This window comes from Microbacterium gubbeenense DSM 15944, from assembly GCF_000422745.1.
GTDB lineage: Bacteria > Actinomycetota > Actinomycetes > Actinomycetales > Microbacteriaceae > Microbacterium > Microbacterium gubbeenense.
Map to the genome: position 1 here is coordinate 1 of NZ_KE383914.1, position 40,864 is coordinate 40,864.

Here is a 40,864-nt window from a genome sequence, read left to right on the forward strand (position 1 = left end):
CCGTGAGCGTCACCGGTTCGTGGCGTCCCGGCCGAACCAGCTCTGGCTGACCGACATCACGGAACACAAAACGAGCGCAGGTCGGCTCTATCTTTGCGCGGTCAAGGACGCGTTCAGTGGTCGGATCGTGGGCTACTCGATTGACTCGAGAATGAAGGCATCACTCGCGGTCCGTGCCGTCCGCAACGCCGTCCGGGTGCGCGGAAACGTGAACGGCTGCATCGTCCATTCGGACAGAGGATCGCAATTTCGAAGCAGGAAACTGCGCCGAGAACTCGCCGCCCATAACCTCGTCGGCTCGATGGGCAGAGTCGCGTCCTGCGGCGATAACGCGGCGATGGAATCGTTCTTCAGCCTGCTGCAGAAGAACGTCCTCGATCGTCGCGCCTGGGCCACCCGCGAGGAACTGCGCATCGCGATCGTGACCTGGATCGAGCGGACCTATCACCGCAGGCGTCGACAGGTGCGCCTGGGCCGGTTGACGCCCATCGAGTTCGAGACCATCATGAACAACGACCTGGCCCTCGCGGCCTAACTAGAACTGTCACCCGTTCCTACAGCAGACCCCTTTTGCTCAATCCTCCCAGAACGCCCTGACATCCCCGATCAAGCCGCTCGGTTCCGCAACCCGCGCCGGAGATGCTCCAAGAACCGTAGGGATGGCGTTCACTGCTTCGAGAGCTTGCGTCCGACGCGACGAGTATTGGGCCTGGACTCGACTTCCGCCCGCTTCAACGCCCGCCACACCATCGAGTGCCCTATACCGAGCTCCCGTGCGATCTCACGCGTCGTCAGCCCCGACTCATAGCCGCGAACCGCGTGCGCAACTTGCTCATCGTCCAACCCCTGACGACGGATCCTGACACCAGCATCCACGAGCAGATCCCGCACCGTTTCCTTACCCAAACGATGCTCACGTGCGATCGAGATCAGCGACGCCCTGGACTCGTACGCCGCGACCATCGCCTGCAACGTCTCGGGGGCGACCGGGGTTCCAGCCGTCTCAATCGGCGTCACCACCGGCCCACGAACATCACTTCGAGGCACAGCTAGACTGGAAACCGACACGCCCTGACCTTCGGAAGATCCGCGTGAAATCAACGATTTCAAGGTGACGAACGAGGATACAGTTTTCTCCCGGTTGGGGCACATCACATCCTGACCTGGGGCATCGCTCATGAGCGAGGCTCAGGTCAGGATTTTCGCTTTGCACAGGGCGACCGCGTCACCCGCATCCGGCGCCGAAACACGACCATCGGAGCGGCCGCGAGCACTCGCAGCTCGTGTACCCTGGACTGCAGACGACCTCTCTCGGCCGTCCGGCCCTCACTGTTCTCCCCCCGACGGTGAGGGCTGTTTTCAGATTTTTCCTGTGATTGTGGCTCATCCCTATTGCATACGGGCGAACCTGGGCTAGCGTTAGGAATGTCGACGTGAGATTGCGCCGACATCCGCCCCGAAAGAATGGCAATACATGAGCACCCAGGGCACCGTCAAGTGGTTCAACTCGGAGAAGGGCTTCGGCTTCATCTCCCCCGACGAGGGCGGCCAAGACGTCTTCGCGCACTTCAGTGCGATTCAGTCCAATGGCTACCGCGCGCTGGAAGAGAACCAGCGTGTGGAGTTCGAGGTCACGCAGGGCCCCAAGGGCCTGCAGGCCGATAACATCGTTCCGCTCTAAGCTGAGCGAACTGAACGCCCCGCGTCCTCTTCGGAGGATGCGGGGTATTTCTTTGCGCCACCACTGATTCAGCGGCGGCGAACTCAGCGCCGACGCTTGCGATTGCGAGCGAGCGTCGCCGCTGCCTCCGCATCGAGTCGTGCTCGACGTGAGGCCTCGAGCGCCTCGGACGGATCGTGCGCCTGGCGAGCGAGCGCGAGCTCGCGACGGGCGCTGTCGAGTTTGACCCGTGCATCGACCTCGGCATCGAGCACGACGGCCTCGGCGCGCGCGAGCGCACTGCGCGCTGCGTTCAGGGATCCGGGAAGCGCGCTGCGAGCGCCGCGGAGCTGCTGCTGCTGCGTGCGCGAGTCGCCGAGCGCGACGTCGAGGCGGTCGCGCAGGCGGGCGATCCGCTCGTTCGCGGTGACGGGGCGTCGCTCCGCGACCTCGGTCGCCGCGGCCAGGGCCGCCTCGGCGACGCGGATCGCCTCCGCGAGCTTCGGCCCGGCGTCTGCATCGAGCGTTTTCTGCGTACCCATCGCCGCGCGAATCGCGGACTCCGCGGCCCGCGTCTCGTCGTCGATCGCCTGACGTGCGTTGCCGACGAGGCGGTACGTCTCCTCCAGCAGTCGCGCTGAGTGTTCGGCGTGCGCGAGGGATCTCTCGCACGAGCGCAGGTGCTCGCGGGCCGACGACGAGGGATCCGCTTCGGCCTGGCTCTCCGCCTCAGCGAGATGTGCCGAGGCGTCGTTGAGAGCGTCTCGCGCATCGGCGTCCGCATCAGCGGCGTCCTCCCACTCGCTCTCGTCGGCGATCCGGGCGAGTTCGGCGCGCAGCGCTGCAGGATCCCCCATGCGCGTGCGCAGATCCTCCAGGCGCCCGCGCGCGACGGCGATCTGCTCGACGGCAGTGGTGTGTTCGCTGACCCACGCCTCGTTCTCGGCGCGTGCTGACTGAATCACGGCCATCGCCTTGTCGATTCCCGCCGTCAGCCGTGCCGCCTCACGACGTTGGACGGCAGGAAGCACGCCGTCTGCCGCAGCCGCGCTGTATGCGGCGAACGCGTCATCGCGCGTGTGCTGAGCGGTCAACCGTGCGCGCCGGAGCGAAGACGGTGGGCGCCCGTCATACAGCGCGCTCGACATGGCGATCTCGATCTCGAGTTCGTCGGCGGCATCGTCCAGCTCGACGAGGCTCGCGCCGAGGCCTTCGAGGCGCGCCCGCGCGCGGGCTCGTGCGCCTCGGCCTCGCCGGGTGATTCGGATGGCGACGAGCGCCAACACGATGACGATAACGGCATTGAGCGCGGCGATGGCCCACAGGAGGACGGCGGCGGGGTCGATCTCAGGCAGCTGAGGCATCACTGTGTCCCAGCAGCAGAACCCTCAGCTCTGCCGGGGTGTCGACGACGTGCTGAGCGCCGGCCTCCTCGGCCGACGAACCGAACCCCCAGCGCGCGAAGATCACCGGAACGTCGTGATCTGTGGCACCGTCGACATCGTGGTGTCGATCGCCGATCAGGACCGGCTTCGACAGGTCGATTCCGCGGGAAGCGAGGTCGTCGAGCGCGCGACCGAGCACGTCGGCCTTCGTGTCGTGCGCGTCGGGTTCGGGGCGGGCGCCGTGCACCGCAACGAAGAGATCGGTGATCCCGAAATGCTCGAAGATCGCCTGCACCTGGTTCTGGGGTTTGGTGCTCGCGGTCGACTGGGGAATGCCCGCGAGCGCGACGTCGTGGATCAGATCGGCGACGCCCTCGTACAGGCGCACCGATTCGGCGTATCCGTGGCTGCTGGCGAGAGCGCGGTATGCGGTGACGGCGGTGAGCGCTTCGTCTGCCGTGAGGCCCGCGATGGTCTGGAACGACTCGAGCATCGGCGGGCCGATCCACTCGTTGACGCGCTCGGCCGGCGTCGGCGGCTTTCCGAGCTCCGCGAGCACGGTGGCGATGCGCGGCAGGATGCCGGCGGAGGCGTCGGCGATCGTGCCGTCGACGTCCCACAGGACACATGAATACTGCTGGATCCCCATACCCTCACCCTAGTGTTCGCGTACGCGCCGACCTGATTGAGCCGGGCGCTCAGAACAGGGTCGGCACCCCGGAATCGATGCCCTTCATGCGCTCGTAGTCGAGCGTCACGCAGCGGATCCCGCGGTCGGCCGCGAGCGTGCGCGCCTGCGGTTTGATCTCCTGGGCGGCGAAGACGCCGCGGATCCCCGTGAGCAGCGGATCGCGCCCGAGGAGGTCGAGGTACCGCGTCAGCTGCTCGACACCGTCGATATCGCCGCGACGCTTCACCTCGACTGCGATCGCGATGCCCTCCGCGTCGCGCACAAGCAGGTCCACGGGCCCGATCGCCGTCGGATACTCGCGCCGGACGAGGGTCGCACCCTCGTCGATGAGGTCGACCTGCTCGGCCAGCAGGCGCTGTAGATCCGACTCGACTCCGTCTTTGACGAGCCCCGGATCGATGCCCAGGTCGTGCGTCGAGTCGTGCAGGATCTCGTGGATGCGCACGGTGAGGGTGTCGCCTGTCTTCTGATGCGTCACCTTCCAGAGCTCGATCACCCCGGCCTGAGTCAGCTCGTCGTCGACGTCGAGGTGGTCGACGCGGCACGGCGGGCTCATCCAGTTCAGCGGCTTGTAACTGCCGCCGTCGGAGTGGATCAGCAGGCTGCCGTCGCCTTTGTGCATCAGGACTCGCGTGGCAAGCGGGAGGTGTGCGTTGAGGCGTCCGGCGTAGTCGACGGAGCAGCGAGCTATGACGAGGCGCATCCGTCCAGCGTACTGACCATTAAGATTGACATAAGAAGACACACCCGCCGCCTGACGGTGCGACGACGAGGAGATGCGCATGCTCGTGATCCTCGCCGTATTCGGGATCGCGAGTGTTGTTCTTGTTCCTCTTGCCCGCGTGATGGGTCCGCGTGTCTTTTATGCCGCCGCGCTGGTGCCGCTCGCAGCGCTCGCGCACGCGGCTCTGCTCGGCGGTGCCGTGCGAGACGGAAAGATTCCGTTCGAGACATATACCTGGATCGAACGCCTCGGCATCGATATCTCGATGCGCATGGACACGCTCGCTTGGGTGATGACGCTGATCGTTACGGGCGTCGGTGCCCTCGTGATGATCTATTGCCGGAACTACTTCCGCGGATCGAAAGAAGGCGTCGGTCGCTTCGCCGGTGTTCTGATGGCATTCGCCGGGGCGATGTACGGCCTCGTGCTCACCGACGACATCATCATGCTCGTGATGTTCTGGGAGATCACGAGCATCCTGTCGTACCTCCTGATCGGTCACGCTTACTCTCGTGCGGCGTCTCGTCGAGCGGCGCTGCAGGCCCTCCTCACCACGACGCTCGGCGGCCTCGTGATGTTCGTGGGCGCGGTCATCCTCGCCGTTGCCGCTGACACGCCGAGCATCGCTGCGATCCTCGCCGATCCGCCCAGCGGCACGCTCGTCGATGCGGCGATCGTGTGCCTGCTCGTCGGTGCGCTCAGCAAGTCCGCAATCTTCCCGTTCCACTTCTGGCTCCCCGGCGCGATGGCTGCGCCGACCCCCGTGAGTGCGTATCTGCACGCGGCCGCGATGGTCAAGGCGGGCATCTATCTGCTCGCGCGATTCGCCCCGTCCTTCGCCGAGGCGGATCCGTCGCGCCCGATCCTCGTCAGCCTCGGAATCTTCACCATGCTGCTCGGCGGCATGCAGGCCCTGCGGGAGAACGACCTGAAGCGCGTGCTGGCATACGGCACTGTCAGTCAGCTCGGCTTCATCTCGGTCGTTGTGGGATTCGGCGGGCGCGATACGGCGCTCGCCGGCCTGGCCCTCGTCATTGCGCACGCGATGTTCAAGGCGACCCTGTTCCTGGTCGTCGGCATCATCGACCGGCAGCTCGGAACACGCGATATTGACAAGCTGAGCGGCATCGCCCGGCAATCGCCGACGCTCCTGGTCGTGTCGTTGGTCGCGGCGGCGTCGATGGCGGGCGTGCCGCCGATGTTCGGATTCCTCGCCAAAGAGGCGACGCTCACCTCGATGCTCGAAGCCGCGACCGGCGGATCCGTATGGGCGTGTGTCGCCCTCGTCGGCATTGTGCTCGGAAGTATTCTGACAACGGCATATGCGATTCGCTTCATCTGGGGCGCGTTCGGCCGGAAGAATGACAAGAGCGGTGCTCGGAGACCCGACACGGTGTGGCCGGACCCTCCGATCGGCTTCATGTTCGCGCCGTTGCTGCTTTCCGTGGCAACCGTGGCGGCCGGCTTCATGGGGCCGTTCATCGACCGTCTGCTCGCGCCATACGCCGACACGGCCGGGGAAGGGCACTACCACCTCGCTCTCTGGCACGGGCTCGAGCCGGCCCTCGCAATATCGGCCTTTGCGATCGCGGCGGGCGCTTTGGTGTTCTGGCTCTCGATTCGCACCGGATGGTGCCGTGCCGGGCGCATGCTCCCGTTCCAGGCGAACGACGTGTACTACGTCGTGACGCGATCGATCGACCGCCTCGCCGTGCTCGTCACCCGCAAGACGCAGAGCGGATCCCTGCCGATCTACGTCGGCACCATCTTCGTCGTGCTGGTCGCCGCGGAAGCGGCCGCACTGTTCTCCGGCGGAGAATGGGCCTTCAGCCTCGATGCGTGGCAACACCCGGTGCAGCCCATCGCGGCGGTGCTCATGATCCTCGCCGGCATCGTTGCCGTGCGCGCGAAGAAGCGGTACTCCGGCGTGGTGCTGGTGTCGGTCACCGGCCTCGGCATGGTGACGCTGTTCGGGTTCCTCGGCGCGCCCGACCTCGCGGTCACGCAGGTGCTCGTCGAGTCGATCATGCTCGTCGCGTTCACCCTTGTGCTGCGCCGGATTCCCTCGCGCCTCGGCAGCCACAACGGATCCGGCAATGCCGTGATCCGCGCGGCCATTGGCATCGCGGTCGGTGCGACGATGGCGGCCGTCGCGGTCGTGGCGGCAGGCGCTCGCGTGAGCGAGCCCGTCTCGACCGAGTGGGCCGATCTGGCCTACCGGATCGGCCACGGACAGAACATCGTCAACGTTGCGCTCGTCGACCTGCGCGGTTGGGACACGATGGGCGAGCTCAGCGTGCTCGTGCTCGCCGCAACGGGCGTCGCGTCGCTCGTGTTCGTGACGGCGCGCGGTGACATGATCAGCCAGACGCGCACCACCCTTCGCAAGCGACTTCCGAGCGGATCGCGCCGTCGCGCGCGACACCGCCCCCTCGTCGAGACGACCGAAGGGCTCCGAGTCGCGACCTCCGAGAACTCTGCAAGCCAGCGCGCGTGGCTCGTCGGCGGCACGACGATGGCATCCGAATCGCGGTCGATGATCCTCGAGGTCATCGTGCGGATCCTGTTCCACACGATCATCGTCATCTCGATCTTCCTGCTGTTCGCCGGCCACAACCTGCCGGGCGGCGGATTCGCCGGCGGCCTCGTCGCGGGGCTCGCGCTCGTGATGCGCTACGTCGCCGGCGGCAGGTACGAACTCGGCATCGCGGCCCCGACGGATGCCGCTCGCATGCTGGGCTTCGGGCTGCTGCTTGCCGTCAGCACGGCCGCGGCGCCGATGCTGTTCGGCCTCAATCCGCTGACACGTGCGGTGTGGGAGGCCGAGATCCCCGTGATCGGCCACATCGAATTCGTGACGTCGACCTTCTTCGACATCGGTGTCTACCTTGTGGTGATCGGGCTGGTGCTCGACGTACTTCGTTCACTGGGCTCTGAGGTTGATCGCCAGATCACCGCAGGACGTGCGAAGGAAGGGGCGCGGCCATGACCGTTTCCGCGACGCTCGTCATCGTGATGGCCGTGCTCTATGCGCTCGGCGTCTACGCAATGCTCGAACGCAGTCTCACGCGAGTCCTCATCGGTTTCATGCTGCTCGGCAACGCGACGAACCTGCTGCTGCTCATCGCAATGGGCTTTCCGGGGGTCTCGCCGTTCCACGGGGCGGAGGGCGCGAGCGATCCGCTTCCGCAGGCGCTCATGCTGACAGCCATCGTCATCACGTTCGCCGTGAGCGCGTTCCTTCTCGCACTCATCTATCGGTCGTGGCAGCTCGGCGAGGCCGACACGGTGGTCGACGACGAAGACGATCTGTCGCTGCGCCAGCGTGCGGAAGAAACAGAGGATGCTCTGGACGTCGAGGAAGTGGACGCCGAGACCGAGGACGAGGAGACGACCGACTTCACCGACGGCGAGGTCTCACCGCTCACGGCCGCATTCGAGCTGCCCCGAGACGGGGAGGGACGCTCGTGAGTCTGCTCGTTCCGCTCTTCGTTCTGCTCCCGCTGATGGGCGCGGCACTGACACTGCTGCTCGGACACCGCAGTCGCGCGCAGGTCGCGGTATCGGTCGTGACGCTGTCGGCGACGTTCATCCTGTCGGCTGTCATGCTCGTGGCCGTCGACGCGGGCACGCCGCTCGCGGTTTCCGTGGGTGGATGGCCGTTGCCGTTCGGCATCGTCCTGTACGTCGACCGACTCGCGGCGATGCTGGTGGCGATCTCGAGCATTGTGCTGCTCGCGGTTCTGCTCTTCTCGGTCGGGCAGGGCGCGGCCGACGGCGATGCCGATACCCCGATCTCGATCTTCCACCCGTCGTACTTGATCCTCGCCGCCGGGATCTTCAACTCATTCATCGCGGGTGACCTGTTCAATCTCTACGTCGGGTTCGAGATCCTCCTCGTCGCGTCGTATGTGCTCATCACGCTCGGGTCGACAGAATCGCGCATCCGAACCGGCACGGTCTACGTCGTCGTGTCGCTCGTATCGAGCGTCGTCTTCCTCTCGGCCATCGCCGTGATCTACGGCGCGCTCGGCACCGTGAATATGGCGCAGATCGCCGAGCGCATGGACGAGATCCCACCAAATGTGCAGATGGTGCTGCACATCATGCTGCTCGTCGGATTCGCGGTGAAGGCAGCGGTTTTCCCGCTGTCGTTCTGGCTGCCCGACTCGTACCCGACGGCGCCCGCGCCCGTTACCGCGGTGTTCGCCGGTTTGCTGACGAAAGTGGGCGTCTACGCGATCATTCGTACCGAGACGCAGCTGTTCGGCAACAGCGATCTGAACCTCGTTCTGGGAATCATCGCGGTTCTGACGATGATCGTCGGCATCCTCGGCGCGATCGCGCAGGCCGAGCTGAAACGTATCCTGTCGTTCACGCTCGTCAGTCACGTCGGCTACATGATCTTCGGCCTGTCCATCGGGACAGCCGAGGCGATCGGCGCGACGGCGTACTACATGGTGCACCACATCATCGTGCAGACGACGCTGTTCCTGGCGGTGGGCCTCATCGAGCGCTTCTCCGGATCGACTTCGATCGTGCGCGTCAAGGGACTGCTCGCCGCGGCCCCTCTGATCGCGGTGCTGTATTTCATTCCTGCTCTGAATCTCGGCGGTCTCCCACCGTTCTCAGGATTCATCGGCAAGTTCGCGCTGTTCGATTCGGCAGCCACGGTGGGCACGCCGATCATGTGGGTCGGCATCGGCGCCGGAATCCTCACCTCGTTGCTTACGCTGTACGCCCTGATGCGCGCGTGGAACCTGTCGTTCTGGCGCGCCGGCGATGACGCACCTGACGACGCGGCCGAGGCGCGGTTCGGCTATCTGGTTTCGGCCCCCGCCGCCGACGAGCAGGGCGAGCGCCGCGTGATCCCGCGCGTGATGACCGGCGCGGCGGTCGGAATGGTCGCCATCACGATCGCGCTGACGGTGTTCGCCGGACCCTTGTACGAGATCTGCGCGCGCATCGGCGAAAGCCTGCTCCAGCCGATCTCGCTCGTGGAGCTCGTGGACGTGGAGCAGTCGACATGAGCGCGCGCGAAGTTCTCAAACATTTCTGGACGCAACTGCCGTTCTTCGCGTGGCTCGTCGTGCTCTGGATGCTGCTCTGGGGTCAGCTGACGGTGCTCGCTGCTGTGACCGGCGTGATCGTTGCGATCATCGTGACGAACGTTTTCCGGTTGCCCGCGGCCGAACTCACGGGACGCGTGAACCTGTGGTGGTTCGTCGTCGCGATCGTCACGTTCCTGGGCCAACTCGTGATGGGCGCATTGCAGGTGGCCTGGCAGGCGGTCAGGCCCGCTCCCACCACGTCGGCCATCGTGCGCTCGCCGCTGCGGGTCGACGACGATCTGATCATGACTCACGTCGCCGTCGTGCTCTCGCTCGTCCCCGGCAGTACCGTGATCGAGTCGGATCGCCGCAATCGCGTCCTCTTCATGCACGTGCTCGGCGTGAAGTCCGCCGAGGACGTCGAAGGAGCGCGCGCCGCTGCGCTGAAATGGGAGAAGCGCATCGTACGTGCCGTCGGATCCCGTGCGGATCTCGCGCTCGTGGAGGCGAATGCGCCGATGTTCGGCGAGCGACGACTCGGAGGAGGCTCATGACGATTCAGACGATCCTCATCATCGCGATCGCGGCCGTGTTCGCCGTCGCGGCGCTGCTCGCGATCATCCGGATGATCCTCGGCCCGTCCATCCTCGATCGCGCGATCGCGAGCGACGTGCTGTTGAGCGAGGTGCTGTGCATCCTCGGCGCCGACGCCGTGATCAACCACCACACCTACATGCTTCCGGTCATGCTGATGATTGCGGCCACCGGCGTGCTCGGCACCGTCGCCGTCGCTCGATTCGTCGCACGACGCGACCGCGCCAGAGAGAGGGCCGACGGATGATCTTCGACACCATCGCTCTCGTGCTCGTGCTGATCGGCGCGATCCTGTGCCTCACGGCGTCGATCGGACTGCTGAGGTTCACGGACGTGCCCGCGCGGCTGCACGCGGCGACGAAGCCCCAGGTGCTCGGCATGATGCTGATCGCGGTCGGCGTCGCGATCGCGATGCAGTCGTGGGCGACGCTCGCTTTCGTCGTGCCGATCGTGCTGATCCAGATGGCCATGGCGCCGATCTCGGCGCACATGGTGGCGCGCCAGGCCTACCGCAACGGCAGCATCGACCAGAACCACCTGGTCATCGACGAGCTCGCCGACGACCTCGACGTCCTGCGCGACTCGGGATAGGGCGGGCTCGCCGCGCCCGGTTCTGTCGGAGCCCCGCGGCGGTGGTCTCCGGTGCTGTCGGAGATCGTGGCCTGATCCGGCGTAATCCCACCCGATCGGGCCGATTCTCCGACAGAACCAGATCCGGCCGGCCGCCGACTCCGACGGAACCGGGGCGTAACACCCCTCAGCCGAGCGCCGGGTGCTCCACCCGGCCCGCGCGCACGTTCAGGCCCTTCGCGAGGGCCGGATCGGCGCTCGCCGCGGCGTCCCAGCCGGCGCCCGCGATGCGCTCGATGTACGGGAGCGTCGCGTTCGTGAGCGCCTGGGTCGCGGTCGTGGGAACCGCGCCCGGCATGTTCGCGACGCAGTAGTAGATCGAATCGTGCACGGCGAACGTGGGGTCGTCGTGGGTGGTCGGGCGCGAGCCTTCGAAGCAGCCGCCCTGGTCGATCGCGATATCGACGAGCACGGACCCGGGGCGCATCGCGCGCACCATCTCGTCAGTCACGAGCTTGGGGGCCGCGGCCCCGGGGATCAGCACCGACCCGACGACGAGGTCGGCGCTCGCCAGCGCCTCCGCGATCGCGTAGCGCGTCGACTGCCGGGTGACGAGACCATTGCCGTAGCGCGCCTCGAGATCGGCGAGGCGCTGCGTGTCGACGTCGATGACCGTCACGCGAGCCCCGAGCCCGAGCGCGTTCGCGGCGGCGTTCTCGCCCGCCACCCCGCCGCCGATCACGACGACGTCGGCGCGCGGCACGCCCGGAACCCCGCCCAGCAGAGATCCGCGCCCGCCGTTCGTGTGCATCAGGTGGTACGCGCCGACGACGATCGAGAGCCTGCCCGCGATGCGGCTCATCGGCGTGAGCAGCGGGAGCGAGCCGTCGGCGAGCTGCACCGTCTCGTAGGCGACGGCGGTCGTGCCGGCCGCGAGCAGCGCGTCGGTGAGCGGCCGATCCGCGGCGAGGTGCAGGTAGGTGAACAGCGTCATGTCACCGCGCAGGAAGCCGTACTCGCTCTGGACGGGCTCCTTGACCTTCAGCAGCAGCTCGCCGGCCGCCCAGGTCTCTTCGGCCGTCTCGAGGATCGTCACGCCCGCCTCGGCGTAGTCGTCGTCGGAGATCCGGGATCCGTCGCCCGCGCCGGCCTGCACGAACACCTCGTGTCCGCGATGGGCGAGCTGGTCGGCTCCGGACGGCGTGATCGCGACGCGGCTCTCGCCGGGCTTGATCTCGGTAGGGACTGCGATCCTCATGGTGGCCTCCTCATCGTGCGCCTTGTGGGCACCACCACGAGGATCGCAGATAATCAAGCGGCCTGCTCGCCGCCCCCCTCGAACATCCAGGTCACGCCGAAGCGGTCCTTCACCTGGCCGAACCATCCGCCCCAGGGCGCGGCTTCGAAGGGCATCTCGACGGTGCCGCCGGCGCCCATCGCGTCGTGCAGCCCCTCGAGCTCGACGCGGTCGTCGCCGTAGAGGATGATCTGGACGATCGCCGATCCGCTGTGTTCGCCGGGGGAGTCTGCCGCCATGATCGTGATGCCGTTGTCGAGTTCGACCTGGCCGTGCATCACCCACTCGGGATCGCCGGGCATGTCGTCCATGGGCATGTCTTTGTAACGGGTGATGTCGAGGGTGCCGCCGAGCACCTGCTGGTAGAAGGCGAGCGCGTCGCCGGCCTCGCCGTGGAATGCGAGATATGGAGCCTGCTTGATAGCCATCATGTCCTCCCCGTGCGGTCGGGACCCGGTGTCCCGATCCGAGGCGATCTTCACCCGGACCCCCGACATTCGTAAGGGTGCGTCGCGATCTGTCGAAGCGCCTGGATCGCTCACGCGGGAGAGTTTCATAGGGTGGGCCGCATGGGTTTATTGGGAAGAGTCCTCGCCAGGGCCGGAACGGCAGCCGGAGTCGTCGCGATGGCGATCCTCGGGAGCGCAGCGCCGGCAAGCGCCGCACCGGCAAGCGCCGCCGCACCCGTCACGGCGGGCGTCGATGACTTCACGTTCTCGAGCCTCGACACCGTCTTCGAGCTCTCGCGCGACGAGGAGGGCGCGGGCATCGTCACGGTGACCGAGACCTTCGTCGCCGAGTTCCCCGATTTCGACCAGAACCGCGGCATGCGGCGCGCGATTCCGACGACGTCGTTCGACCAGCCGCTCGCCCCCGAACTCGTGTCGGTCACCGACGAGAACGGCGACCCGCGCCCGGCCGATACCGACACCGAAGACGGGTACTTCACCATCACCTCCGCCGGCGATGACTACGTCCGCGGCGAGCAGACCTACGTCATCACCTACACCCTCGAGAACGTCGCCAGCACGATGGAGAACGGGCTCGACGAGTTCTACTGGGACGTCAACGGCGAAGACTGGCGGCAGCCGTTCGACCGCATTTCGGCGTCGGTGCACGTGGATCCGTCGCTCGAGTCGGCGCTCACCGGCGACTCCGCCTGCTATGTCGGCTGGAGCGGATCCGACCACCAGTGCAGCGTCGCGCAGTCGACCGACGAGGAGGGCCGCCAGGTCTTCTCCACCGAGACGTACGGCATCGAGCCGTACGAAGTGATGACCCTCGCGGTGGGGTTCGAGGCGGATACGTTCACCGAGTTCGACGCGTCGCCGTTCGCCTCCGGGTGGGCGATCGGGCAGCTGATCGCCGCGGTCGCCGGCGTCGGCGGCATCGTGTGGGCCGCGATCTCACGACGGCGCTACCTGCAGGATTCACCCGGGCGCCCCGTCGTGATCCCCGAGTTCGAACCTCCCGCCGGGTGGGACGCGCTCCGATCCGCTCTGCTGCTGCACGCGACGGATAAGGCGATCGCCGCGGAGATCCTCGAACAGGCCGTCGGCGGATCCCTGCGGATCGTCGAGCGCGAGAAGATCGGCGTGTTCGGCACGAAGAAACGGATGATCGCCGAGCTTGTCGATCCGTCGCGTGCCGACAAGAACGGGCTCGCGGTGCTGGCGGGGCTCTTCCCCGAGCTGCGTCCCGGCGAGGAGTTCGAGTTCGGCAGGACCAGCGATCGGTTCGCCAAATCGGCACAGAAGGTCGTGCAGACCGGTCAGACGAACGTGCGGAAGTTCAACCGCAAGGTTCCGGGCAAGGCGTACGCCGGACCGCTCCTCCTCACGTTCGCGGCCGTCGCCATCAACGTGGTGTGCGGAGTGGTCGCACTGGTGGGCTACGTCCAGCCCACGCTTCCGATCGTGCTGCTGGTCGCGGGTGGGGTCGAGATCATCACGGTGTCGATCATGCTCTCCCGCAAGCCCCTGACGCCCGAGGGCGCGGTCGCTCGCGATCACCTGCGCGGACTCGAGATGTTCATGTCGTGGGCGGAGGCCGACCGGATCCGCATGCTGCAGTCGCCGGCGGGCGCCGAGCGGCGACCGATCGACGTCGACGACGACGCGCAGATGCTCGACCTGTACGAGAAGCTCCTGCCGTTCGCCGTCATCTTCCGGATCGAAATGACCTGGGCCGAGCTCCTCGCCACGCGCTATCACGACGATTCGCCGTATTGGTACGCGGGGAGCGGATCATTCAGCGCTTCGTCGTTCTCGTCGAGTATGTATTCGCTCACCACGAGCACGTCGAGCAGCAGCTCGTCGAGCGGCGGCTCAACGGGCGGCGGATCCGCCGGTGGCGGTGGCGGTGGCGGCGGTGGCGGCGGGGTGTGAGCCGCCCCGCACGACGAAGCGGCCCGCGGATCCGATGATCCACGGGCCGCTTCGCGAGCTGCGTCAGTCGGTGCCGGTGTCGAACGCGGCCGACTCGCCCACGCTGTCGAGACGCTCGTTGTCGATCGGGTTGACGCTCTTCGCGATCTGCTTCGCTTCGCCCTGCTGGAGCTCGCCGATCAGGTCGGCCGTCGTGCCGCCGATGATGCCGCGCGCGACGTAGTTCTCGAGGCGGGCGCGCGAGTCGGCGATGTCGAGGTTGCGCATCGTGAGCTGACCGATGCGGTCGCCCGGGCCGAAGGCGGCGTCCTCGACGCGCTCCATCGAAAGCTTCTCGCCGGCGTACGACAGCGAGGGGCCGGACGTGTCGAGGATCGTGTAGTCCTCACCGCGGCGGAGGCGGATGGTCACGTTGCCCGAGATCTCGGATCCGACCCACTTCTGGATCGACTCGCGCAGCATGAGCGACTGCGGCTCGAGCCAGCGGCCCTCGTACATCAGGCGGCCGAGGCGGCGGCCCTGCTCGTGGTACGTCGCAAGAGTGTCCTCGTTGAGGATCGCGTTCGCGAGGCGCTCGTAGGCGATGAACAGCAGCGCCATGCCGGGGGCCTCGTAGATGCCGCGGCTCTTCGCCTCGATGATGCGGTTCTCGATCTGGTCGCTCATGCCGAGGCCGTGGCGGCCGCCGATCGTGTTCGCCTTCATGACGAGCTCGACCGCGTCGTGGAACTCTTCGCCGTTGATCGCAACGGGGCGGCCCTGGTCGAACGTGACGGTGACGTCTTCGGTCTGGATCTCGACGGACGGATCCCAGAACTTCACGCCCATGATCGGCTCGACCGTCTCGAGCGAGACGTTCAGCTCTTCCAGGGTCTTCGCCTCGTGCGTCGCGCCCCAGATGTTGGCGTCGGTCGAGTACGCCTTCTCGGCGGAGTCGCGGTACGGGTAGCCGTGCTCGACGAGCCACTCGCTCATGCCCTGGCGTCCGCCGAGCTGGCTGACGAACTTCGCGTCGAGCCACGGCTTGTAGATGCGCAGGCGGGGGTTCGCGAGCAGGCCGTAGCGGTAGAACCGCTCGATGTCGTTGCCCTTGTACGTGGATCCGTCGCCCCAGATGTCGACGCCGTCCTCGCGCATCGCGCGGACGAGCAGCGTGCCCGTGACGGCGCGGCCGATGGGCGTCGTGTTGAAGTAGGTGCGGCCGCCCGAGCGGATGTGGAAGGCGCCGGTCGCGAGCGCCGACAGGCCTTCTTCGACCATGAGCGGCTTGCAATCGATGAGACGCGCCTTCTCGGCGCCGTACTCGAGCGCGCGGCTCGGGATCGTCTCGATGTCGTCTTCGTCGTACTGGCCGAGGTCACCCGTATAGGTAAAGGGGACGGCGCCAGCATCGCGCATCCACGCGACGGCACAGGAGGTGTCGAGACCTCCGGAGAAGGCAATACCGACGCGCTCGCCGACGGGGAGGTTCTCAAGGACATTCGACATGGCTTCGATTCTAGGCGGGATGGCCTGAGTGCAGGAATCGGGGGCGATTCAGACCCTTCCGCCTCACCAGATCCATGGGTAGAATCGAGGTCGGATCCACTGGGAGGGGAGCCGCATGGCTCGGAAGAAGCGCGGGGGCATCGTCCTCGGAGCACTCGGCGGCTTGCTGATCGTCGGCGGCGGTGCGCTGCTGGTCGGCGTCCTGCTCCAGCCGCAGCTGGTCGAGAAGGTCTACGGCGACACCAAGACCAAGGTTCAGGACACTGTCGCGAGCGTCCAGCAGGACGTGTTCGACGAGTTGCCGACCGTCACCGTCGGCGCGACGGGTGGCATGGCCGAGGTCGATCGCTGCGACGGCACCTTCACGATCATGACCTCCTACGAGGGCGAGGGGATCCCCGAGACCGCGGCCGCCCACAATAACTGCAAGGGCGATGTGCTGCTCGGGTGGGAAGAGGGCCAGCAGGTCCACATCGAGGGGCGCGACGAGGTTTACGAGGTCGTCGAGATCCGTTACACGTCCAAAATCTGGAACAGCACCGAGGAGCTCGTCGGCCTGCAGGGTGACATCGCCCTGCAGAGTTGCTTCTACGGCGAGGACCGCATGAAGTTCGTCGGGCTCGAGCCCGTTCACGACGCGTGACCGGGCGCGTCGTCCTCGATCCCGCTACCGTTCGGGTATGAGCCCATCTGAGGAGTCCGTCGGCGTCGAGGTGCGCGGCCTCGCGAGGTCGTTCGGATCCGTCGACGCCGTCCGCGACGTGACGTTCGACGCGCGGCCAGGCCGCATCACCGGCCTCGTCGGCCCGAACGGCGCGGGTAAGACGACGCTCTTCCTCATGCTCGCCTCTCTGCTCGCGCCCGATCGCGGCGAGATTCGGATCGCGGGGATCGATCCCGTGGCTGATCCCTCGGCTGCTCGCGCGCTGATCGGGTGGATGCCCGACGCGCTCGGCGCATGGGAGTCGCTGACCGCTCGCGAGACGCTCATCGTCGCGGGCCGGCTCTATGACGCGAAGAAACAGGAGGCGGCGGCGCGAGCCGACGAACTGCTCGCCGACGTCGGTCTCTCAGGCCTCTCCTCCTCACCCGCGCGCGTGCTCTCCCGCGGGCAGAAGCAGCTGCTGGGGCTCGCGCGCGCTCTCGTGCATCGCCCGAGCGTGCTGCTGCTCGACGAACCGGCGTCGGGCCTGGATCCCGCGGCCCGCATCGACCTGCGCGTGCTGCTGCGGCGCCTCGCCGACGACGGCGCGACGATCATCGTGTCGAGCCACGTGCTGAGCGAGCTCGAGGAGATGATCGACGACGCGGTGTTCATCTCTGCAGGTTCGACCATCGCGCACGACGGCACGGATGAGCCGCGCTCACGCGACTGGCGGCTGAAGATCGCCGGTGCGGACGAATTTGGCTCTGCGCGTTGGCGCGACGCCGTCGCGGGGGTTCTGCCGAGCGACGCGGACGTGCGTGTCGAGCGCCGCAACCTGATCGCGTCCTTTCCCGACGACGTGAGCGCAGCGCGCGGCCTGCGCGCACTCGTAGAAGCTGACATCCTCGTGGCCGAGTTCGCACCCGCATCGGGCGACCTCGAGCATACGTTCCTGGGCCTGAAGGAGGACGGGCGATGAGCCTTCGACGCATCGGTGTGCTCACCGGTCTCGAGCTGCGCCAGCGCGTGCGCCGGCCCGGGTTCTACGTGCTGCTCGGCGTGTTCTTCCTCGTCGTCGTCGGCATCACGTGGCTTGGCTCGCTCATCTTCTCGGGCGACTCATACCTCCCCTCCGGCGTGGCCTCCGTCGCGCTCTACGGCGTGCTGCTCATGGTCGTGCTCGTCACGCCCACGTTCACGGGCAACGCGATCAACGGCGAGCGAGATGCCGCGACGCTCGCGCCCGTGCAGGTGACTCTCGCCACGACGACCGAGATCCTCCTCGCGAAGCTGCTGGCCGGGTGGACGACCGGCCTCGTCTATCTCGTCGTCGCGCTTCCCGCGCTGATCTTCGCGTTCGCGCGGGGAGCCGGCCGCCCCGAGGGCGTGACGATGATCGCCGACGGCAGCGCCGGATCCGTGGGGCAGTCGATCGGAACGCTCGCCGTCGCGCTCGTGATCCTGATCGTCGAGATCGGCATCGTCTCGGCGATCGGCGTGGGCCTCAGCGCCGTCATCGCGCGGCCGCTGTTCTCGGTCGCAGCGACGTATCTCATCGTCATGCTGCTCGTGCTCGGCACCCTGATCGCCTTCGCGCTCGGCACGCTCGCGTTCCGCACCCCCGCATCGCTCATGACGGAGAGCCCGTCGGGGGTGTACGTCGAGACCGGAACCGCCGATGCGCTGCCGTCCTGCGACGACGACGCCGCCCCCTGTCTCGCGGATCGCCCCGACCTGTCGGAGACGTGCGTCGAGGTGCGCGGGTGGAGCGAGTTTCCGCGCACCGATCGCGTGTGGTGGGTGCTCGCCGCCAACCCGTTCGTCGTGCTCGCCGACGCGACCCCCACGATCTACGATGCGTACGGCTACCCGGCGGATCTGTTCGGACAGCTCAAGCTCGGCATCCGGTACGCGCAGCAGCCGCCCGAGCTCGAGGTCGTCGACTGGTCGGATCCGTGCGATGGCGAACCGGCATCCGCGGCCCTCGGCTACGAAGTATCAGACGACGCGACATCGCGCGAGATCATCGAGTCGTCGACGCCGAGCTGGTTCGTCGGACTCGGCGTGCAGCTGACCCTCGCGGCGGGCCTCATGCTGTGGGGCGTGGCGCGTACGCGCACGCCCAGCCGCGGTACTCCGCCCGGCAGCCGCATCGCATAGATCCGGGGGCGGACCGCCGCTCCGATAGGCTGGGTATCCAGCATCCGAACGTCAGGGGGATGGCCCATGCCAGGAATTGTGATCGTCGGAGTCCAGTGGGGCGACGAAGGCAAGGGGAAGGCCACGGATCTGCTCGGTGCGCGCACCGAGTGGGTCGTCAAGTTCAACGGCGGAAACAACGCCGGCCACACGGTGGTGATCGGCGACGAGAAGTACGCGCTGCACCTGCTGCCCTCCGGGATCCTCTCGCCCGGCGTGACGCCCGTGATCGGCAACGGCGTCGTCGTCGACCTCGCGGTGCTGTTCGAAGAGATCGATGCGCTCGAGGCGCGCGGCATCGACACGTCGAAGCTCAAGATCTCGTCGAGTGCGCACGTCATCACGCACGCACACCGCACCCTCGACAAGGTGCAGGAGCGGTTCCTCGGCAAACGCCAGATCGGTACGACCGGGCGCGGCATCGGCCCGGCGTACGCCGACAAGATCAGCCGCGTCGGGATCCGCATGCAGGACCTCTTCGACGAGTCGATCCTGCGTCAGAAGGTCGAGGGCGCCCTCGAGCAGAAGAACCACCTGCTCGTGAAGGTCTTCAACCGCCGCGACATCACGGCCGACGAGATCGTCGACGACCTGCTGAGCTACGCCGAGCGCGTTCGCCCCATGGTCTGCGACACCGGCCTGCTCGTCAACGGCGCGCTCGATCGCGGCGAGGTCGTCGTGTTCGAAGCCGGACAGGCCACGATGCTCGACATCGACCACGGCACCTACCCGTTCGTGACGAGCTCGTCGGCCACGGCGGGTGGCGCGGCCACCGGATCCGGCGTCGGCCCGAACCGCCTCGACCGCATCGTCGGAATCGTGAAGGCGTACACGACGCGCGTGGGCGCCGGCCCGTTCCCGACCGAGCTCTTCGACGACAAGGGCGAGTGGCTGCGTCAGGCCGGGTTCGAGTTCGGCACCACCACTGGCCGCGCTCGCCGCGTGGGCTGGTACGACGCGCCGATCACCCGCTACGCGACGCGCATCAACGGCGTCACCGACCTCGTGCTGACGAAGCTCGACACGCTGACCGGGCTCGAGGAGATCCCCGTGTGCGTCGCCTACGACGTGAACGGCGAGCGCGTCGAGGAGGTTCCGGTCAACCAGAGCGACTTCCACCACGCGAAGCCGATTCTCGAGAACTACCCCGGCTGGTCCGAGGACATCACGGGCGCCCGCTCGTTCGAGGACCTGCCGCAGACCGCGCAGGACTACGTGCTCGCGCTCGAGAAGATCTCGGGCACGCGCATCTCGGTGATCGGCGTCGGCCCCGGCCGCGAGCAGGTCATCGTGCGCCACGACCTCATCGACTGACGGGCGCCGAGGCCGTAGCATCGGTTCCGACACGAATCCGAACCATGAGGAGCACGATGACTGCGTTGCACATTCCCGAGCCCGTCGCCTCGTTCATCGAGACCGTCAACCGCCACGACGATGAAGGATTCCTCGGCGCCTTCACCGAGGGCGGATCGGTTGACGACTGGGGCCGCGACTTCGTCGGCCGCGACGCGATCAAGGCGTGGAGCGATCGCGAGTTCATCGGGTCTCAGGGCGTGCTGACGCCCGAAGAAGTGACGGTCTCCGGCGATACGATCACCGTCGTCGGCGATTGGCGCAGCAACCACGCGAACGGCCGCAGCGCCTTCACGTTCGAGGTCGACGGTGACGCGATCGCGAAGATGACGATCCGGGAGGGGTGACCTCGGCTGCGCCTCCCGTACGAGGATGGTCGCATGATCGAACGCGTCATCGCCCGCTTGCTTGCGACGCCCTGGCTCATGCGGCTGCCCATTCCGCTGTACCGAGCGGGTCTCGGCCGGCTGCTCGGCCCGCGCCTCGTGATGATCGAACACATCGGCCGATCGTCGAGTGAGCCGCGCTGGGTCGTGGTCGAGATCGTCGAGCGCGAAGGACGCGCGCTGCGCGTGGCGTCAGGATTCGGGACGAAGGCGCAGTGGTACCGCAATCTGCGTGCGAACGGCGTCGCCTATCTCACCACGGGCGGCGTCCAGCGCGAGCGCGTCGCGGTGACGCTGCTCGACGACGACGCCTCGCGTGCGGTGCTTGAGCGCTACGCGTCGTCGCACCCTCGGGCGTGGCAGCGGCTCAAGAGCGCGATGGACATCGCGCAGGGCGGCGACGCGAGGATCCTCGTCGTCGAGTTCACCCCGGCAGACTGAGGGCACGAGCTCGATCCGCCGGCGCGCGGGGAGTGCGCGCCGGCGGATGGACTACGCCACCTCGCGGCGGGCGGTGCGCCAGAGGCCGAGGCCCAACGGCACCGCGCACCAGAGGGCGACCGCGGTGGCGAGGCGGCCCCATTCGACTCCCGACACCGATCCCTCGGTCAGCGGCAGAGTGGCGCCCGCGAGGTCGATCCACGGCACGGCGTCCGCGATCGCGGGAATCAGCGACAGCACTGTGACGGCGGTCGGCAGGACCACGAATGCGACGATCGCGAGCGGGGTGTTGAGCAGCGCGAACCCGAGCCCCACTCCGAGCACGACGAAGATCGCCATGTTCGCGACGTACCCGAGAACGACGGGCCCGTCGAGCGCCCAGGATCCGGATCCGTCGAACGCAGTGATTCCGATGACGTTGGCGGCGGCGGCGGCTGCATAGGTGGCGACGACCATCACCAGGCCGAGAACGAGCGCCGCCACGAGCTTCGCGAAGTTCACGAGTGTGCGCCGGGGTTCGAGCGCGAACGTCGTGAGCCCCGTGCGCTGCGTCCACTCGCTCGTGGCCGTCAGCACGCCGATGAACGGCAGCAACAGCGACCACCCGCTGGATGCGAACAGCACGAACTCTGACCAGTCGAGCGCCGACGACGGCAGGATCCATAGGGGCAGCACCGTGGCACCGATCGTGATGACGGCGATCGCGATCAGCAGCCACAGACCTGCGCGCGTGTCGACCATCTTGCGCAGCTCGACGCGCACATGGCGAAGAAACGGAATGCGGATCCCCTCGAGGATGGGCGCGCGTGTCTCGGTGACGGCGCTCATGCTGCCGTCCCCTCGCGCGAGGCCTCGGCGGTAGCCGCGAAGAACGCGTCCTCGAGGGATCCGTCGCGCGTCAGCGCATCGCGGGTGCCCTGGGCGGTCACGCGCCCGGACCCCATGATGACGATGTCGTCGGCGACCGCGTCGACCTCGGAGAGCTGGTGCGACGACAGCAGAACCGTTCCGCCGTCGTTCGCGAAGTCGCGCACGATGTCGCGCATCCAGCGGATCCCCGACGGATCCAGCCCGTTCGCCGGCTCGTCGAGGATGAGGACGGCGGGATCCGCGAGCAGCGCCTGAGCGATCCCGAGGCGCTGGCGCATGCCGAGCGAGTATCCGCCCGTGCGGCGCGCGGCCTCCTTGCGCGAGAGGCCCACGCGGTCGATCGCGCGATCGACGGATCCGGACGCGAGACCCATCGTCAGCGCCGCTATCTCGAGCGTCTCGCGCCCCGAGCGGCCGTTGTGGGTCGCCGACGCGTCGAGCAGCACGCCCACGAACCGGCCCGGGTTCGGGACGTCGGCGAACCGGGCGCCGAGGATGCGCGCCTCGCCCGAGTCGGGGCGCGCGAGCCCCACGAGCATGCGCATGGTGGTCGATTTTCCGGCGCCGTTCGGGCCGAGGAACCCGGTCACCCGATAGGGCTTCGCGGTGAAGGACACGCGGTCGACGGCCGTGTGCGAGCCGTACCGCTTGGAGAGTTCTTTCGCTTCGATCATGGGATCAACGATCCGCGTCCGGCCGCGCGGACACATCGGGCAAGTGGCTCGACCAGGGTCACACTTTCGGCGGATCTAGAGATCCCAGAGGGCGGACACCGGCATCGACCAGAGCCGGTCTCCGAAAGAGAGCGTTCGGTTCGACAAGCAGATGACAATGCCTCCGAGGAAGCGCGGACCGAGTTTCTCAGACAGTGTCCGGAGGCCCTTGAAGTGTTCGGAGCGCGGCGTCGCGGTGCTCTTGACCTCGAGCGCGAGGACGGAGCCGTCATCGAACTCGAGCACGATGTCGACCTCGTGCCCCGTGCGATCCCTCCAATGGAACATCTCGAATGGCGTCGCAGTCCACGTGCGCTGCTTGATGAGCTCGGTGACGACGAAGCCTTCAAGAAGAGGTCCGAGCAGGGGGCCGCGCAGCGGGTCCGTCAGGATCTGAGGGGTCACGCGGGTCAACGCGGCAGCGAGTCCTGAGTCGGTGACGAGCGCCTTGGGTTTGGATGCCTCGCGCGCGGTGAGGTTCTGAGTCCACGGCGGGAGCGATGTTGTGAGATATAGCGCCTCAAGGACATCGAGCGTGCGCATGATGCTCGTGGCAGGAATTCCGGCGTCGTGAGCGAGTCGTGCTTTGACGAGTTCGCCGGCCTGATTGGCGGCGAGCAGTCGCAGAGCGGCTTGTAGGCGAGACTCGTCCGCCGATTGGCGAACGTCGATTGCGTCAAGCCGGAGGATCCGTTCGAGGTATCCCTCGAACCACGCGCGGCGCAGCCGTGGCGGTATCGGCGTTGCCGGGTACCCGCCAGCGACGATCATCTCGGCGATGTCCGCACGATTCTCGCTCGTCTCGAACGCCGATACCGCGCTCTTCTCGTGCGCGCGGGCCGCGAAATCGTCGACCCGGCCGCGGCGTTCGCCCTGGCTGAATCCGTGCAGGTGGACAGTGAGCGCCCGGCCCGCAAGGCTGTCGGGAGCGCCCTGAACGCGCAGCAGGTCGCTTGATCCTGTGAGGAGGAACCTTCCGGGCCGCCGGTCGCGGTCTATGGAGGCTTTGATGGGGAGGATCAGTTCCGGAGCACGTTGAATCTCGTCGATCACGATGAGCCGGTCGGAGTTCTGAGCGAGGAACCATTCCGGATCCGCGAGAGCGGCCTCTCGAGTATCCGTATCGTCCATTGTGAATGTCGCGCTCGGCGTTTGCGCCGCGATCTGGCCGGCGAGCGTGCTCTTTCCTACCTGCCGTGCGCCCTGGATCACTGCGCACGGCATTGCCGACAGCACGTCGTTCAGGTAGGCGGTGATGCTTCGAGGTCGCAGGATCATGCCACAACGCTACGCTGAACCGAGGCTAATTTGGTAGGTCTGCATGCACGATTTGGTAGATTCGCAACTCCAAGTCGGTAGCTCAGCATCTCGCATCGGCGCCACAGGGTCACACTTTCGGCGGATCCGATCCGGAGGGTTGCTCAGTAGTGTCGAAGGTGTGACGGCGGCGGATCCACGCATCGAGTACGCGACCGGAGCGCGCCTGCGCCCGTGGTCGCGCGTGTGGCGGTACCTGCTCGTTGTCGTGTCGGGGTTCCTCGCGTGGCTCCTGTCATATGGCTTGTTCGCGACGGAAGTCGCGGAGGGCGCGCCCGACTCCACTGTCGTGTTCGTCATGGCCCTGTTCGATCCGATCGTGTGCGTGATCGCGATCTGCCTGCTGCCGCTGCGCCGCAGGGCTCCGATGACGATCGCCCTCGTGACGGCGGCGCTCAGTGCGCTGTCGACATCCACAGCCTCCGGGCCCGCACAGCTGGCCGCGGCATCCAACGCGACGCACCGCCGATGGCTGCCGATCGTTCTGAACGGCGTGACCTACATCCTCGCGCTCGCTGCGTTCGAGCTCCTCGTACCGATCGGCACGTTCGATTCTCCGTGGGTCGGCGTCATCGGAACCGCCGTCGCGTTCCTCGTGCCGGCAGGGTTCGGCCTCTACATCGGCGCCCGCCGGGCCCTGATCGCCTCGCTCCACGAGCGCGCCGTCGAGGCCGAGCGCGAGCGCGAGCTGCAGGTATCGGCGGCCGAGGCCGGCGAGCGCACCCGCATCGCCCGCGAGATGCACGACGTGCTCGCGCACCGGATCTCGCTCGTCGCGATGCACGCCGGCGCCCTCACGTATCGCGAGGATCTCACCCGCGATCAGACGCGCGAGACCGCCCAGCTGGTGCAGGACAACGCCCGCCGCGCGCTCGGCGAGCTGAGCCAGGTGCTCGGCGTGCTGCGCGCCGCGGGCAACGGCGTCGAACCGCCCCAGCCGACCCTCGCCGACCTGCCCGCGCTGATCGAGGACGCGGCCCAGGCGGGCGCCCGGATCGACGTCGAGAACGACGCCGCGGGGGATCCGCCCGACCTGGTCTCACGGACCGCCTACCGTACGGTCCAGGAGTCGCTCACGAACGCGCGCAAGCACGCTCCCGGCGCGCCGATCCGCGTGCGCGTCGACGGGCGCGCCGGCGGGCTGCTCGTCATCGAGGTGACGAACGGATCTGCGCTCGCCGCCCCGCGCGAAGACGTCGCGGGATCCGGTCTCGGGCTCATGGGGCTGGCCGAGCGCATCGACCTCGTCGGCGGCACGCTCGAGTTCGGGCCCGACGGGAAGTCGGGGTTCGCGGTGCGCGCCTGGCTGCCGTGGGAGGAGAGCGATGACTGACCGGATCCGCGTGGTGCTCGTAGACGACGACCCGCTCGTACGCGGGGGGCTCACGATGATGCTCGGCGGTAACGACCGCATCGAGGTGATCGGCGAGGCCGAGAACGGCCGCGATGGCGTCGACGTCATCGCGCGCCGCCGGCCCGACGTCGCGCTGATGGACATCCGCATGCCCGTCATGGACGGGCTCGCCGCCGTGCGCGAGCTCGCCGCGCGCGGATCCGCCACCCGCGTCATCGTGCTCACGACGTTCGACGCCGACGACATGGTGCTCTCGGCGCTGCGCGACGGCGCCGCCGGATTCCTGCTGAAGGACACCCCTCCCGCGGATCTCGTGGACGCGATCCTGCGCGTCGCCCGCGGCGAGCCGATGCTGTCGCCGAGCGTGACGACGCGGCTCATCGCGGCGGCGACGCGCACGTCGGGGCACGACGCCGATGCCCGTGCGCTCGCCGAGGCCCTTACGAGTCGCGAGCGCGAGGTCGCGGTGGCCGTGGCACGGGGTCTGTCGAACGCCGAGATCGCATCCGAGCTGTTTCTGAGCATCGCGACGGTGAAGACCCATATCGGGCACCTGTTCGCGAAGCTTGAGACGACGAACCGCGTGCAGATCGCGCGCAAGGTGCACGACGCCGGTCTCGTGTGACGAGCGGCCGTCTCGCAGACTGACGGCTTGCGTCGTGAATCGATGTACGTCAATATAGACGTATGTCAATACAAATCGGGTGGTGTCGGTCATGACGGCGACCGTCGCCGTGACCCCGCGCCGGCTCTCGACCCTCGATCGATGGCTGCCGCTGTGGATCGGGCTCGCCATGGTCGCCGGACTCCTCATCGGACGATTCATCCCGGGCGTCTCACCGCTCCTGTCGCACCTCGAGGTCGGAGGCATTTCGGTACCGATCGCGCTCGGGCTGCTGGTGATGATGTATCCAGTGTTGGCGAAGGTGCGTTATGACCGGGTCGCTGCCGTCACGGGCGACAAGAAGCTGCTCGTCTCCTCGCTCGTGCTGAACTGGATCGTCGGACCGGCCCTGATGTTCGCGCTCGCGTGGATCTTCCTGCCGGACCTTCCCGAGTACCGCACCGGACTGATCATCGTCGGTCTCGCGCGCTGCATTGCGATGGTCGTCATCTGGAACGATCTCGCCTGCGGTGACCGAGAAGCTGCTGCGGTGCTCGTGGCGGTGAACTCCGTCTTCCAGGTCGTCGCGTTCTCGCTGCTCGGCTGGTTCTACCTCACCGTCCTTCCTGCGTGGCTCGGCCTCGACACGGAGGGGCTGGAGATCTCTGTCGGGCAGATCGCGCTGAACGTGCTCATCTTCCTCGGCGTCCCCCTCGTCGCCGGTTTCGCCTCCCGCTATCTCGGCGAACGACGCAAGGGTCGTGCCTGGTACGAGGAGACGTTCCTCCCGAAGATCGGGCCATGGGCGCTCTACGGTCTGCTGTTCACGATCGTGCTGCTGTTCGCCCTTCAGGGAGAACAGGTCACCTCCCGTCCGTGGGACGTCGCACGGATCGCGCTGCCGCTTCTGGTGTACTTCGCGGTGATGTGGTTCGTCGGGCTGTTCACCGGGAAGTCTCTCGGTCTCGGCTACGCACGGTCCTCGACCCTGGCGTTCACGGCAGCGGGCAATAACTTCGAACTCGCCATCGCCGTCGCCATCGGTACCTTCGGCGCCGCCTCTGGGCAGGCGCTCGCCGGCGTGGTCGGCCCGCTCATCGAGGTGCCCGTGCTCGTTGGACTCGTGTACGTCTCCCTGTGGGCCGCGCGGGCGTGGTTCCGCACCGACCCCTACGCTCACGCCGTGAGCGCCGACGAAAGGACCGAACGATGAATGCGACCATCACCCCCGCCGTCGCCGATGACTGCGCGCCGTCGTCGACCCACGCGATCGGCGAACCGGCAGCCACGGCGTTGGCGGGTACGCTCAAGGCCATCGCCGATCCGCTGCGCTTGCGGATGCTGTCCGCGATCGCCACGGACGCCCGCGGTGAATGCTGCGTGTGCGACCTCGCCGAACTCGCGGATGTCTCCCAGCCCACGGTCTCCCACCACCTCAAGGTCCTCCGCGAGGTGGGAGTTCTCGCTTCCGAGCGGCGCGGAACGTGGGTCTGGTACCGGATCGCCGCAGAAGTGCGCCCTGCCGTCACGACTCTCCTGGACTCCTTTGCACCCGCCGCGATCGGCACAGCGATCCGCACCGAGTACGGAGGTCTTGAGGACGTTGAACATGCGCTTTCGGGCCTTGCGACGGTGCTGCAGCGGGTCCACCCGACGCTCAGCGCCGACCTCGTCACGGCGGTGGTGCGGGAGTCGTACACGTCGCTGGCGAAGACCGCGCGCATGAAGACGCACCTCGTTGCACTCACGGAGAACTTCGCGCGACAGCGGCTCACCGATATCACGAGGAACCGGGGCGAATCGCTTCCCCAGGTGCTGTTCGTGTGCGTTGCGAACGCCGGCCGTTCGCAACTCGCCGCGGCGCTGCTGAATCAGCGCGCCGAGGGCAGAATCGTCGCACGCTCGGCCGGATCCGCCCCTGCGCCGGAGATTCACCCGAACGTGCAGCCGCTCCTCGGTGAGATCGTCCGCGCGGAGGAGGACGAGCGCTTCCCGAAGCCGCTTACCGACGACGCCGTCCGTGCCGCCGATGTCGTGATCACGATGGGCTGCGGCGACGTGTGTCCGGTGATTCCCGGAGTCCGCTACGAGGACTGGGCGGTCGGCGATCCTGCCCTCGCCTCCTCCGAGGGTGTCGTCGCCATCCGCGACGACATCGCCCACCGTGTCGATGCGCTCATCGACACCCTCACCACCAACCGCTGAACCAGGAGAATCGCCATGAACGACACCAAGCCCTCCGTCCTGTTCGTCTGCGTCCACAACGCCGGCCGCTCTCAGATGGCTGCGGGGTTCCTCCGCGACATCGCCGGCGACAGCGTCGAGGTCCGCTCTGCCGGATCCATGCCCGCCGAGCAGATCAACCCCACCGCCGTTGAGGCCATGGCCGAGGTCGGCATCGACATCACGGCCGAGGCGCCGAAGGTGCTCACCACTGACGCGGTGAAAGAGTCGGATGTCGTCATCACCATGGGCTGCGGCGACGCGTGCCCGATCTTCCCCGGCAAGCGCTACGAGGACTGGGAGCTCGACGACCCCGCCGGCCAGGGCCTCGATGCGGTCCGCCCCATCCGCGACGACATCCGTGCGCGCATCGAAGGCCTCGTCGCGAGCCTCGCGTGATCCTTCGGGCGTGCCCCGAGGCCGCCTCCGTCACCCGATGACGACCACGGGGCGCGCCTGGCCGAGACACACCCTCCCCATCGCCGTCGAACACGGATAGCGTGAAGCCATGGCATCCGCGTATCTTCGGTACCCGCACATCCATGACGACCTGGTGACCTTCGTCGCCGCCGACGACCTCTGGCTCGCGCCGGTCGGCGGAGGGCGGGCCTGGCGGCTCACGAGCGATCACGCTCCCGCGAGACAGCCGCGATTCTCGCCCGACGGGGAACACATCGCCTTCGTCTCGCACCGCGATGGGCATCCCGAGGTGATGCTCGCCGTTGTCGCAACCGGCGAGGTGCGCCGCCTGACGTACTGGGGCAGCCCGATGCTGCACAACCTCGGCTGGACCGCCGACGGGCGCGTTCTCGCGGCCTCGAGCGCCGGCGAGGCCGAGTCGCGCCACACGGTCACGAAGGCGATCGCGCTCGACGGCACATCCGAGCGGCTCGAGATCGGCATGGCGTGGGGCGCCGCGATCCGATCGGATGGGCGCCAGGCCCTCGTCACCCCGGGAAGTCGCCCGCCCGCGTGGTGGAAGCGCTACCGGGGCGGATCCGCGCCGCGCCTCTGGCTGCGCGACGAGGGATCCGCGTGGCAGCGGATCCTGGGCGACGACGAGGCCTCGATCGTCGATCCGATGTGGATCGGCGACGCCCTCGCGTTCGTGTCGGATCGCGCCGCGCGCTTCCCCGACGCCGCGCGCGAACAGGCGAATATCTGGATCCTCGACGGCGACGAGCCGCGCCAGGTCACGCACCAGACGGAGGCCGACGGCTACGTGCGCGACGCCGCGACCGACGGCGCGCGCATCGTGTGGGCGAGCCGCGGGCGCATCCGGATCCTCGATTCCCTCGACGCCGAACCGCGCACGCTCGACATCGACGTGCCGGGCGCGGGGCCGGATCCGTTCGCGCTGGATCCGTCCGAGCACCTCACCCAGCTCGCGCCCGATCACGGGGGCAACGCGAGCGTCGCGATCTGGCGCGGCAAGCCGTTCTGGCTCACGCACCGCTCCGGGCCCGCTCGCGCGTTGCCGGGGGCAGACTCCGGCGTGCGCACGCGCGAGCCCGTCGTGCTCGGCACCACCGGGCGCGTGGCCTACGTGACCGATATCGAGGGCGAGGACGGGATCCAGATCACGAGCCCCGGATCCGAACAGGATTCGTTCCCGATCCTCACCGGCCAGCTCGGCCGCGTGCTGCACCTCGCCGCCGCACCCAAGGGGAAGGTGCTCGCCGCGATCTCGCACGACGGGGCGATCCGCCTGATCGACGTTGAGGCGGGATCCGCGCGCGACATCGGGCGCAGCACCCAGGGCGAGGCGCTCGACCCGCGCTTCTCACCCGACGGCCGCTACCTCGTCTGGTCGCAGCCGACCGCGGGAGAGGGCGAGCTGCACGCGCTGTGGATCGCCGACACGACCGGCGACGCGGATCCCGTGCGCGTCACGGACGGCCGCTTCCACGATCATTCGCCCGACTTCACGCGCGACGGCAAGCACCTCGTGTTCCTGTCGAACCGCACGTTCGATCCGGCCTACAGCGCTCAGGCCTTCGACCTGTCGTTCCAGGGCGCGACCCGGCCGTGGCTGATGCCGCTGTCGGCGACAGAGCCCGCACCGTTCGGCCCGAGCGCCGAGGGGTGGAGGTTCGGCGCCAAGACCGTGAAGCGGGCGCTGAAGTCCGCCGAGCTCGATGCGGAGGGCGCGGAGCAGCGCGTGGTGCCCTTCCCCGTGCCGTCCGCCGACTATCGCGACCTGCGGTCGACGTCCGGCGGCGTGGTCTGGGTCGCCGAGGGCAGCGACGTCGGCACCCTCGGATCCCGCCGCGCCGGGGTGGCGGGGGAGAAACAGCCGAACACGCTCGTTCGGTGGTCGTTCGACGACCGCGAGAGCTGGGTCGTCGTCGAGGGCCTCGACTCGTACGAGATCTCGGGCGACGGTGAGCGGGTCATCGTGTCGAAGGACGGCGAGGTGCAGATCACGCGCGTCACGCGCAAGGCCGATGGCGGCGACGACCCGATCAAGGTCGACCTGTCGCGGCTGCGCTTCACGCTCGATCCGGCCGCTGAATGGCTGCAGATGTTCGACGAGAACGCCCGACTCATGCGCGACCACTTCTGGCGCGAGGACATGGACGGCGTCGACTGGGAGGCGGCGACCGCCCGATGGCGCGAGGTGGTGCCGCTCGCGCGCACCCACGATGACGTGGTCGACATCATGTGGGAGCACGTCGGCGAGCTGAACACCTCGCACGCCTACGTGATGCCCGCCTCTCCGCTCGGCGACGAGACGCTGCGGCTCGGGTTCCTCGGGGCCGACCTGTCGCCGGCGGCCGACGGCTGGAGGATCGACCGGATCCTGCCGGGCGAGTCCAGCGATCCGGGCGCGCGCTCACCGCTCCTCGCCGCCGGCGTGGGAGCGGCGGTCGGCGACGTCATCGCGGAGATCGACGGATCGCCCATCGACCCCTCGTTCGGACCCGGCGCCTCGCTCGTCGGTGCCGCCGATAAGCCCGTCGAGCTCACCCTCCTGCGCGACGGCGCCGAACGCCGCGTGGTGGTCGTGCCGCTGCCCGACGAATCGGATCTTCGGTACCAGGACTGGGTGCGCTCGCGCCGCGAGTACGTCAACCGCGTCTCGGGCGGACGGATCGGGTACGTGCACGTACCCGACATGCAGGCGCGCGGGTGGGCGCAGCTGCACCGCGATCTGCGCCTGGCAGCGAGCGCCGAGGGCGTCATCGCCGACGTGCGCTACAACCGCGGAGGCCACACGAGCCAGCTCGTGATCGAGCGGCTCGCCTCGCGCGTGGTCGCGTGGAACGAGGCGCGCCAGCTCGGGTCGATGATCACGGATCCGGATCGCGCTCGCCGAGGCCCCGTCGTGTTCGTGGCGAATGAGTTCTCCGGATCCGACGGGGACATCGTCAATGCTCGCGCGCAGGCGCTCGGGCTCGGGCCCGTCGTCGGCGCGCGCACCTGGGGCGGAGTGGTCGGCATCGACGGCCGCTTCGACCTCGTGGACGGCACCGGCGTGACGCAGCCGCGGTACGCGTTCTGGCTCGAGGGCAAGGGCTGGGGCGTCGAGAACCACGGCGTCGACCCGGACATCGAGGTCATCCACGACCCCGCCGATCTGTTCTCCGAGAGTGATCCGCAGCTCGATCGCGCGGTCGCCGAGGCGCTCGCGGCGCTCGAGAAAGCGCCCGCGGCCGTGGCCCCCGGCCTGCCGGATCCGAAGGTGCGCTGATGCGCCTTCCGCCCCGCGGCGCTGTTCGCGGGGCGGGCTGCGCGCGGATACGCTGTCGTCATGAGCGAAGCGCCCACGGATCCCATGGCTGAACTGCTGCGTCTGCGCGCGAGCATCGACAACATCGACGCGGCGCTGACGTACATGCTCGCCGAGCGGTTCCGGTGCACGAAGCAGGTCGGGGCGCTGAAGGCCGCGCACGACCTGCCGGCGAGTGACCCGGCGCGAGAGGAGCGTCAGACCGCCCGGTTGCGCGAGCTCGCCGACGACGCCGACCTCGACCCGGCCTTCGCCGAGAAGTGGTTCAACTTCGTCGTCGCCGAGGTCATCCACCACCACATCAAGGCCAAGGGCGAGACGCAAGGCTAGACCGGCGTACGACGAAGCGCTGACCCCCGGTCGGGGAGTCAGCGCTTCGTCGTGGTCACACGGTCGCTCGGCGGAGCGTGGCGTACGCGCCGACGGAGAGCACGGCGGTGAGGGCAAGGCCGTAGAGCGTGAGCGCGAAGGATCCCGTGGTGCTGAACCACGCGAGCACGTCCATCCAGACGCCCGCCTTGGTGATCACGAAGATCGCGCCCACGACGATGAGGCCGAGCGCGACGCCGACCGACACGACCGCGAGGGTGCCGAACCGCTTCCAGATCGTCGCCATCCAGAACCCGACGACGAACAGGAGCATCGTCGCGGTGAAGTAGCTCAACCACGCCGACACCCAACCGGGCTCGAACAGGTACGGCAGGTACGCGATCCGTCCATTGAATCCGAAGCCTTCCGTCAGCGCCTCGATCCCGGCCAGCACGATGAAGATCGTGGCCATCATCGCGGATCCGATCGCGCCCATGATGAGGGTGCCGACGAAGAACTCTCGGCGCGTGATGCTCATGGCCTGCGAGAACGGGAACGCGAGCGTCATGGCCTGAATGCCGAGCGCCAGGAAGTACCACAGCGGCGCGTTCGCGGCGCCGACGACCTTGACGTCATCGCCCGGGATCAGCGAGATGATCACGAGCGACACCACGACGGCGCCGGCCAGCACGAGCAGCGGCACCCACACGAACGACTGGGTGTTGATCAGCTGGAGCCGCACGACGTTGAGCGTGCGGTTGCCGGGCCTTGTCGGCGCGGCGGGGGCGAGGGCGGTCATCGCAGTGCTCCTTCGGTCTCGCGGGCGGTCTCGCCCTGGTGCTGGGTGAGTCGGACGATCAGCTGCTGCAGCGGCACCGGGGCGAGCTCGAGGCCTGCGGCCTCCACACGGCGGCGCTCGTCGCCTGTGAGCTGACCGAGGAAGGTGACGCTCGCGACGCGACCGAGTGACTCGCGGTGCAGGATCTCGCGGCCCTGGACGAGCTGCTCGACGGCCTCCTTGTCGCCGACGACGCTCGTCGCCTGCTCCCGGGCCTCTTCCGCGGAGGAGTCCATGAGGATCCGCCCGCCATCGATCACGAGCACGCGCTCGATGAGGTTGGCGATCTCGTCGATGAGGTGGCTCGACAGCAGGATCGTGCGCGGGTGCTCCGTGTAGTCCTCGAGCAGCCGGTCGTAGAAGATCTGCCGGGCCACGGCGTCGAGCCCCAGGTACGGCTCGTCGAAGAAGGTGATCTCCGCACGCGAGGCGATGCCGATGATCACGCCGACCGCGGAGAGCTGGCCGCGCGAGAGCTTCTTGATCGTCGTCTTCAGCGGCAGCTGGAAGTCGTCGATCAGCCGCTCGCACAGCTGCTGATCCCAGTTCGGGAAGAACATCGCCGCCGAGCGGAACGCGACGCGCGCGTTCGCCTCGTCGGGGTACTTCTGGCTCTCGCGCACGAAGCACATGCGGTTCAGCACCCGCGCGTTCTCGTACGGATCCTCGCCGAAGACCTTGACGGATCCGCTCGTCGCGAAGTTCTGCGCCGTGAGGATCGACATCGCCGTGGTCTTCCCGGCGCCGTTGCGGCCCAGGAATCCGTAGATGGAATTGCGCTCGATGTCGAAGCTCACGCCGTCGAGCGCGGTCGTGTCCTTGTACGTCTTCGTCAGGTCTCGGACCTGGATGACGGGGTCCATGTGGTGCTCCTCGGGTGGGTCAGGAAGTCGGGTGGGACGCATGCTCATTGACGAGCTGCGTGATGTCATTGGGTGAGAGGCCGATCTTGCGGGCCTCGGCGATGAGGGGGGCGATGTAGCTGGCGGCGAACGCCGAGCGGCGGTCGCTCAGCACTCGCTCGCGGGCGCCCGCCGAGACGAACATGCCGATGCCGCGACGCTTGTAGAGGATTCCGTTGTCGACCAGCATGTTCACTCCTTTGGCTGCGGTTGCGGGATTGATGCGCGAGAAGGCCGCGAGCTCGTTCGTCGATGGCGCCTTCTCCTCTTCGCGGAGGGTGCCGTCGACGATCTGGTCTTCGACCATCTCGGCGATCTGCACGAAAAGCGGCTTGCCTTCGTCCATGTCACGCTCCCGGGTTATGTGGTTAGTTACTCAACTAATGAACCATGCAACTGGGTATACGTCAAGCGCGCGACGAACATTGCCGTCGCACGAGGGGACCGCGGTAGGGGTCAGGCCTCCAGTTCGCCGGCGACGCGGCGCTTGAGCTCGGAGTCGGCGGCGTTCGAGATCACGATGAGGCCGTCGAGCTCCTCGCGCACCCGCCGGTACGCGGTCTGGCGCTCGGCGGCGGTGGCCGACTGATCCACGGCCACGTTCAGCATGTGCTGCGCGCGGTCGAGGCGCTGGCGCTCCGACTCGGTGAACCCGCTGGCCCGCACGCGGCGCGCTTCCTGCTCGGCGACGTCGAACGCGACCTCGTAGTCGTGCACGGCGTCGCGGTACTCGGCGTAGGTTTCGGCGTCGATGCGCGATTCCGACGACTCGGGACGCAGCCCGTCGGCCACCTTCTTGGCGCGCAGGAACGCGGCGGTATGCGGATCCCGACCATCGCTCATCGTCGGGAACGCGATGAGCTTGCCGGCGTCGAGCTCGTACTCGAGCCAGCGCTTCGACACCTCGTCGTGCGTCGACATCAGACGCTCGATGCGGCTCGCGCGGCCCGCGGCGTCGGCCTCGGCGATCGCCTGCGGATCGTTCGACCGCTTCGACTGCGCGATCTCGGCCTTCACGCGCAGCACCTCGATGCGATTCTTGTGTCGCTGCTTGGCCTGCTTCGACCACCAGCTTCCGAGCGCGCTCAGCCCGCTGGCGATGGCGCCGCCGAAGACGAGCGCCAGCCACCAGTAGTTGCCGAGAAAGCCGAAGAGCGCGTCCACGCAACCCAGCCTACGGCGCCGCGGCCCCGCTCACCGGCGAGGTCAGGGCATCGGGCGAGATCCGCGCGATCTCACCCGAACAGCATCAGCAGGATCGTGGATCCGCCGCCGCCCACGATGAGCGCGATCACGGCGACCCAGGCGACGGCACGGATCCGGCGGCGGCGCCGCGCGAGCCTCGGGTCGGCGTCGGTGTCGGCGTACTCGAGCTCAGGCGGGATGCGGTCGCTCATACGGGCTCCGAGACGGTCGCGCCGAAGTGCGCCGGAAGCGTCGAGGTCGACATCTCGCGCAGCTCGGCCGCCGAGTACGAGAACACGTCCTGGATCTCGAACGTCGGCTCGGTGTCGGTCACGCCGATGCGCAGCACCGGGTAGTTCCGACCCTCGCAGAGGCCACGGAACTTCACGTCCTCCTCCCGCGGGACCGTGACGATCACGCGACCGGTCGACTCGGCGAACAGTGCCGCCGTGAGGTCGACGCCGTCGCGCTGCATGACCTCGTTCAGCCACACGCGGGCGCCGACGCCGAAGCGCATGACGCCCTCGGCGAGGGCGAGCGCGAGCCCGCCCTCGGACAGGTCGTGCGCGCTCGAGATGAGCCACTCGTCGCGCGCCGCCTGCAGCAGGCCCGCGAGGCGCTTCTCGCCCTCGAGATCGACCTTCGGCGGCAGGCCGCCGAGGTGATCGTGCACGACGTCGGCCCAAGCGGATCCGTCGAGCTCGTCGGCCGTCGTGCCGAGCAGGTAGATGTTCTCGCCCTGGTCCTGCCATCCGCTCGGGATGCGGCGCGAGACGTCGTCGATGATGCCGAGCACGCCGACGACGGGCGTCGGGTGGATCGGGGTATCGCCCGTCTGGTTGTAGAACGACACATTGCCGCCCGTGACGGGAACGCCGAGCGCCTGGCAGGCGTCGGAGAGGCCATCGACGGCCTGCGAGAACTGCCACATGACCTCGGGGTTCTCGGGGGATCCGAAGTTGAGGCAGTCGGTGACGGCGGTCGGCACCGCACCCGTGACGGCGACGTTGCGGTACGCCTCCGCGAGGGCGAGCTGCGCACCGGCGTGCGGGTCGAGCTGGCAGTAGCGGCCGTTGGCGTCGGTTGCGATCGCGAAGCCGAGGCCCGATTCCTCGTCGACGCGGATCATTCCCGCATCGTCAGGGAAGGACAGCGCCGTATTGCCGAGGACGAAGTAGTCGTACTGGTTCGTGATCCAGCTCGTGTCGGCGAGGTTCGGGCTCTTCACGAGCGCCTCGAACTGCGAGGCCGCCTCAGCAGGCTTCGTCACGCGCGACAGCTTCGCCGCCGAATCGGCCTGCAGGGTGTCGATCCACGTGGGGTACGCGACCGGACGGTCGTAGACGGGGCCGTCGACCGCGACGGTCGAGGGATCCACGTCGACGATGGTCTCGCCGTCCCACGTGATGACGAGGCGGCCATCGCCCGTGACCTCGCCGAGCACGCTCGTCTCGACGTCCCACTTGTCGACGACGGCGAGGAAGGCGTCGAGCTTCTCGGGCGTCACGATGGCCATCATGCGCTCCTGCGACTCGCTCATGAGGATCTCCTCGGCGGTCAGCGAGGGATCGCGCAGCAGCACGTTGGTCAGCTCGACGTTCATGCCGGATCCGCCGTTCGCGGCGAGCTCGCTCGTCGCACACGAGATGCCGGCGGCGCCGAGATCCTGGATCGCCTCGACGAGCTCGCCCGCGTACAGCTCGAGACAGCATTCGATGAGTACCTTCTCGGCGAAGGGGTCGCCCACCTGCACGGCGGGGCGCTTGGTCGGGCCTCCGTCGCTGAACGAGTCAGAGGCGAGGATGGACGCGCCGCCGATGCCGTCGCCGCCCGTGCGTGCGCCGAAGAGCACGACCTTGTTGCCGGGACCCGTCGCGTTCGCGAGGCGGATGTCCTCGTGCCGCATCACGCCGACGGCGAGCGCGTTCACGAGGGGGTTGGCCTGGTAGACCGAGTCGAAGACCGTCTCGCCGCCGATGTTCGGCAGGCCCAGGCAGTTGCCGTAGGCCGAGATTCCCGAGACCACGCCGTGCACGACGCGTGCGGTGTCGGGGTGGTCGATCGCCCCGAAGCGCAGCTGATCCATGACCGCAACGGGGCGGGCGCCCATTGAAATGATGTCGCGCACGATGCCCCCGACGCCCGTTGCGGCGCCCTGGAACGGCTCGATGTACGACGGGTGGTTGTGGCTCTCGACCTTGAACGTCACCGCCCAGCCTTCGCCCACGTCGACGACGCCGGCGTTCTGGCCCATGCCCACCATGAGACGTTCCTTCATCTCATCGGTGACCTTCTCGCCGAAGCGGCGTAGGTAGTTCTTGGAGCTCTTGTAAGAGCAGTGCTCGCTCCACATCACCGAGTACATCGCGAGCTCGCCCGAGGTGGGGCGGCGGCCCAGGATCTCGCGGATCTGCGCGTATTCGTCGTCCTTCAGGCCGAGTGCTCCGTACGGCTGCTCGCGCTCGGGAGTGGCGGCGGCGTTCGAGACGGTGTCGGCGACGTGTTCGATGGTCACGCGGGAGCTCCAGGAGTCAGGCGGGGAGGGATGGGCCCAGTCTAGTTGGGAGGGCTGACATTCGCGGGCGGGCCTCAGACCGACCCGGCGGGCTCGCTCCACTTCGGCGTCGGGGCCTCCCAAGTCGTGAGCTTCGTCATGAGCTCCGACGGGTCCGTCGCGCGGATGAGGCTCTCGCGGAACTGCGCCTTCACGAACCCTTCTGTGACGAGTCGGTCGATCATCGTCATGAGCGGATTCCAGAAGCCGTTCACGTCGTATACCGCGATGGGCTTGCGATGGATGCCGAGCTGCTGCCACGTCCACGCCTCGAAGAACTCCTCGAGCGTGCCGACGCCGCCCGGCAGGATGACGAAAGCATCGCTCAGCTCGGCCATGCGCTGCTTGCGCTCGTGCATGTCGGCGACGACCTCGAGGCGCGTGAGATCGTCGTGCGCGATCTCCTTGTCGACGAGCGCGTGGGGGATCACGCCGATGACCTCGCCGCCCGCGTCGCGCCCCGCCGACGCGACGGCGCCCATCAGACCGACGTTGCCGCCGCCGTACACCAGCCCCTTCCCGTCGCTCGCGAGAGCGGACGCAACGGCTGTCGCAGCGCGCAGGTACGCGGGATCGGCCCCGGGGGAGGATCCGGTGAACACGGCGACGCGGTTGATCTCAGGCATGCCTCCAGATTAGGCCCGCGGTCACGTGCGACGTTCAGGTCGGGGTACGGCGAGCGAACTCCCTCGCCTTACCCTTCAGCCGCGCAAACTTACCCCTTCAATGGACAGGGCCGCATGATAAAGTCCTAGGCATCTTTGCCTTCATGACAATTCTGAACGGGTAATCGGGGAAATACATGCCACGGTGCACGTCCAAGCCTTCTGTCGTCAAACGGATTTCCGCGATTGTCGGTGCAGCGGCAGTTGTAGCCACCTCGCTCGTGGTCGGCGGCGTCGGGGCAACGTCGGTGTCGGCTGCCGTTTTCACCTGCAGCGCTGACACGATCTATGCCCAGAACAGCGCCGGGCAGGTCGTCGCGGTGAACGTGTCGGAGGGGCCGGGCGCGGGCTCGACGAGCGTGCAAGCGAATGGTCAGCAGAACAACGGGCTGGGCATCGCCGACGAGGGCGCAACCGGGTTCACGATCAACAACGGCACGGCCGGTTCCACGAAGAAGATCTCGATATACGACGGCCCGAGCGCTACTACGCAGACGAAGAACTTGGGTGACGGTAACGCGCCAGGATCGATCATCCGGGGTGCCGTCGATCCCACGACCGGCGTATATTACTATGCTGGCGCGGGCACGTCCGCCTACCTCGGGGCCTACAACCCGTCGCAGGGCGTAGCGATCGGCCAGATCGGGTGGATCACAAACCTCAAGTCCGGTAATGGCGATTTCGCCTTCAGTTCTACGGGGGCGCTGTTCGTCGCCGCGGATAACGAGGTTCGTGTCGTCGATCAGAACCCTGTGCCGACCAGCCCGAGCACTTCCCGGCAGCTGTCGACCTCCCTCGTCGCGACCCTCCCGTCTGGAGTCGCGGGCAATGGCATCGCGTTCGGCAACGGCGGCAACCTGTTCGTCTCGAGCGGAACCTCGCTGTACGAGGTGGATCCCGCGTCGGGTGAGCACCTGCGCACCATCCCGCTCAGCGGTGGGTTCTCGATGACCGACCTCGCGAGCTGCTCGTATCCGAACACCCTGACCGTGCAGAAGGACATCGTCGACCGCTTCGCCCCGAACGACCAGTTCGGCCTCAGCGTCACCGGCGGGGCGATCAGCGAGGACAACACCGCGACCACCTCCGGCAGTGCGAACGGCGTGCAGGCACAGGCCGCGGGCCCCGTCTTCGCGACCGCGGGAACGCGGTACACCGTCTCGGAGTCTGCCGCGGGCAGCGCCCGGATGTCGAACTATGTGTCGAGCATCGCCTGCATCGATACGTCTACGGGCGCTGCCGTACCGGTGACGGGAAGCGGCCCCTCCTGGCAGCTCACGTACCCGCAGTCGAATCTGGGCATCGACGTCGTGTGCACGATCACCAACGATCCGCTCGACAAGGGGTACACGGTCGAGAAGACCTCGGATCCCGAGTCGGGAACGCCGGTGAGCGCCGGCGACACGATCATCTACACGGTCAGCGCGACCAACGACGGTGAGACGGTGCTCGATCCCGCGAGCGTGACGGACGACCTGAGCGGTGTGCTGGAATACGCAACCTACGCCGGCGACGCGTCTGCGACGATCGACGGCGAACCCGCAAGCGACCCCGAGGTATCGGGAACACAGCTCGAGTGGACCGGCTCGCTCGACCCTGGTCAGACGGTCGAGGTGACCTATTCGGTACAGGCCGACGCTGACTCGGCGGGTCAGCTGCTGCGGAACACCGCGAGCGGCACGGCGGTGCCGCCTGGCGGCGAACCTATCACGCCCCCGGGGGTGTCGACTGAGCACGCGGTCAACGAGCCCGGCTTCGAGGTGCACAAGACGGCAGATCCCGCCTCGGGCACCGCGGTCGACGCCGGAAGTACCGTGACCTACACGGTGACGGGCCAGAACACCGGCGCGACCGTGCTCGATCCGGCCGAGGTCGTGGATGACCTGTCGGGCGTGCTGACGAGTGCGGCATTCAACGACGACGCGTCCGCGACGATCGACGGCGAACCCGCCGACGCGCCGGCCCTCGAAGATGATCAGCTGACATGGTCCGGCGCCCTGGACCCGGGCCAGACCGTCTCCATCACCTACTCGGTGACCGTCGACGACGACGCAGCGGGCGAGACGCTGGAGAACGCGGTGTCCGGTACTGCGGTACCGCCGGGCGGCGGCGATCCCCTGACGACTCCGCCCGAGACCGTGACCAACCCGGTCAACGAACCCGGTTTTTCGCTCTCGAAGTCGGTCGATCCCGCATCCGGGGAGGCCGTGAACCCGGGCGACGTGCTGACTTATACCGTCGTCGGTGAGAACTCCGGGCAGACAGCGCTCGACCCGGTGGATATCACCGACGATCTGTCGAGCGTTCTCGAACACGCGAGCTTCAACGGCGACGCGACGGCGACGATCAACGGCGAACCTGCGACGGCTCCGGGCGTTGACGAGGATGCGCTGACGTGGAGCGGATCGCTTCCCGTGGGGGCCACGGTCACGATCACCTACACCGTCACCGTCGACGGTGACGCGGGCGGCGAGACGCTCGTCAACTCCGCCGAGGGTTCGGCTGTGCCTCCGGGTGGCGGCACGATCACTCCTCCGCCGTCGAACGTGGAGAATCCGGTGAACGAGCCGGGCTTCGAGTTCTCGAAGTCGGTGGACCCGGAAAGCGGCACGGCTGTCGATCCGGGCAGGGTGCTGACGTACACGCTGACGGGTGAGAACACCGGTCAGACAGCTTTGGATCCGGTGGAGATCGCGGACGACCTGTCTGCCGTGCTCGCGGGTGC

At 67.8% G+C, this 40,864-nt stretch carries 40 protein-coding genes; 23 read left to right on the plus strand and 17 right to left on the minus strand.

Going from position 1 to position 40,864, the window contains the following annotated elements; genetic code table 11:
* Nucleotides 1-535, plus strand: a 535-nt coding sequence (locus G510_RS0113395; RefSeq protein ID WP_029154019.1) for an IS3 family transposase, incomplete at its 5' end; no start/stop codon positions are given.
* 131 nt (nucleotides 536-666) lie between these two features.
* On the opposite strand, the gene G510_RS0113400 is transcribed toward G510_RS0113395, so the two are convergent.
* Nucleotides 667-1,179, minus strand: coding sequence for a helix-turn-helix domain-containing protein (locus tag G510_RS0113400; RefSeq protein ID WP_084644398.1), 513 nt, complete (start codon nucleotides 1,177-1,179; stop codon nucleotides 667-669).
* Nucleotides 1,180-1,474: 295 nt separating this feature from the next.
* Between G510_RS0113400 and cspE the strand changes: the two genes are divergently transcribed.
* Complete coding sequence (gene cspE, locus G510_RS0113405; RefSeq protein WP_029154021.1) at nucleotides 1,475-1,681, plus strand: transcription antiterminator/RNA stability regulator CspE; 207 nt, start codon at nucleotides 1,475-1,477, stop codon at nucleotides 1,679-1,681.
* A gap of 83 nt (nucleotides 1,682-1,764) precedes the next feature.
* On the opposite strand, the gene G510_RS0113410 is transcribed toward cspE, so the two are convergent.
* Genes G510_RS0113410 through nucS form a run of 3 tightly spaced genes read right to left on the minus strand, consistent with a single transcriptional unit; the run spans nucleotide 1,765 to nucleotide 4,439 of the window.
* Nucleotides 1,765-3,024 carry a coiled-coil domain-containing protein gene (locus tag G510_RS0113410; protein ID WP_029154022.1) on the minus strand — a complete coding sequence of 420 codons (1,260 nt, stop codon included), beginning with the start codon at nucleotides 3,022-3,024 and terminating at the stop codon, nucleotides 1,765-1,767.
* A complete protein-coding gene (locus tag G510_RS0113415) occupies nucleotides 3,008-3,694 on the minus strand; it encodes an HAD hydrolase-like protein (protein WP_029154023.1) in 687 nt (228 codons plus the stop codon). The genes G510_RS0113410 and G510_RS0113415 overlap by 17 nt, the downstream gene beginning before the upstream one ends.
* A gap of 49 nt (nucleotides 3,695-3,743) precedes the next feature.
* Nucleotides 3,744-4,439, minus strand: a complete 696-nt coding sequence (gene nucS / locus G510_RS0113420) for an endonuclease NucS (protein WP_029154024.1) — start codon at nucleotides 4,437-4,439, stop codon at nucleotides 3,744-3,746.
* 79 nt (nucleotides 4,440-4,518) lie between these two features.
* On the opposite strand from nucS, the gene G510_RS0113425 reads away from it, so the two are divergent.
* Genes G510_RS0113425 through mnhG form a run of 6 tightly spaced genes read left to right on the plus strand, consistent with a single transcriptional unit; the run spans nucleotide 4,519 to nucleotide 10,696 of the window.
* Nucleotides 4,519-7,449: a Na+/H+ antiporter subunit A gene (locus G510_RS0113425; protein WP_029154025.1), complete on the plus strand. Its 2,931-nt coding sequence runs from the start codon at nucleotides 4,519-4,521 to the stop codon at nucleotides 7,447-7,449.
* The gene (locus tag G510_RS17055; RefSeq protein ID WP_084644399.1) at nucleotides 7,446-7,931 is read left to right on the plus strand and encodes a Na(+)/H(+) antiporter subunit C; all 486 of its coding nucleotides are present in this window, start codon (nucleotides 7,446-7,448) and stop codon (nucleotides 7,929-7,931) included. The genes G510_RS0113425 and G510_RS17055 overlap by 4 nt, the downstream gene beginning before the upstream one ends.
* On the plus strand, nucleotides 7,928-9,490 hold the full coding sequence (locus G510_RS0113435; RefSeq protein WP_029154026.1) for a Na+/H+ antiporter subunit D: 1,563 nt from the start codon (nucleotides 7,928-7,930) through the stop codon (nucleotides 9,488-9,490). Before G510_RS17055 ends, G510_RS0113435 begins: the two co-directional genes overlap by 4 nt.
* Nucleotides 9,487-10,065: a Na+/H+ antiporter subunit E gene (locus tag G510_RS17060; RefSeq protein ID WP_051216772.1), complete on the plus strand. Its 579-nt coding sequence runs from the start codon at nucleotides 9,487-9,489 to the stop codon at nucleotides 10,063-10,065. The genes G510_RS0113435 and G510_RS17060 overlap by 4 nt, the downstream gene beginning before the upstream one ends.
* A complete protein-coding gene (locus G510_RS0113445; protein ID WP_029154027.1) occupies nucleotides 10,062-10,352 on the plus strand; it encodes an MrpF/PhaF family protein in 291 nt (96 codons plus the stop codon). The genes G510_RS17060 and G510_RS0113445 overlap by 4 nt, the downstream gene beginning before the upstream one ends.
* On the plus strand, nucleotides 10,349-10,696 hold the full coding sequence (mnhG, locus tag G510_RS0113450; protein ID WP_029154028.1) for a monovalent cation/H(+) antiporter subunit G: 348 nt from the start codon (nucleotides 10,349-10,351) through the stop codon (nucleotides 10,694-10,696). The genes G510_RS0113445 and mnhG overlap by 4 nt, the downstream gene beginning before the upstream one ends.
* Before the next feature lie 166 nt (nucleotides 10,697-10,862).
* On the opposite strand, the gene ald is transcribed toward mnhG, so the two are convergent.
* The gene (ald, locus tag G510_RS0113455; RefSeq protein WP_029154029.1) at nucleotides 10,863-11,933 is read right to left on the minus strand and encodes an alanine dehydrogenase; all 1,071 of its coding nucleotides are present in this window, start codon (nucleotides 11,931-11,933) and stop codon (nucleotides 10,863-10,865) included.
* 53 nt (nucleotides 11,934-11,986) lie between these two features.
* Nucleotides 11,987-12,400, minus strand: a complete 414-nt coding sequence (locus G510_RS0113460) for a VOC family protein (RefSeq protein WP_029154030.1) — start codon at nucleotides 12,398-12,400, stop codon at nucleotides 11,987-11,989.
* A gap of 198 nt (nucleotides 12,401-12,598) precedes the next feature.
* Here G510_RS0113460 and G510_RS0113465 point away from each other — a divergent pair, with 198 nt between their 5' ends.
* Complete coding sequence (locus tag G510_RS0113465) at nucleotides 12,599-14,359, plus strand: DUF2207 domain-containing protein (protein WP_157560695.1); 1,761 nt, start codon at nucleotides 12,599-12,601, stop codon at nucleotides 14,357-14,359.
* 63 nt (nucleotides 14,360-14,422) lie between these two features.
* Here G510_RS0113465 and argG read toward each other — a convergent pair whose 3' ends face one another.
* Nucleotides 14,423-15,847, minus strand: a complete 1,425-nt coding sequence (gene argG / locus G510_RS0113470) for an argininosuccinate synthase (protein WP_029154032.1) — start codon at nucleotides 15,845-15,847, stop codon at nucleotides 14,423-14,425.
* 115 nt (nucleotides 15,848-15,962) lie between these two features.
* On the opposite strand from argG, the gene G510_RS0113475 reads away from it, so the two are divergent.
* From G510_RS0113475 to G510_RS17065, 6 genes are all read left to right on the plus strand, one after another.
* Nucleotides 15,963-16,490: a hypothetical protein gene (locus tag G510_RS0113475; RefSeq protein WP_029154033.1), complete on the plus strand. Its 528-nt coding sequence runs from the start codon at nucleotides 15,963-15,965 to the stop codon at nucleotides 16,488-16,490.
* 37 nt (nucleotides 16,491-16,527) lie between these two features.
* Entirely contained in the window at nucleotides 16,528-17,472 is a 945-nt protein-coding gene (locus G510_RS0113480) for an ABC transporter ATP-binding protein (protein ID WP_029154034.1), read from the plus strand.
* Complete coding sequence (locus tag G510_RS0113485; protein WP_029154035.1) at nucleotides 17,469-18,653, plus strand: ABC transporter permease; 1,185 nt, start codon at nucleotides 17,469-17,471, stop codon at nucleotides 18,651-18,653. Before G510_RS0113480 ends, G510_RS0113485 begins: the two co-directional genes overlap by 4 nt.
* Before the next feature lie 66 nt (nucleotides 18,654-18,719).
* Complete coding sequence (locus tag G510_RS0113490; RefSeq protein ID WP_029154036.1) at nucleotides 18,720-20,006, plus strand: adenylosuccinate synthase; 1,287 nt, start codon at nucleotides 18,720-18,722, stop codon at nucleotides 20,004-20,006.
* Between the two features lie 56 nt (nucleotides 20,007-20,062).
* Entirely contained in the window at nucleotides 20,063-20,392 is a 330-nt protein-coding gene (locus G510_RS0113495) for a nuclear transport factor 2 family protein (RefSeq protein ID WP_029154037.1), read from the plus strand.
* Between the two features lie 33 nt (nucleotides 20,393-20,425).
* A complete protein-coding gene (locus tag G510_RS17065) occupies nucleotides 20,426-20,872 on the plus strand; it encodes a nitroreductase family deazaflavin-dependent oxidoreductase (protein WP_036323528.1) in 447 nt (148 codons plus the stop codon).
* Nucleotides 20,873-20,923: 51 nt separating this feature from the next.
* On the opposite strand, the gene G510_RS0113505 is transcribed toward G510_RS17065, so the two are convergent.
* The 3 genes from G510_RS0113505 to G510_RS0113515 all read right to left on the minus strand — a co-directional run bounded on the left by G510_RS0113505 (nucleotide 20,924) and on the right by G510_RS0113515 (nucleotide 23,733).
* On the minus strand, nucleotides 20,924-21,700 hold the full coding sequence (locus tag G510_RS0113505; protein WP_029154038.1) for an ABC transporter permease: 777 nt from the start codon (nucleotides 21,698-21,700) through the stop codon (nucleotides 20,924-20,926).
* Nucleotides 21,697-22,416, minus strand: a complete 720-nt coding sequence (locus G510_RS0113510) for an ABC transporter ATP-binding protein (RefSeq protein ID WP_029154039.1) — start codon at nucleotides 22,414-22,416, stop codon at nucleotides 21,697-21,699. The genes G510_RS0113505 and G510_RS0113510 overlap by 4 nt, the downstream gene beginning before the upstream one ends.
* A 75-nt stretch (nucleotides 22,417-22,491) precedes the next feature.
* Nucleotides 22,492-23,733: an ATP-binding protein gene (locus G510_RS0113515; protein WP_029154040.1), complete on the minus strand. Its 1,242-nt coding sequence runs from the start codon at nucleotides 23,731-23,733 to the stop codon at nucleotides 22,492-22,494.
* A gap of 160 nt (nucleotides 23,734-23,893) precedes the next feature.
* On the opposite strand from G510_RS0113515, the gene G510_RS0113520 reads away from it, so the two are divergent.
* From G510_RS0113520 to G510_RS0113550, 7 genes are all read left to right on the plus strand, one after another.
* Nucleotides 23,894-25,105: a sensor histidine kinase gene (locus G510_RS0113520; protein ID WP_051216775.1), complete on the plus strand. Its 1,212-nt coding sequence runs from the start codon at nucleotides 23,894-23,896 to the stop codon at nucleotides 25,103-25,105.
* A complete protein-coding gene (locus G510_RS0113525) occupies nucleotides 25,098-25,751 on the plus strand; it encodes a response regulator (RefSeq protein WP_029154042.1) in 654 nt (217 codons plus the stop codon). The genes G510_RS0113520 and G510_RS0113525 overlap by 8 nt, the downstream gene beginning before the upstream one ends.
* 91 nt (nucleotides 25,752-25,842) lie before the next feature.
* Nucleotides 25,843-26,943 (plus strand): ACR3 family arsenite efflux transporter, encoded by a 1,101-nt coding sequence (gene arsB / locus G510_RS0113530; protein WP_029154043.1) that lies wholly within the window; start codon nucleotides 25,843-25,845, stop codon nucleotides 26,941-26,943.
* Nucleotides 26,940-27,935, plus strand: coding sequence for a metalloregulator ArsR/SmtB family transcription factor (locus G510_RS0113535; RefSeq protein ID WP_029154044.1), 996 nt, complete (start codon nucleotides 26,940-26,942; stop codon nucleotides 27,933-27,935). Before arsB ends, G510_RS0113535 begins: the two co-directional genes overlap by 4 nt.
* A gap of 15 nt (nucleotides 27,936-27,950) precedes the next feature.
* Nucleotides 27,951-28,352, plus strand: coding sequence for an arsenate reductase ArsC (locus G510_RS0113540; protein ID WP_029154045.1), 402 nt, complete (start codon nucleotides 27,951-27,953; stop codon nucleotides 28,350-28,352).
* A 109-nt stretch (nucleotides 28,353-28,461) separates the two neighbouring features.
* Complete coding sequence (locus tag G510_RS0113545) at nucleotides 28,462-31,647, plus strand: S41 family peptidase (RefSeq protein ID WP_029154046.1); 3,186 nt, start codon at nucleotides 28,462-28,464, stop codon at nucleotides 31,645-31,647.
* A gap of 60 nt (nucleotides 31,648-31,707) precedes the next feature.
* On the plus strand, nucleotides 31,708-32,016 hold the full coding sequence (locus G510_RS0113550) for a chorismate mutase (protein ID WP_029154047.1): 309 nt from the start codon (nucleotides 31,708-31,710) through the stop codon (nucleotides 32,014-32,016).
* A 55-nt stretch (nucleotides 32,017-32,071) separates the two neighbouring features.
* Here G510_RS0113550 and G510_RS0113555 read toward each other — a convergent pair whose 3' ends face one another.
* The 7 genes from G510_RS0113555 to G510_RS0113585 all read right to left on the minus strand — a co-directional run bounded on the left by G510_RS0113555 (nucleotide 32,072) and on the right by G510_RS0113585 (nucleotide 38,100).
* Nucleotides 32,072-32,794, minus strand: coding sequence for a hypothetical protein (locus tag G510_RS0113555; RefSeq protein WP_029154048.1), 723 nt, complete (start codon nucleotides 32,792-32,794; stop codon nucleotides 32,072-32,074).
* Nucleotides 32,791-33,696: an ABC transporter ATP-binding protein gene (locus G510_RS0113560; RefSeq protein WP_029154049.1), complete on the minus strand. Its 906-nt coding sequence runs from the start codon at nucleotides 33,694-33,696 to the stop codon at nucleotides 32,791-32,793. Before G510_RS0113560 ends, G510_RS0113555 begins: the two co-directional genes overlap by 4 nt.
* 19 nt (nucleotides 33,697-33,715) lie before the next feature.
* On the minus strand, nucleotides 33,716-34,081 hold the full coding sequence (locus tag G510_RS0113565) for a GntR family transcriptional regulator (RefSeq protein ID WP_029154050.1): 366 nt from the start codon (nucleotides 34,079-34,081) through the stop codon (nucleotides 33,716-33,718).
* A gap of 110 nt (nucleotides 34,082-34,191) precedes the next feature.
* On the minus strand, nucleotides 34,192-34,899 hold the full coding sequence (locus G510_RS0113570) for a hypothetical protein (protein ID WP_029154051.1): 708 nt from the start codon (nucleotides 34,897-34,899) through the stop codon (nucleotides 34,192-34,194).
* A 71-nt stretch (nucleotides 34,900-34,970) separates the two neighbouring features.
* Entirely contained in the window at nucleotides 34,971-35,132 is a 162-nt protein-coding gene (locus G510_RS18440) for a hypothetical protein (RefSeq protein WP_157560697.1), read from the minus strand.
* The gene (purL, locus tag G510_RS17070) at nucleotides 35,129-37,435 is read right to left on the minus strand and encodes a phosphoribosylformylglycinamidine synthase subunit PurL (protein WP_036323533.1); all 2,307 of its coding nucleotides are present in this window, start codon (nucleotides 37,433-37,435) and stop codon (nucleotides 35,129-35,131) included. Before purL ends, G510_RS18440 begins: the two co-directional genes overlap by 4 nt.
* Nucleotides 37,436-37,509: 74 nt before the next feature.
* Nucleotides 37,510-38,100, minus strand: a complete 591-nt coding sequence (locus G510_RS0113585) for an LOG family protein (RefSeq protein ID WP_029154052.1) — start codon at nucleotides 38,098-38,100, stop codon at nucleotides 37,510-37,512.
* Nucleotides 38,101-38,387: 287 nt separating this feature from the next.
* Between G510_RS0113585 and G510_RS17075 the strand changes: the two genes are divergently transcribed.
* Nucleotides 38,388-40,864 (plus strand): isopeptide-forming domain-containing fimbrial protein (locus G510_RS17075; protein ID WP_169562655.1); only part of this gene is annotated, 2,477 nt, incomplete at its 3' end.

What these genes read in the sequence shown, in the direction of transcription:
- G510_RS0113400 (WP_084644398.1), bottom strand. Translation starts at nt 1,179, where the DNA reads ATGAGCGATGCCCCAGGTCAGGATGTGATGTGCCCCAACCGGGAGAAA.
- cspE (WP_029154021.1), top strand. Translation starts at nt 1,475, where the DNA reads ATGAGCACCCAGGGCACCGTCAAGTGGTTCAACTCGGAGAAGGGCTTC.
- G510_RS0113410 (WP_029154022.1), bottom strand. Translation starts at nt 3,024, where the DNA reads ATGCCTCAGCTGCCTGAGATCGACCCCGCCGCCGTCCTCCTGTGGGCC.
- G510_RS0113415 (WP_029154023.1), bottom strand. Translation starts at nt 3,694, where the DNA reads ATGGGGATCCAGCAGTATTCATGTGTCCTGTGGGACGTCGACGGCACG.
- nucS (WP_029154024.1), bottom strand. Translation starts at nt 4,439, where the DNA reads ATGCGCCTCGTCATAGCTCGCTGCTCCGTCGACTACGCCGGACGCCTC.
- G510_RS0113425 (WP_029154025.1), top strand. Translation starts at nt 4,519, where the DNA reads ATGCTCGTGATCCTCGCCGTATTCGGGATCGCGAGTGTTGTTCTTGTT.
- G510_RS17055 (WP_084644399.1), top strand. Translation starts at nt 7,446, where the DNA reads ATGACCGTTTCCGCGACGCTCGTCATCGTGATGGCCGTGCTCTATGCG.
- G510_RS17060 (WP_051216772.1), top strand. Translation starts at nt 9,487, where the DNA reads ATGAGCGCGCGCGAAGTTCTCAAACATTTCTGGACGCAACTGCCGTTC.
- G510_RS0113445 (WP_029154027.1), top strand. Translation starts at nt 10,062, where the DNA reads ATGACGATTCAGACGATCCTCATCATCGCGATCGCGGCCGTGTTCGCC.
- mnhG (WP_029154028.1), top strand. Translation starts at nt 10,349, where the DNA reads ATGATCTTCGACACCATCGCTCTCGTGCTCGTGCTGATCGGCGCGATC.
- ald (WP_029154029.1), bottom strand. Translation starts at nt 11,933, where the DNA reads ATGAGGATCGCAGTCCCTACCGAGATCAAGCCCGGCGAGAGCCGCGTC.
- G510_RS0113460 (WP_029154030.1), bottom strand. Translation starts at nt 12,400, where the DNA reads ATGGCTATCAAGCAGGCTCCATATCTCGCATTCCACGGCGAGGCCGGC.
- G510_RS0113465 (WP_157560695.1), top strand. Translation starts at nt 12,599, where the DNA reads ATGGCGATCCTCGGGAGCGCAGCGCCGGCAAGCGCCGCACCGGCAAGC.
- argG (WP_029154032.1), bottom strand. Translation starts at nt 15,847, where the DNA reads ATGTCGAATGTCCTTGAGAACCTCCCCGTCGGCGAGCGCGTCGGTATT.
- G510_RS0113475 (WP_029154033.1), top strand. Translation starts at nt 15,963, where the DNA reads ATGGCTCGGAAGAAGCGCGGGGGCATCGTCCTCGGAGCACTCGGCGGC.
- G510_RS0113480 (WP_029154034.1), top strand. Translation starts at nt 16,528, where the DNA reads ATGAGCCCATCTGAGGAGTCCGTCGGCGTCGAGGTGCGCGGCCTCGCG.
- G510_RS0113485 (WP_029154035.1), top strand. Translation starts at nt 17,469, where the DNA reads ATGAGCCTTCGACGCATCGGTGTGCTCACCGGTCTCGAGCTGCGCCAG.
- G510_RS0113490 (WP_029154036.1), top strand. Translation starts at nt 18,720, where the DNA reads ATGCCAGGAATTGTGATCGTCGGAGTCCAGTGGGGCGACGAAGGCAAG.
- G510_RS0113495 (WP_029154037.1), top strand. Translation starts at nt 20,063, where the DNA reads ATGACTGCGTTGCACATTCCCGAGCCCGTCGCCTCGTTCATCGAGACC.
- G510_RS17065 (WP_036323528.1), top strand. Translation starts at nt 20,426, where the DNA reads ATGATCGAACGCGTCATCGCCCGCTTGCTTGCGACGCCCTGGCTCATG.
- G510_RS0113505 (WP_029154038.1), bottom strand. Translation starts at nt 21,700, where the DNA reads ATGAGCGCCGTCACCGAGACACGCGCGCCCATCCTCGAGGGGATCCGC.
- G510_RS0113510 (WP_029154039.1), bottom strand. Translation starts at nt 22,416, where the DNA reads ATGATCGAAGCGAAAGAACTCTCCAAGCGGTACGGCTCGCACACGGCC.
- G510_RS0113515 (WP_029154040.1), bottom strand. Translation starts at nt 23,733, where the DNA reads ATGATCCTGCGACCTCGAAGCATCACCGCCTACCTGAACGACGTGCTG.
- G510_RS0113525 (WP_029154042.1), top strand. Translation starts at nt 25,098, where the DNA reads ATGACTGACCGGATCCGCGTGGTGCTCGTAGACGACGACCCGCTCGTA.
- arsB (WP_029154043.1), top strand. Translation starts at nt 25,843, where the DNA reads ATGACGGCGACCGTCGCCGTGACCCCGCGCCGGCTCTCGACCCTCGAT.
- G510_RS0113535 (WP_029154044.1), top strand. Translation starts at nt 26,940, where the DNA reads ATGAATGCGACCATCACCCCCGCCGTCGCCGATGACTGCGCGCCGTCG.
- G510_RS0113540 (WP_029154045.1), top strand. Translation starts at nt 27,951, where the DNA reads ATGAACGACACCAAGCCCTCCGTCCTGTTCGTCTGCGTCCACAACGCC.
- G510_RS0113545 (WP_029154046.1), top strand. Translation starts at nt 28,462, where the DNA reads ATGGCATCCGCGTATCTTCGGTACCCGCACATCCATGACGACCTGGTG.
- G510_RS0113550 (WP_029154047.1), top strand. Translation starts at nt 31,708, where the DNA reads ATGAGCGAAGCGCCCACGGATCCCATGGCTGAACTGCTGCGTCTGCGC.
- G510_RS0113555 (WP_029154048.1), bottom strand. Translation starts at nt 32,794, where the DNA reads ATGACCGCCCTCGCCCCCGCCGCGCCGACAAGGCCCGGCAACCGCACG.
- G510_RS0113560 (WP_029154049.1), bottom strand. Translation starts at nt 33,696, where the DNA reads ATGGACCCCGTCATCCAGGTCCGAGACCTGACGAAGACGTACAAGGAC.
- G510_RS0113565 (WP_029154050.1), bottom strand. Translation starts at nt 34,081, where the DNA reads ATGGACGAAGGCAAGCCGCTTTTCGTGCAGATCGCCGAGATGGTCGAA.
- G510_RS18440 (WP_157560697.1), bottom strand. Translation starts at nt 35,132, where the DNA reads ATGAGCGACCGCATCCCGCCTGAGCTCGAGTACGCCGACACCGACGCC.
- G510_RS0113585 (WP_029154052.1), bottom strand. Translation starts at nt 38,100, where the DNA reads ATGCCTGAGATCAACCGCGTCGCCGTGTTCACCGGATCCTCCCCCGGG.